This window comes from Nostoc flagelliforme FACHB-838 (genome assembly GCF_014698065.1).
GTDB lineage: Bacteria > Cyanobacteriota > Cyanobacteriia > Cyanobacteriales > Nostocaceae > Nostoc > Nostoc flagelliforme_B.
Genome location: NZ_JACJSI010000029.1, coordinates 1 through 57,671 on the forward strand (window position 1 = coordinate 1; position 57,671 = coordinate 57,671).

Annotated in this window: 50 protein-coding genes and 2 pseudogenes (1 of these 52 running past the window's edge); 15 read left to right on the forward strand and 37 right to left on the reverse strand. The window is 42.6% G+C overall.

Features of this window, described 5'->3' with window-relative positions; all coding sequences use genetic code 11:
• Together H6G97_RS16125 and H6G97_RS16130 are read left to right on the forward strand one after the other, a co-directional pair.
• Positions 1 to 483, forward strand: a pseudogene (locus tag H6G97_RS16125) (ISNCY family transposase); the annotation flags it as partial.
• 290 nt (positions 484 to 773) lie between these two features.
• Positions 774 to 1,238, forward strand: a complete 465-nt coding sequence (locus H6G97_RS16130; protein WP_190941759.1) for a hypothetical protein — start codon at positions 774 to 776, stop codon at positions 1,236 to 1,238.
• A gap of 148 nt (positions 1,239 to 1,386) precedes the next feature.
• Here the strand turns inward: H6G97_RS16130 and H6G97_RS16135 are convergent, their stop codons facing one another.
• The 3 genes from H6G97_RS16135 to ahcY form a co-directional block, all read right to left on the reverse strand.
• Positions 1,387 to 1,719: a XisI protein gene (locus H6G97_RS16135; RefSeq protein ID WP_190941760.1), complete on the reverse strand. Its 333-nt coding sequence runs from the start codon at positions 1,717 to 1,719 to the stop codon at positions 1,387 to 1,389.
• Positions 1,707 to 2,126: a XisH family protein gene (locus H6G97_RS16140; RefSeq protein WP_190941761.1), complete on the reverse strand. Its 420-nt coding sequence runs from the start codon at positions 2,124 to 2,126 to the stop codon at positions 1,707 to 1,709. The genes H6G97_RS16135 and H6G97_RS16140 overlap by 13 nt, the downstream gene beginning before the upstream one ends.
• Positions 2,127 to 2,292: 166 nt before the next feature.
• The gene (gene ahcY / locus H6G97_RS16145; protein WP_190941762.1) at positions 2,293 to 3,570 is read right to left on the reverse strand and encodes an adenosylhomocysteinase; all 1,278 of its coding nucleotides are present in this window, start codon (positions 3,568 to 3,570) and stop codon (positions 2,293 to 2,295) included.
• A 387-nt stretch (positions 3,571 to 3,957) separates the two neighbouring features.
• On the opposite strand from ahcY, the gene H6G97_RS16150 reads away from it, so the two are divergent.
• On the forward strand, positions 3,958 to 5,622 hold the full coding sequence (locus tag H6G97_RS16150) for a mechanosensitive ion channel domain-containing protein (protein WP_190941763.1): 1,665 nt from the start codon (positions 3,958 to 3,960) through the stop codon (positions 5,620 to 5,622).
• A 297-nt stretch (positions 5,623 to 5,919) separates the two neighbouring features.
• Positions 5,920 to 6,357 (forward strand): DUF6918 family protein, encoded by a 438-nt coding sequence (locus tag H6G97_RS16155; RefSeq protein ID WP_190941764.1) that lies wholly within the window; start codon positions 5,920 to 5,922, stop codon positions 6,355 to 6,357.
• A gap of 262 nt (positions 6,358 to 6,619) precedes the next feature.
• Here H6G97_RS16155 and H6G97_RS16160 read toward each other — a convergent pair whose 3' ends face one another.
• The 7 genes and pseudogenes from H6G97_RS16160 to H6G97_RS16190 all read right to left on the reverse strand — a co-directional run bounded on the left by H6G97_RS16160 (position 6,620) and on the right by H6G97_RS16190 (position 12,351).
• Positions 6,620 to 6,838 carry a hypothetical protein gene (locus H6G97_RS16160; RefSeq protein ID WP_190941765.1) on the reverse strand — a complete coding sequence of 73 codons (219 nt, stop codon included), beginning with the start codon at positions 6,836 to 6,838 and terminating at the stop codon, positions 6,620 to 6,622.
• Between the two features lie 49 nt (positions 6,839 to 6,887).
• Positions 6,888 to 7,424: a hypothetical protein gene (locus H6G97_RS16165; protein WP_190941766.1), complete on the reverse strand. Its 537-nt coding sequence runs from the start codon at positions 7,422 to 7,424 to the stop codon at positions 6,888 to 6,890.
• 2 nt (positions 7,425 to 7,426) lie between these two features.
• A complete protein-coding gene (locus H6G97_RS16170) occupies positions 7,427 to 7,726 on the reverse strand; it encodes a hypothetical protein (RefSeq protein ID WP_190941767.1) in 300 nt (99 codons plus the stop codon).
• 20 nt (positions 7,727 to 7,746) lie between these two features.
• Positions 7,747 to 8,779, reverse strand: a pseudogene (locus H6G97_RS16175) (P-loop NTPase fold protein); the annotation flags it as partial.
• Positions 8,780 to 9,244: 465 nt separating this feature from the next.
• Positions 9,245 to 10,600 carry a (Fe-S)-binding protein gene (locus tag H6G97_RS16180; protein WP_190941768.1) on the reverse strand — a complete coding sequence of 452 codons (1,356 nt, stop codon included), beginning with the start codon at positions 10,598 to 10,600 and terminating at the stop codon, positions 9,245 to 9,247.
• Between the two features lie 63 nt (positions 10,601 to 10,663).
• Entirely contained in the window at positions 10,664 to 12,001 is a 1,338-nt protein-coding gene (locus H6G97_RS16185; protein WP_190941769.1) for an FAD-binding oxidoreductase, read from the reverse strand.
• Positions 12,002 to 12,066: 65 nt separating this feature from the next.
• Complete coding sequence (locus H6G97_RS16190) at positions 12,067 to 12,351, reverse strand: hypothetical protein (protein WP_190941770.1); 285 nt, start codon at positions 12,349 to 12,351, stop codon at positions 12,067 to 12,069.
• 366 nt (positions 12,352 to 12,717) lie between these two features.
• Between H6G97_RS16190 and H6G97_RS16195 the strand changes: the two genes are divergently transcribed.
• Complete coding sequence (locus H6G97_RS16195) at positions 12,718 to 13,248, forward strand: MgtC/SapB family protein (protein ID WP_190941771.1); 531 nt, start codon at positions 12,718 to 12,720, stop codon at positions 13,246 to 13,248.
• A 231-nt stretch (positions 13,249 to 13,479) separates the two neighbouring features.
• Positions 13,480 to 13,974 (forward strand): peptide-methionine (R)-S-oxide reductase MsrB, encoded by a 495-nt coding sequence (msrB, locus tag H6G97_RS16200; protein ID WP_190941772.1) that lies wholly within the window; start codon positions 13,480 to 13,482, stop codon positions 13,972 to 13,974.
• Positions 13,975 to 14,639: 665 nt separating this feature from the next.
• Here msrB and H6G97_RS16205 read toward each other — a convergent pair.
• Positions 14,640 to 14,831 (reverse strand): hypothetical protein, encoded by a 192-nt coding sequence (locus H6G97_RS16205; RefSeq protein ID WP_190941773.1) that lies wholly within the window; start codon positions 14,829 to 14,831, stop codon positions 14,640 to 14,642.
• Positions 14,832 to 15,205: 374 nt separating this feature from the next.
• Positions 15,206 to 15,805, reverse strand: coding sequence for an MBL fold metallo-hydrolase (locus H6G97_RS16210; protein ID WP_190941774.1), 600 nt, complete (start codon positions 15,803 to 15,805; stop codon positions 15,206 to 15,208).
• A 290-nt stretch (positions 15,806 to 16,095) separates the two neighbouring features.
• On the opposite strand from H6G97_RS16210, the gene H6G97_RS52485 reads away from it, so the two are divergent.
• From H6G97_RS52485 to H6G97_RS16220, 3 genes are all read left to right on the forward strand, one after another.
• Entirely contained in the window at positions 16,096 to 16,242 is a 147-nt protein-coding gene (locus H6G97_RS52485) for a hypothetical protein (protein WP_242054951.1), read from the forward strand.
• 148 nt (positions 16,243 to 16,390) lie between these two features.
• Positions 16,391 to 16,678, forward strand: coding sequence for an aminotransferase class I/II-fold pyridoxal phosphate-dependent enzyme (locus H6G97_RS52490; RefSeq protein ID WP_242054952.1), 288 nt, complete (start codon positions 16,391 to 16,393; stop codon positions 16,676 to 16,678).
• Positions 16,679 to 17,189: 511 nt separating this feature from the next.
• Complete coding sequence (locus H6G97_RS16220; protein ID WP_190941775.1) at positions 17,190 to 17,558, forward strand: four-helix bundle copper-binding protein; 369 nt, start codon at positions 17,190 to 17,192, stop codon at positions 17,556 to 17,558.
• A 102-nt stretch (positions 17,559 to 17,660) separates the two neighbouring features.
• Here the strand turns inward: H6G97_RS16220 and modB are convergent, their stop codons facing one another.
• Entirely contained in the window at positions 17,661 to 19,478 is a 1,818-nt protein-coding gene (gene modB / locus H6G97_RS16225) for a molybdate ABC transporter permease subunit (protein WP_190941776.1), read from the reverse strand.
• A gap of 386 nt (positions 19,479 to 19,864) precedes the next feature.
• On the opposite strand from modB, the gene H6G97_RS16230 reads away from it, so the two are divergent.
• Positions 19,865 to 20,962 carry a calcium-binding protein gene (locus tag H6G97_RS16230; protein ID WP_190941777.1) on the forward strand — a complete coding sequence of 366 codons (1,098 nt, stop codon included), beginning with the start codon at positions 19,865 to 19,867 and terminating at the stop codon, positions 20,960 to 20,962.
• A gap of 153 nt (positions 20,963 to 21,115) precedes the next feature.
• On the opposite strand, the gene H6G97_RS16235 is transcribed toward H6G97_RS16230, so the two are convergent.
• Positions 21,116 to 22,018 carry a class I SAM-dependent methyltransferase gene (locus tag H6G97_RS16235; protein ID WP_190941778.1) on the reverse strand — a complete coding sequence of 301 codons (903 nt, stop codon included), beginning with the start codon at positions 22,016 to 22,018 and terminating at the stop codon, positions 21,116 to 21,118.
• A gap of 250 nt (positions 22,019 to 22,268) precedes the next feature.
• Between H6G97_RS16235 and H6G97_RS16240 the strand changes: the two genes are divergently transcribed.
• Both H6G97_RS16240 and H6G97_RS16245 read left to right on the forward strand, forming a co-directional pair.
• Positions 22,269 to 23,777, forward strand: a complete 1,509-nt coding sequence (locus H6G97_RS16240) for a hydroxysqualene dehydroxylase (protein ID WP_190941818.1) — start codon at positions 22,269 to 22,271, stop codon at positions 23,775 to 23,777.
• Between the two features lie 106 nt (positions 23,778 to 23,883).
• Positions 23,884 to 24,249 (forward strand): DUF6464 family protein, encoded by a 366-nt coding sequence (locus H6G97_RS16245; RefSeq protein WP_190941779.1) that lies wholly within the window; start codon positions 23,884 to 23,886, stop codon positions 24,247 to 24,249.
• Between the two features lie 68 nt (positions 24,250 to 24,317).
• Here the strand turns inward: H6G97_RS16245 and H6G97_RS16250 are convergent, their stop codons facing one another.
• Together H6G97_RS16250 and fmt are read right to left on the reverse strand one after the other, a co-directional pair.
• A complete protein-coding gene (locus H6G97_RS16250) occupies positions 24,318 to 25,178 on the reverse strand; it encodes a fatty acid desaturase family protein (protein WP_242054953.1) in 861 nt (286 codons plus the stop codon).
• A gap of 163 nt (positions 25,179 to 25,341) precedes the next feature.
• Positions 25,342 to 26,373: a methionyl-tRNA formyltransferase gene (gene fmt / locus H6G97_RS16255; protein ID WP_190941780.1), complete on the reverse strand. Its 1,032-nt coding sequence runs from the start codon at positions 26,371 to 26,373 to the stop codon at positions 25,342 to 25,344.
• Positions 26,374 to 27,320: 947 nt separating this feature from the next.
• On the opposite strand from fmt, the gene H6G97_RS16260 reads away from it, so the two are divergent.
• Positions 27,321 to 28,643 carry a hypothetical protein gene (locus H6G97_RS16260; RefSeq protein WP_190941781.1) on the forward strand — a complete coding sequence of 441 codons (1,323 nt, stop codon included), beginning with the start codon at positions 27,321 to 27,323 and terminating at the stop codon, positions 28,641 to 28,643.
• A 459-nt stretch (positions 28,644 to 29,102) separates the two neighbouring features.
• Here the strand turns inward: H6G97_RS16260 and minE are convergent, their stop codons facing one another.
• The 5 genes from minE to H6G97_RS16285 all read right to left on the reverse strand — a co-directional run bounded on the left by minE (position 29,103) and on the right by H6G97_RS16285 (position 33,739).
• The gene (gene minE / locus H6G97_RS16265) at positions 29,103 to 29,390 is read right to left on the reverse strand and encodes a cell division topological specificity factor MinE (RefSeq protein WP_109012000.1); all 288 of its coding nucleotides are present in this window, start codon (positions 29,388 to 29,390) and stop codon (positions 29,103 to 29,105) included.
• Positions 29,391 to 29,426: 36 nt separating this feature from the next.
• A complete protein-coding gene (gene minD / locus H6G97_RS16270; protein WP_190941782.1) occupies positions 29,427 to 30,233 on the reverse strand; it encodes a septum site-determining protein MinD in 807 nt (268 codons plus the stop codon).
• A gap of 173 nt (positions 30,234 to 30,406) precedes the next feature.
• Entirely contained in the window at positions 30,407 to 31,447 is a 1,041-nt protein-coding gene (minC, locus tag H6G97_RS16275) for a septum site-determining protein MinC (protein WP_190941783.1), read from the reverse strand.
• Between the two features lie 147 nt (positions 31,448 to 31,594).
• On the reverse strand, positions 31,595 to 32,917 hold the full coding sequence (locus tag H6G97_RS16280; protein ID WP_190941784.1) for a four-carbon acid sugar kinase family protein: 1,323 nt from the start codon (positions 32,915 to 32,917) through the stop codon (positions 31,595 to 31,597).
• Positions 32,918 to 33,076: 159 nt separating this feature from the next.
• A complete protein-coding gene (locus H6G97_RS16285; protein WP_190941785.1) occupies positions 33,077 to 33,739 on the reverse strand; it encodes a hypothetical protein in 663 nt (220 codons plus the stop codon).
• Between the two features lie 647 nt (positions 33,740 to 34,386).
• Between H6G97_RS16285 and xylB the strand changes: the two genes are divergently transcribed.
• Both xylB and H6G97_RS16295 read left to right on the forward strand, forming a co-directional pair.
• Positions 34,387 to 35,853: a xylulokinase gene (gene xylB, locus H6G97_RS16290; protein WP_190941786.1), complete on the forward strand. Its 1,467-nt coding sequence runs from the start codon at positions 34,387 to 34,389 to the stop codon at positions 35,851 to 35,853.
• A gap of 162 nt (positions 35,854 to 36,015) precedes the next feature.
• Positions 36,016 to 38,232 (forward strand): AAA family ATPase, encoded by a 2,217-nt coding sequence (locus tag H6G97_RS16295; protein ID WP_190941787.1) that lies wholly within the window; start codon positions 36,016 to 36,018, stop codon positions 38,230 to 38,232.
• A 306-nt stretch (positions 38,233 to 38,538) separates the two neighbouring features.
• On the opposite strand, the gene H6G97_RS16300 is transcribed toward H6G97_RS16295, so the two are convergent.
• The 16 genes from H6G97_RS16300 to H6G97_RS16375 all read right to left on the reverse strand — a co-directional run.
• A complete protein-coding gene (locus H6G97_RS16300; RefSeq protein ID WP_190941788.1) occupies positions 38,539 to 39,180 on the reverse strand; it encodes a DUF938 domain-containing protein in 642 nt (213 codons plus the stop codon).
• 393 nt (positions 39,181 to 39,573) lie between these two features.
• Positions 39,574 to 40,755: an ABC transporter permease gene (locus tag H6G97_RS16305; protein ID WP_190941789.1), complete on the reverse strand. Its 1,182-nt coding sequence runs from the start codon at positions 40,753 to 40,755 to the stop codon at positions 39,574 to 39,576.
• Positions 40,756 to 40,858: 103 nt separating this feature from the next.
• Positions 40,859 to 42,100: an efflux RND transporter periplasmic adaptor subunit gene (locus H6G97_RS16310; RefSeq protein WP_190941790.1), complete on the reverse strand. Its 1,242-nt coding sequence runs from the start codon at positions 42,098 to 42,100 to the stop codon at positions 40,859 to 40,861.
• 79 nt (positions 42,101 to 42,179) lie between these two features.
• Entirely contained in the window at positions 42,180 to 43,394 is a 1,215-nt protein-coding gene (locus H6G97_RS16315; RefSeq protein WP_190941791.1) for a glycosyltransferase family 2 protein, read from the reverse strand.
• 83 nt (positions 43,395 to 43,477) lie between these two features.
• A complete protein-coding gene (locus H6G97_RS16320) occupies positions 43,478 to 44,692 on the reverse strand; it encodes a glycosyltransferase family A protein (protein ID WP_190941792.1) in 1,215 nt (404 codons plus the stop codon).
• 46 nt (positions 44,693 to 44,738) lie between these two features.
• Positions 44,739 to 45,872: a glycosyltransferase family 2 protein gene (locus H6G97_RS16325; protein WP_190941793.1), complete on the reverse strand. Its 1,134-nt coding sequence runs from the start codon at positions 45,870 to 45,872 to the stop codon at positions 44,739 to 44,741.
• Positions 45,873 to 45,884: 12 nt separating this feature from the next.
• On the reverse strand, positions 45,885 to 47,081 hold the full coding sequence (locus H6G97_RS16330; protein WP_242054954.1) for a glycosyltransferase family 2 protein: 1,197 nt from the start codon (positions 47,079 to 47,081) through the stop codon (positions 45,885 to 45,887).
• A 5-nt stretch (positions 47,082 to 47,086) separates the two neighbouring features.
• Positions 47,087 to 48,226 (reverse strand): glycosyltransferase, encoded by a 1,140-nt coding sequence (locus H6G97_RS16335; protein WP_190941794.1) that lies wholly within the window; start codon positions 48,224 to 48,226, stop codon positions 47,087 to 47,089.
• A gap of 44 nt (positions 48,227 to 48,270) precedes the next feature.
• Positions 48,271 to 49,470, reverse strand: a complete 1,200-nt coding sequence (locus tag H6G97_RS16340) for a hypothetical protein (RefSeq protein ID WP_190941795.1) — start codon at positions 49,468 to 49,470, stop codon at positions 48,271 to 48,273.
• 2 nt (positions 49,471 to 49,472) lie between these two features.
• Entirely contained in the window at positions 49,473 to 50,654 is a 1,182-nt protein-coding gene (locus tag H6G97_RS16345; protein ID WP_190941796.1) for a hypothetical protein, read from the reverse strand.
• Entirely contained in the window at positions 50,644 to 51,243 is a 600-nt protein-coding gene (locus H6G97_RS16350) for an acyltransferase (RefSeq protein WP_242054955.1), read from the reverse strand. The genes H6G97_RS16345 and H6G97_RS16350 overlap by 11 nt, the downstream gene beginning before the upstream one ends.
• A complete protein-coding gene (locus H6G97_RS16355) occupies positions 51,243 to 51,824 on the reverse strand; it encodes an acyltransferase (protein ID WP_190941797.1) in 582 nt (193 codons plus the stop codon). The genes H6G97_RS16350 and H6G97_RS16355 overlap by 1 nt, the downstream gene beginning before the upstream one ends.
• 170 nt (positions 51,825 to 51,994) lie before the next feature.
• A complete protein-coding gene (locus H6G97_RS16360; RefSeq protein WP_190941798.1) occupies positions 51,995 to 53,800 on the reverse strand; it encodes an ABC transporter ATP-binding protein in 1,806 nt (601 codons plus the stop codon).
• A complete protein-coding gene (locus H6G97_RS16365) occupies positions 53,797 to 55,629 on the reverse strand; it encodes an ABC transporter transmembrane domain-containing protein (protein WP_190941799.1) in 1,833 nt (610 codons plus the stop codon). The genes H6G97_RS16360 and H6G97_RS16365 overlap by 4 nt, the downstream gene beginning before the upstream one ends.
• 58 nt (positions 55,630 to 55,687) lie before the next feature.
• Positions 55,688 to 56,254, reverse strand: a complete 567-nt coding sequence (locus H6G97_RS16370) for a hypothetical protein (RefSeq protein WP_190941800.1) — start codon at positions 56,252 to 56,254, stop codon at positions 55,688 to 55,690.
• A 24-nt stretch (positions 56,255 to 56,278) separates the two neighbouring features.
• Positions 56,279 to 57,671 carry the 3' portion of a glycosyltransferase gene (locus H6G97_RS16375; protein WP_190941801.1) on the reverse strand. The gene runs 671 nt beyond the window's last position, so only the last 1,393 of its 2,064 coding nucleotides appear in the window; its start codon lies beyond the right edge, outside the window; the stop codon is at positions 56,279 to 56,281.

Sequence of the window (57,671 nt, forward strand, 5' to 3'; positions counted from 1 at the left end):
ACAAGAAAATTTGACGTTGATAGAGCAAAGCTTAGAGCGGATGGAAAAAAAAGTGCTTTCCCACCACATGCAGTCAACCTGAAACACCTGATAGCTAAGGGTTTATCTGCGACTGCATCTTTATTTTCACCTGTTATAGTTGCATATCAGTGGGTTAATAAAGCTAGTAATATTCTCAACAATAAAATAGCTCTTGATGCTGCTGGAGTCAAACAAAGTTATCAGCAACTGTTAACAGAAATGTCCTCTCAATTGCAGAAAGCTGGTACACTGACTACCGCCATCGATAACTTTATAAAAACCACCCATAACTACTGGTCTGGACTTTTTCATTGTTATGAAATTGAAGGTTTTCCCCGAACTAATAATGACTTAGAACATGCTTTTGGTATGCTACGTCATCATCAACGTCGTTGTACCGGTCGTAAGGTTGCCCCCTCATCTCTCGTTATTCGTGGTTCTGTCAAACTTGCCTGTGCGTAGGCGTAGCCCGTCGTAGACATCGCTACTAAGCTTCATTCTTTTACCGCATCTGATTTAGCACAAGTTGATATTCATACTTGGCTCGAATTACGCTCTCAATTACAAAAACACCACCCATTGCCAGAATTGAACAGTATCGATTTCGCAGAGACCCCAAGGCTTACTTGGCTAATCTAGAGAGTCGTTTTCTCTAGTGAATTTTACCACACTAGAATTTAACTAAACTAGAAGTTGATAAAAACTTAAACTTAAAATCTCAAGGTGGCACAATTGATAATGCTCTTCAGGATTTGCAAAAATTTTTACCTCTTGAAACTCAGCAAAACTCAGGTTTAGTAAAAATACCTAATAATATTAATAAGTTGAATGATTATCAAATTGCTGAAATTATTGCTGATTATTTAGAATCTCATGTATTAATTCAAGAAATATATAGAGAATATCAGCCTGATCAATGTTTTCATTATGATGATTTTGATAAAATCTTATTAAAGAATCGTTATGTAAGTAGTAGTAGAGATCCCAAGGACTACCGTAGTAGATTTTTATCATGGTTTTGTTTTGCTGGTTTACTAGAAATAAGACAAGATGAGTGGATATATAGACCTATTAATTCTAGGAAAGGAAAGCACAAAGGAAACGTTTCGGACTGCGAATTTAGAAATAAACGAAGAAAAGATAAGTCTAAAGGAAAATATCGGCAGTTAAACGCATTAGATTTACTCGAACAAAGCTTAAATAGATCACAATTATAGGATTTTTCTTTTGCGTCTTAGCGCGAAACACAAAAAGAGGATAAAGCAAAAGCTTATCCACAAAAAATCAATTAATCAATCGAATTTCCAATGCCCAAGAATTAATATAGTCAACTTTTATCTTCAGTCGGTATAAAATGCAAAAAATTTAAACAGATGCAAAACCAGTAAACTGCCGGACATAAGGTGATCTAAAACCTAAAACAATATCTGTTGTCGGCACACCTAATTTTACTAACTGATTAGCTATTCCTTCTTCAGTAAAATCGCGCTGAATCCAAATCTTTCCACCCTTTATACTAATATGAATTGGGCATCCATACAGCCTTTCTTCATCATTCCATCCCACATATACTAATAAGTAGCGATCGCGTTCTGTATCAAAAACAATTTCAGTATTTTCTAAATTTTCCTGGGGTTGCTCATTTGCATATTTATATATAATTCTTTTTACTAATTCCTGATAATTTAATTTTTCCATAATACTATCTCCTGTTTCTGAACATGAAAAACCAATAATTTGATTTCATACCGTTCTAATACACTTTGAATAAATGAATCTATAAAAAACTCTTGATAGATGTCTTTAGATATTGCTAAATATAATACTCGCTCAGAGTCCTTTTGCTCTAATGCTACCCTGTAGTTCAAAAATTGACCAACAGCTGTATGAAACTCTGAGATTGCTGACACCCCAATAAAACTTTTTACCTCTACTGCTATTTTTTGCTCGCCTTTATCAGCCGAAATTAACTTTTGCGCTCCTAAATCTATTTTAATTCTAATTTGTTCAGAGAGGTTAAAAAACAAGGGATCATGTGTAATTTTCCAGCCATCTTTTTCTAAGGCTACTTTTACAGTATTATGAAAAATATCTTTTGCTGACATATAAAAAATAATAATCTAAATCATATCTTACCTAACTTTTTAAGTAAGCTGTTGCGCTTTGCGCTCTCTGCATCTACTTTGCGGGTTATGCTTGCAGTATGCACGAAACACAAAAAAAGGGATAAGCCCAAAAGCCTATCCCTCAAAAAATCAACTAATCAATGTATCAAGTTCCACTTGTCCAAGAGTTGATGTACTCAATTTGATCGGGTGTTAGGCTATCAATCGTGATACCAATAGCTTGTAATTTCAACCGAGCAATTTCTTGATCAACTTCAACAGGAATTGAGTGCAAACCAGGTTGCAACTTACCTTTATTCTTCACCAGGAATTCACAAGCCAAAGCTTGGTTCGCAAAACTCATATCCATTACAGCGCTGGGGTGTCCTTCAGCCGCAGCTAGGTTAATCAAGCGTCCTTGTCCAAGAACGACTACTGATTTACCATTTTTCAACTTGTACTCTTCGGTGAAAGGACGGACTTCTTTGATTTCTTTAGCTTGTGCAGCCAAGTATTTCAAATCAAGTTCTAAATCAAAGTGACCGGAGTTACAAACGATCGCACCGTCTTTCATGACATCGAAGTGTTCACCACGAACGACGTGCTTGTTACCAGTCACAGTGATAAATATATCACCTTCAGGTGCGGCTTTAGCCATTGGCAGGACGCGGAAGCCATCCATTACGGCTTCAATTGCCTTGATGGGGTCGATTTCGGTGACGATGACGTTAGCACCCATCCCACGGGCGCGGAGGGCTGTACCTTTACCACACCAGCCATAACCGACGACAACAACGTTCTTTCCAGCCAACAAAATATTTGTGGCGCGGATAATGCCATCTAGGGTTGATTGCCCAGTACCATAGCGATTATCAAAGAAGTGTTTGGTATCAGCGTCGTTGACGTTGACTGCGGGGAAGGTGAGAACGCCTTCTCTAAACATGGCGCGTAGCCGCACAATACCGGTGGTGGTTTCTTCGGTGCTACCAATCAAATCAGCAATTTGGTGTTGGCGTTCTTGTACCAAAGTTGCAACCACATCGCTACCGTCATCAACAATAATGTTGGGGCGATGATCTAAAGCTATTTGAACGTGGCGGTTATAAGTTTCGTTATCTTCGCCTTTTTGAGCAAAGACGGGAATTTCATGATCGGCGACGAGACTAGCTGCTACGTCATCTTGAGTTGATAAGGGGTTACTAGCAATTAAAAGCGCGTCTGCACCACCGGCTTTCAGAGCGATCGCCAAATGTGCTGTTTCTGTTGTAATGTGGGCGCAAGCTACAAGGCGTAAACCAGCGAAGGGTTTCTCGATCGCAAAGCGATCGCGGATTTGCTTCAAAACTGGCATTTCGCGTCCAGCCCATTCAATGCGCTGTCTACCCAAGGCAGCTAGGCCGAGGTCTTTAACCTCGTGCTTTAATCGGGGAGAAGTTGCGGTCATCAAAAGTTACCTCAAAAAATAAAAAAAGCTACGTAAATTTTACGCACTCTACTAGGTTATTCTACTACTGGCGATTTTTGCTTGTATGAAAGCAAATCACTAGTCAATAGTCCTCAAAACTAGCTTGACGTTTGATCAGCATAATGTCAACTTCATCCCCAGGTTCTTTCTTTTTGTTTTATCTTTGGAAAAAGTAAGACTGTTAAGCTTTATTTGCTGATTTTAATTACATCGTCATCTATCTAAAGATATAAAACAAATAAAAAAACATCAAAATTTCATCATCTCTAAGCAAAACCTCAACTTTAGATAGGTACATCTACCCAAAGTAATTAAGCAGCATAGTTAAAGTAATGATTAATAGATTTTACTCAAGGAGGTGTTTGAGTGCGCTTTCAATTTTTGGCGATCGCTAGTTCAATGGCCATAGCTGTTGTATCAGTGCCAAAAGCCACAGCCCAGATTCCTGTGTTACCACAACTGCTACCGTCTCCCAGCAGTGTAAGTAATGATGCAAATAATCGACTTGTTACAGGCTGGATTTATTTAGATGGTCGTCGGTTATTTCAGATAGCGGCATCAAGAAGCAACTTTCCTGAGCGTTCAGAAGATATCCAAAAGAAGTTGGAGAGAATTGCCCAAAATTACTTTCAGTCGCCACCAAATACAGCAGTTAACGTAAATATTCCCAAAGTAAACCAATTACCAGTAATTTATGTCAACGGTCAATATCTCATGACCGTTACTTCTGAGGATGCTAAACTCAGAGAGGTAGATACATGGACATCGGCAAATCAAATTGCCGAATCTTTACAAGAAGACTTGCAACAAGCAAAGCAAGAAAGACAAACTCAATTTTTAATCGACCAAGGTAAAATTGCTGCGGGCATTGGATTGGTAATGATGCTCATGAGTTTAGGGGTATATAGCTGGCAGCAGCGTTCCAAAAAGGATTTAGTACACTCCATCGCCTCTCAACCCAACATAGGCCCCTTAAACTCCCAAGTTTCACCAGCAGCAGCTCAACCAATTGCAACACAACTGAATCAACAGCAACAGCGACATCTCCAAGAAGTTAAGAGACGACTATTCCAGCTAAGTCAAGCAGGAATTTGGGGAGGTGGAAGCTTCTTTATTTTGGGTCTATTTCCCTACACACGACCATTTCAGGTAATAATTCTCAATGCCGTCCAATTTCCTTTGCGATTAGGTGTTGTGTTCTTGGGAACTTATGTAGCAATTCGTCTCATCTATGCCCTCATTGACCGCTTCACCACCACTCTAATTAGCAGTGGTGCTTTATTGACTCCAGAAAGTTCTGAACGGCTGAGACTGAGAGTTTCTACATTTTCGGGCGTGACTAAAAGCATTGCTACTGGTATCTGCGTGGGAGTAGGGTTTTTGCTAGCATTGGTGTCGTTGGGGATAGATATCGTTCCCTTGCTAGCGGGTGCGAGTTTAGTTGGTGTTGCCGTGTCTTTGGCCTCGCAAAACTTAATTAAAGATGCAATTAACGGTTTCCTGATTATTCTAGAAGACCAGTACGCTTTAGGTGATGTAATTAACGTAGGAGACGTAGGAGGCTTAGTAGAAAATCTGAACCTGCGGATGACCCAATTGCGGGATTCCGAAGGGCGCTTAATCACGATTCCCAATAGTGAAATTAAAGTTGTTGCCAATCTTTCTAGTCGTTGGTCACGAGCCGATTTAACGATCCCCATTGCCTACCAAGCCGATGTTGAAAAGGCTTTGAAGTTGATTGAAAATATTGGCTTTGAGATGGATAAAGATCCGCGATGGGAGCGTCAAATTTTGGAACCGCCACAAGTTTTGGGAATAGATCAATTTGGCGATCGCGGTTTAATTATTCGTGTATGGATTAAAACACAGCCCCTCAAACAATGGGATGTAGCACGGGAGTATCGCCGTCGTCTGAAAGTTGCTCTAGACCAAGCCGGAATTTCTATTTCTGTGCCTCAACAAGCGATTTGGGTCAATGATGAGCAATTGTTAAATTTCCAGAGTAATGGCAGTAATAGCAAAGCCAATTAGAAATTTGGATTCATTACCGCCTTTTTCAGTTGATTAGAGACTTGCAAAAAATAATTTGGGATAATCTATTTTTTGCAAGCCCCTTAGTTTTGAGGGTTTGTAGTAAGGACTTAAGTCTTTACTACAAATATGATTACCCAACAAACTATTGACACAAATAAACTTATGTGCATAAAAGGCTGATATCCACAACATCCTCTAAACTCTGATACCATTTTGTGTAATTTCCTGCTTGCTAAAAAAATTAGTTGAATAGAAATTAAGTACTTAGATAAGGTTTAGATAAGGAAGAGTGAAATGGGACTGAGCGACGGACTTTTGAATCCGACCAAAAAGGCTATGGTCATAGAGGACTGTTGCAACATGATCGAAGTACAGCTTGCATCCAAGTCAGGCATGAGTGGTATTGCTTTGAAAACTGCCTTCGCCGCCCTGAAAGGGGTTAAGCCAGGGTATATCCCCTATGTAGTCGAGCAGCTTTTGCCGCAATGCTTTACAGCACTTGACCCCATGTGGAGTGAAGGCGTAGCAAAAGGCGACCCAGTTGGATACCTAAGTGCAAATCGCTCTCATACAGCAGACGCACTACTGGGCGTTACCGATGCGAGAGTCAAAAATTCAAAGCGCCAAATCGTGCGAGGAACCTATGAAAAACTTCGCGGTTCAGCCAAAAAGCACGTAGAAGAGGCAGTGCCAGATTTAGCCAAAGTCATAGATAATTACACTAAGGCTTAAGCGAAAGAACTAGAGACGCGATTAATCGCGCCTTTTAGAAACGTGGTAAGCGTAGAAGCTTCCTCGGTTTGTTGTCAGACATTGCTTGCAATAATTCTAGAAGGTGCGATGCCTACGGCGGTAAACTACGTTTTTTATGCAACATCAAATTTTACAGCTTGATGATTTGTAACCAGCGTCTAAGTATTAGTAACTAAATTAACCTCGTTGTAACCTCGTTAATCTCGTTCCCAGTCTTCGACTGGGAACAAGGCAAAATAGTTTACTTTATCATCCCAATAGAAGAGAAGGGGGTTATAGAAGAAAGAGATGGCGATCGCCTAAGATAATTAGGGAAAATGCGTAGACGCAAGGCGGCCTGTCGCCAGACATCGCCTGAAAACTTCACCAACTCCAAATCAAGTCCCGCCAGTTGGATAGCTGCTTCTTTGAACTGTTCTCTGAGATTGATTAAGGCTTTTTGAATGGTATAATATTGCACAGCTTTGTTAATGAATCGACTGCGATCGCCTAAACAAATAAATTTTAAACTAGCTTTGATTTTTCCATTCTTTATAAGCTGTTAGCCAGTACAAAGACTGTTTAGGGCCTAGTTGTTTTTGTATATCCTCTGCTGAGTTATAAGGACGTTTAGATTCTATTTTCTTAGCATATTTTTCTCCTCTCCCACGAATTTTAGTAAGAATAGATTCTGGGTTATTCAAAAACTCTACAAAATTTTTAATATCTTCTGAATCAATTACTTGGTCGTTTAGTTTTGATTGTAAAGCAAATTGTTCAATAAGCTTTTCAACTTCGTGTTTTTTGTGAGCTATAAGAAATACCCATATTTGTTCTAACCCACTTTTTATAGCCGATTCATATATTGGTAAACCTGTCATCAAAAAAAATTTATCTTCTTCATCAGACAAAGAAACAATTGGAAGTGCTAGATTATATTTTAAATCGTTCAAACTTTGACTAAGTTTCGATAATTCTTTTTTATCAAAATTATGTAATCCCACTTGTGGCGTTTTTATTTGACTTAGAAAAATTTTTCCTGGGCCACTTTCAATATTTTTATACATTTTTAATTTCCCCTTCTACTTTCATCTTGATCAATTCTGCTAATAATTTCTTCTGTTAAATTTGATAATTGTTCAACAGCCTCCTTTTCACTGTTCGTTCTCTTAGACTCAGATTTTTGTTCTACAAAAACTCGCAGAGGCAGCCTTTTTTCTGAGGCATCAGAAAAGCTCTTTGTTCTTTTAATTTCAGGCAATAGCTTTGTGCCTAATTGTGCTCTTTCCAGTAGCTGTTTAGCAAAATTGTTAATCTTTATTTTGCTAGCAGATGCTTTACCTTTGCCACGTGATGGCTCTGTCATCATAGGTACGATACCTAAAACTCTAGCTTGCTACCGCTAACTTGGCAAAGTCGCTCTAAAGTATCAGGACTATCAAAAACCTCGGTAATTAAATTCTGACTTTGTTCCCAACTAACACCAGGAAAAGCCCTGGTCATAATCATCTCTGGTCATAATCATCTCTTGTAGTAGCGTGATTCCTTGTGAAAATTGCGAACCATCTTGTAGTTGCACAGGAACCATCGGCAAAACTTTGGGGTCTGCACCAAAGCGATTTGTTAACCTTCCTAAAGCGTTAGAAAAAATCAACACTAAGGGAATTGTATAAACAACATGACAATTTAGCTGGTTTAACTGTTCACCACGTTCAACAAAGAGATATTCTGGCTGGTAATGACCGGAAGGTTTCAAAGAATTATCAACTCGGTCGAGATTATCTACAATTACTACTAGTCCTTTTTTACCTTGCTGCTTCAGTTTTTCTATAGCAGGCTTGAGCAATTCTTTGTTAATTGATTCTAAAATGCCATTGGTACGCGGTTCTAAATATTGCCGTAACTGACCGCGAAGTTTAGAACTGTCTTTAGTTTTGGCGGTAATCTTGGCAATACCTACAGATAATTCAGCCTCAACCCCAATATCTAGCGGCGTTTGCAAAAACTCTGAAATTTCGGTAAATAGATTTTTAAAGTATCCTGGTTTGAGATTGATTTTGATTGCTTCAAGACTTTGACTGACTTCACGAGCTACTGCCAGTAAAATATCTGTAACATCAATATCAGCCATATCTAGGCTTTGGCTAGACTCGAAATAAACCACATGAAATTCCTGCTTCTCTAACTCTGCCTTTAGCCGCAGTAACTCAGTGGATTTGCCACAGCCGATATGTCCGGTAAATAATTGACAAGTAGGTTGCTCAGGTGAAAGACGGGTGATAGTTCGCCCAAGTTCTTCAATAATCTTGGCACCACGCACTTTAGAGAAATCAATATAATATTGTCTATCTTCCGGTTTGCTGACAACCAGAGTTTTACTGGGGTTGCAAGCTTGAAAAAACCTGAGTAAATCTAGTTTCATCACAATTCACCCGAAATTAAGCTGGCACTCTTGCCTATTTCAGTGATTATACAAACGATAAAGCGGCTATTTCGGAAAAAAGTCTTTAAGCTGGCTGATTAAGGACTTCGATAAAAAACGTGAGTTTGACAGACCTTTAGTTCAAGTCTGTTCCTCTCCGAGTCGGAGAGGGACAGGTTTTGCGTAGTAAAACCAGGGAGAGGTCTTTTGGGTGGACATGATATAACCAGTCGAACTCACGTTAAAAAAATATCCAAATAGTCAACTTAACGCAAATGGGCGGTTTTCCTCGTTCCCAGTCAGAGACTGGAAATGACATTCATTGAGTCTCTGACTCAATGCCAGACTGGAGGCAGAGCCTCAACGAGGGGCATTCCCATGCAGAGCATGAAAACGAGATAGACGAAAGAACAATGGAAAATCCAAGTTTTTTTGACTTACGTGTACAACGCAACTAGCAAACGTCTACAATTTCAACTTCTCACCGCGAATCGAATAATCTAACAACTCCATCGGGTGAATAACTGAAATTTTCTTACCTTGCAAGTGCAAATGCTTTGTAATTTGCAAAGTACACCCCGGATTAGCAGAAGCAATTAACTCAGCACCAGTATTTAATAAATTCTGCACTTTTTGTCGCCCCAATTCTTCAGCAACTTCCGGTTGCAGCATATTATAAACCCCAGCGCTGCCACAACATAAAGCCGCGTCTATTGGTTCTCTCAACTTCACCCCTGGAATTTGTCGCAATACCTGACGCGGTTGCACGCTAATCTTTTGCCCATGCAATAAATGACAAGCATCTTGATAAACTAAATTCAAAGGTTTATCAGTCACTGGTGAAAGTTTCGCTGTTAAGCCAACAGTTGCCAAAAACTCTTGAGCATCTTTAACTTTAGCTGCAAAATCCTTTGCCTTTTCCCGATATTCTGGGTCACTTTCTAAAATGTGACCGTATTCTTTTAAAGTATGACCGCAACCAGCAGCATTGATAATTACGAAATCTACATCCTCGTTGGCAAAACTATCAATCATCTGCCTTGCTAATGCTTTTGCCTGCTCTGTTTGTCCTTGGTGTTCGGGAAGCGCTGCACAACAACCTTGAGATTTGGGAATCACAACTTCACAACCATTCGCTGTTAAAACCCGCACGGTTGCTTCATTCACTGGGGAGAAAAACAGCCGTTGCACACATCCCAAAATCATCCCAACTCGGTAGCGCTTCTCACCTTGGGCACGAATAATAGTAGGCAAACTATCCTGAAAAGATTTGAGAGTAATTTCTGGCAGAATTGATTCCATTGCTGCCAAACGGGGCGATATTTTATTCAATAAACCCGTAGCGCGAAAGAACTTAGCAAACCCCAACTTTTGATAAACCAACAACGGAACTAATAAAATCCGTAAAAGATTGGGATAGGGAAATAAAGAAAATATCAGCTGACGAAAAAATTGATCTGGTAAACTGCGAGGATAATTTCGTTCAACTTGGTGACGAGTTGCAGAAATTAACTTGTCATACTGCACACCAGAAGGACAAGTACTCACACAAGCAAGACACCCTAAACAAGAATCAAAATGTTCTACAGTTGCCGTATTTAGAGCAATCTCACCCTCATTAATTGCATCCATTAAATAGATGCGTCCTCTAGGAGAATCCATCTCCTTACCAAGCACTCGATAACTCGGACAAGTCGAAAGACAAAATCCACAATGGACACAACTATCAATCAACTTTGGGTCAGGCGGATGACTCTCATCAAACCCCTTCAAATTCTTTAAACTAGCCGTATTATTAACAGAATTTTCGGAAACTTGCATATTTCTATCTTTCCCCTCTCTACCTCAGCGTTCTCTGTGCCTCTGCGGTTCGTTTTCTTAAAATTAAATCCCACCCACAAACCGCCCAGGACTTAAAATATTTTTACTATCAAACTGTTCCTTAATACGGCGCATCAACGGCAAAGCATTGCCAGTGTAACCCCAAACATCTATTTGTTCTTTAACCGCCACTGGTGCTGACAGAATTGTTAAAAAACCACTACTTGCTTGAGTGCGATCGCGCACTATTAAAACTTGCTTTTTACTCTCTAATTGTAACAAACCCAAACCACTACTTATATGAATTAAACCCAACTCCACTTGAGTCAAAATATCCACAGCAGCAGTAGGTAACACTCCTATTTTGCAGGTAATTACAGATTCTGTATTAGTATGTATTAGTTCTTGCAATCTCTGCCATAGATTAGCTTCATCATCATCGGCAAAAATTGCTCCATTTAAACCTAACTTTTGCCCTACTTCTAAAACTCGGTTTGACTGTTCTTTAACACTCTCACTAATACTTTGAAAGCGAGCAATTAATCCCAGTCCTTTACCCAAACCTAAGCTAGACACCAATTTAGCTGATAGCAAATCAGCCTGAACTGGTGTTAACGCCGAACCTCGAAGGATATCAGCTGCTTGAGCTACAGCCTCAGCTTTACCAGTTAATATTACCGTCCCCGATGCTTCTGGTAGCGGATACAAGCGAAAAGTTAGTTGACTAATAAAGCCTAATGTGCCATATGACCCAGTAAATAACTTCATCAAGTCATATCCGGCGACATTTTTAACTACTCTTCCCCCAGCTTTGGCGATTTCTCCATCAGCACGCACAAAGGTAATACCTAGTAACTGGTCGCGCACACTACCATAACGTTGCCGTAGAGAACCTGTATCACCTGTGGCAACAATACCGCCGATGGTTGCCGACTCTGGCGCTGTGGGATCAAGGGCGAGAAATTGCCGCGACTTTGCCAAAAGTGCTTGCAAATCGGAGAATTTCATCCCAGCTTCTACTGTGACAGTTAAATCACCAACCGCGTGTTCAATCAGTTGGTTCATGCGTTCTGTACTGACTACAACATCAATGCCCTTAGCTAAACCACCCCAGCTAAGTTTACTGCCACTACCACAGGGGAGGACGCGCCAGTTATTTGTGTGAGCGGTGGCAATGACCGCGGCTAGCTGTTCTTGGGTGCGAGGATAGACAATACAACTGGGTGAATTTCCAGAAGCGTAGATGCCTTGCGGCTTCTCGTTAGAGATCGCCTGCTGAATACGTTTTTGCTGATCGAGTTCGATATTTTCCCAAAGACAAACAGCATTTTCTTCGCCGACAATAGATGCAAAATCAGAAGCGCAGACGGCTTGCGGTCTGTCATTAGACATTGCTTTCATTGAGTTTATTTTTTTACGCCCTACATCTAATTTACTGGCTAACCTGACTAAAAAGCGCATTGCTACTAATATACGGTGACTTTAGCAATGCCTACGGCAAACTGCGCCAGCGCTAGCTTGTAATCAGCGCCAAATAAAAGTAACGTGAGTTCAACAGCGATCGCTACTCTTTTACAATAAAAAATACTATTTAACTTTAATAATGATACAAATACGCTAGTAAAGGCTTGTCTTTGCCATGCCCTTACGATAAATCTATATGTGTCAGGATTTTCGTGAATTGGTATAAGTAATGGGGAATTATATACTCTGATTTCGGACTCATCGACCACGGGTAGAGTTAGGAGCAATACTTCTCGGATTTTGCACTTTTAACTCGGAATCGGGTTTGGGGAAAAGGTTAAATGGGAAGGGGACAATACAGAATCTTTTCCTTTGCCCCTTATCCCCAGAGGGGGCCCCACCTTTTCCCGACTTCTGCAAGAATTCTATTCTCCTTCATCTCCCCTACCCCTTTCTGTCTCTAGGAAGAATCCAGCAACAGTAACTTTATGTATAGTAGTTTACTTATTCATAGCGTTTTATTAAATTAACCTTAATGTACTGAAAACTTATTGATTTGCTGTGCTTAAGTTTTCAGCTACAAAAGTGGGTAGCCATCCAGCCCGCTGCTAATAGGTGCAAAATTGTGTTCTATCTTTAGGAGAAATAAGGCAATGGGGCCGATGTTTATTGCTGCCAACGATTGGCCACATATAGCGTTTAGATTATCTTTGGCGCTCCTGGTTGGTTGCTTGATTGGATTTAACCGTCAGCAAGGAGGAAGGGCAGCAGGGATGAGAACATTTATGCTTGTGAGTATGGGAGCAGCACTATTCGTGATGATTCCTTTGCAGGCTGAGGGTGAAAGTGCTTATGCTACTACCGATGCACTGAGTCGCACAATTCAAGGTGTCGCTACCGGAATTGGATTTCTCGGAGCCGGATTGATTTTACAAGAGTCTCCAAGAAAATCTGCAACGCCAAAAGTAAAAGGTTTAACTACAGCCGCCTGTATCTGGACTGCTGCCGGCTTGGGAGCTGCAATTGGTTGTGGTTTGTGGCAAATGGGATTATTGGGAGGCTTATTGACTCTGATTACCCTCAGTGGGGTAAAGCGGCTCAATCGCGCATTTGTCTTTATGACGAGTCATGGTAAACATGGGACTACTAAGGATTTCACTACCTCTGATGAAGATGATGATTGACCGTAGTTAACGTTCCAATTGAAAACTATACTTGCTATTGTCCAAAATTAGGCCAAATAGATCGGATTCCCGCCTACTATTTGTTTGAAAAATAATTTGTTATTTCTTAGCTGATTTTAATGAGTCTATCAGGGTTTATTCAGAGCGATCGCTGATTATAGTCATTAATGTAGGGAATCCCGTACTGGAGTTGATTGTCCAGTTAACCCGAAAATAGAAAATAATAGATATATGGACAAACGGTATTTTTTACAGGCTAGTGCAGTAATAGTCGGCACAGCATTGCTATCAAGGTATATCAATTGGGGGTCAGAAGCGATGACAACTTCTAAGAGTGGATTTGAAGTTACCAAACCAGAGTCAGAGTGGCGCACCATTTTAACTCCAGAACAGTTTAATGTATTGCGTAAACATGGGACTGAACGCCCTCACACCAGTCCACTAGATAAGGAATACGACCAAGGCACTTATTTTTGTGCTGCGTGTGAGCTACCACTGTTTACATCTGATACCAAATTTAACAGTGGCACTGGCTGGCCCAGCTTTTTTAATCCAATTGAAGGTGCGATCGCTACTACTGTAGACAGGTCGTTGTTTATGAGCAGAACTGAAGTGCATTGTAGTCGCTGTGGTGGTCATTTGGGTCACGTTTTTGATGATGGCCCCGCACCCACTGGTAAACGCTACTGCATGAACGGTGTTTCGCTGAAGTTTGTTCCTGCTTGATAAGTTGCGTAGGCGCAGCCCATCGTAGACATCGCACCCATTAACCTAAATCGTCCTATTTGTTTGGCTCTTTTTTCTCCTTTTTGTCTTTGGGATCTTTTTTAGGTTTTTTAACTTCTTTATTACTTTTTCTTTCCTTAGACATCAGTGTTCTCCAACTAGGCTAGGTTAATCAGTGAAAGCTTCCACATTTTGCTGTCTAGGAATCAGGAAATGGTTTACCTGATATTGTTTACAAGGCAAAAAAGAAAGTATCAGACAGAAATGCTGCTAACTACCATGATACGGTGTTGTTTGATTTTCTTCTGATAGCCTTATCTATTTGAACCACAATTTCCTATTGAGGCGCATAGCTAGCTGTGCGCCCCAATACTGATAAGGTGAAAATATTATTAACGCAACAGTGTGTAGTTGAATAATTCAAGTCAGATATCAAGCTTTAGATGCTCCCTTACAGTGACTCTGAACCACATTTCTTGGAATTCACTGGCAGCATCTACTGTGACAATAGTAACTATCACTGTTTCTGATTGCCCTGCCTTGACTTCAGACACTCAGGATTTAATTACCCAGTCGCCACAAAATAGTCAATTACTCCGTACCCTTTTAACATCTTCTGATTCAGGTTATTCAAATTATTAAAGTGTGTTGCGATCGCTTGCTCTTCACACTGAGGATTTAGAGCGTGTATTGATTGGCTTTTCTTTAGCCTTAGGCTCAACAAGATATGTCATTGCACTAAGTCCAACCATTCCCCCACCAATGGCATACATAATATTTTTATTCAAGTATTGGGAGCCAACGTAGCCAAAGGCAATTGCCGCAACTGTTGTGACAATCATTTGAGGTAGTTTCATAAATATACCGTCCTTTGCTCAACTTGCTGTAATTGCAGATATTTCATGCTTCAGCCTTGCCACGATAAATTAACAGGCAAAGAAGGTGGATTCTTTGCATTTATATCAGTGGTCATAATATTAAACTTCGGACTGAGCTTGTACTACGTTCTAAAGGCAGGTAATCAAACATCCTTGGGTAGAAATTGCCTCAACTTCCCTAAGGGACTTTCAGTTAAAAAAACATCCTATCCCTAACGCTCCAAATTGGCGTAAGCGTCCCGCAGGGTACATAGGGGCGCAAGGCTTTGCACCCCTACAAATCTACAAATAATTTGGGATAATTTATTTTTTGCAAGTTCCCAACATTAAAACCGATGATTGCCCCCACTCATTTATAATGTCGCTACAAGATCCTTTAAGCGATCGCGTCCATCCCGGAAAACTGGCCATCCATCCCCCACCAGCACTGCTTCTACCCGACTTAGTTGAGCCAACCTGCGAACAGAAGCAACAGCCTCCTCTCGATTCAGCAGCTTGTCATCTGGTAAAATCGTTAAGCTACCTGCTTTACGTGCCCGTACTAAATCCCCTGTAATTAAAGTTGTCTCCTCTAATAACAGAGCCAATTCACCGGGAGTTTTAGAACCTTGGAGTTCAATCACCTCCAGTCCTGGGACAAATTCTTCACCATCAGATAGCCAGCGATCGCAAGGTATAGGAAAAGTGTCTTTTTCTGCCACAGGGCCAGCTATTTTAGCATAAGTTTGATCGGCAATTTCTTTACTTGCCCTAATATGCTCAGAATTAGTCAGCACAATCCAAAGCACACCGCCAAGGGATTTTATATGATTCCAATCATGGTTTGATAAGGCTACTGGGTCAATCAAGATGTTGCCATCTGGGCGAATCCAGGCAATCCCATTGAAATCAATATTTCTTGCCGGATTGAAATTAGACCAGCTATAGAGATCGGGACGGTGCAAAGATTTCATGATGATTCTGGATCGGTACTTCAACAATTGACTATTAATCTCAATAATTAAGTATATAGATAATAAGGGTATTGGGTATTGGGCATTGGGTTATTTTCCTCATCTCCGTACTCTGGATCTGGAATTTGAGTATACTACGATAAATTTATCGGTATTATAGTTTTTATCAGGTTTACAGAAATTCCCAGATAACGGCAATCAAGATCAACGGAGGTATAGGGGTAAGTGAGATTGAACGCCAAAAAATATCAGCGAAGGCAGAACAGTTTACAGAGCAGGTGATTCGAGAAATGACGCGGGTGGCACTGCAATACGACGCGGTAAATTTGGCACAGGGATTCCCTAATTGTCCGTGTCCCTTAGAGTTGAAACAGGCAATATATCAGGCAATAGAGGCAGATGTTAATCAGTATGCCATTACTTGGGGCGATCGCTGATTTCGTCATGCGATCGTTAACAAAGTCCGTTGGTATCTCGGCTTAGATATTAATCCCGAAACCCAAATCACTGTTACCTGTGGTTTTACAGAAGCAATGGCATCTGTAGTGCTAACGACAATCGATCCTGGTGATGAAGTAATTGTATTTGAGCCATATACAGTATTTTACAAATTCTAGATCAAGGGTAATTCCCTATTTCGTTCCCAAACGAGCCTATTACGTACTTGCAGATATTTCCAAATTTGGCTATAAAACAAATGTTGAATTTACTTACCATCTGATTAAAGATATTGGTGTTGCTGTAGTTCCCGGTTCCGGTTTTTTCAGCCAACCAGAAAAGGGACATTCGTTAATCAGATTTTGCTTCAGCAAAACACCTGAGACATTAAAAACAGCTAGCGATCGCTTACTCAAATTACAATCAAATTTATAACCGACATTATAATATTTCTTTTTTATCCTCTCTTATGGAAGTTGTAAAAATTACTTTTTTGTGAAGCCCTTTTGTTTGAGGTCAGTTTAAATTCCATTAAAAATTACGAATTTATCAGATCATCTATCTTCAAATTAATATAAGTTAATAAAACCTAGATTAATATAATTTTACAAATACTTGATTTAAGCATTTATTTGTTAAAAAACATAACATCATTTTCGAGTTAAATTTAACTTTAACTTTTGATCCCCAATATAAATTTGACTTGCAAAATGAAACTCCACTCCGAAATGAGGCATTCTAAGCCTTAATGTACAGTATTCCCCAGAGAAACAACACTAAACTACTGTATAATTAGTTAAAATTTCCGGTAATTATATCGGGATAGTAGGCTTAAAATTTCTGGATTAAAAACCCCATTGACTCTTTAAAAGTATAGGACTAATGTGATGAGTAGTCCTTCCGAGGACACTATATTTATGCATCAAAAAATCAGGAGGTATTTCCGATGATGATGATGACTGAAACCATGACTCCAGAAATGCAGACTTGCATGGATGTTTGTATGAACTGTCATAAAATGTGCATGGAAACCATGACTTATTGCATGAGTAAAGGTGGTCAGCACATGGACAAGAGCATGATGAGTATGATGAGTATGATGCGCGATTGCTCTGAAATGTGCATGATGTGCATGAACATGATGATGAGCGGTTCTGAGTTCATGGAACGCACTTGTATGCTTTGCGCGGAAATGTGCGATCGCACTGCAATGGCATGTGAGATGATGAGCGATGACGCAAAAATGATGGAATGTGCTGCCGCTTGCCGCAAGTGTGCAGAGTCTTGCAGAAGTATGCAGATGATGCCTGCATAATTTCTCTAACTAGCAGAAGTTTCTCTGCAACCTAATATTCAAGCGCTCAGACTCTTCGGTCTGGGCGCTTGAAGTAAAGACTTAAAGGTAATATCTCTGCGCTCACTCCATCAAAATCAACCGCAGAGGATCTAAACGCACATACCAAGGAAAAGGTTTATCTTTCATCGTTGCCCATTTTTCTTTGAAGACTTCAGCTTGCAGATGGTAATCTTGAGAATTCTTGCTAGGCGAATTTAATTTGAGAAATAATGTCATCCGATGGGGCGTTTCACTTGTTCGTACTACCCAACAGGGAAAGGTATTTTCTTGTGATGAGTCGTTGGTAAAAATGAACTGATGGGCACGAATGCCGATGTGAGATAATTCGCTCTTAACTGGTTCAATTACTTGCAGAGTACAACCCCAATCAATCGCTTCTACCTGTTGCGATGACTGGAGAACAGCACGGGAGAAGTTTTTACATCCGGTAAGTTGGGCGACACTAACGGTAGTAGGATGCTGGAAAATATCATATTTGCTGCCATGATGAACGGCTCTACCATGCTCCAATACCAGCAGATTCGGGCAAATCCGATAAGCTTCTTCCATATTATGAGTGACAAATAGAGTCACACCTTTGTAGCCAGCTAGAGTTTCTGTCATTTGCTGCTCTAATTGGCTACGCAGATGGGTGTCAAGTGCGGAAAACGGTTCATCCAAAAGCAGCGCTTCCGGTTGACTTGCTAATGCTCTTGCTAAGGCTACCCGTTGTTGCTGGCCCCCTGAGAGTTGGTGCGGATAGCGATCGCCTAATCCCTGCAACTGCATTGCTATTAGTTGCTGTTCTACTTGTACTCTAATACTCCCAGCAGATAGTTTTTTGGGCAAGCCGAAAGCAATATTTTGCGCCACACTTAGATGCGGAAACAGAGCGTAATTCTGCACTAAAAAACTGATGCGGCGATCGCGGCTGGGTAAATTAATTCCTTGTTTTGAGTCAAACAGTACTCTGTCATTTAAAACTATGCGTCCACTAGAAGGCGTTTCTATCCCTGCAAGACAGCGCAAAATCATACTTTTACCTGCTCCAGAACCCCCCAATAGTCCCAAAGGTTGCTCATCAGTAGTGAAAGCAACTTTTAAATCAAAGCTAGGAAGTATTTTTTCAATATTGACAAACAATCCCCCAGATTCAAAACTAGAGTCGAACGTATAAAGATTTTCTCCCCCTGCCTCCCCTGCCTCCCCTGCTCCCTCTGCTCCCTCTGCTCTCCTCCCCTTCTCCCTCAATTCTTGCCAAAAGTTGACTGCAATAATTCCAGAGAGAGAAATCACCATAATTGCGAGCGCCCAAAACCACGCTTCGTCCATTGCTCCCGCTTCCACAGCAAAATAAATCGCCATTGGGATTGTTTGCGTTTGTCCGGGAATATTACCAGCCAACATCAGCGTCGCCCCAAATTCTCCCAAAGCACGGGCAAAAGCGAGCATTGTGGCGGCTGCAATACCGGGTAACGCTAGGGGGAAACTGATGCGCCAAAAGATTGTAGCTTCAGTTGCACCAAGGGTTCTGGCTACTCGCAGCAGATTACCGTCTATTTGTTCAAAGGCTCCTAGTGCAGTTTTATACATCAAAGGAAAAGAAACTACTGTGGCTGCGATCGCTGCACCATACCAAGTAAAAACGATGGTGAAGTCAAAAGTCTCCATGAGTTTCCCTACAGGGCCATTTTTCCCAAAAAATAGCAGCAACAAGAAACCGACAACTGTGGGAGGCAAAATCAGTGGCGCAATAAAGATACTCTCAATCAACGATTTACCCTTGCCACGATATCCCAGCATCCAGTAGGCAGCAGCGATACCCCAAAAGAAGGTGATAAATGTGGCAAGTAACGAAGTTTTGAGTGATATCCAAAGGGGCGATAAATCCAATGGCATAGTTGCGTAAGGAAGAATTAGCTCAACTAATCCCTAATTTACCAACTTTAATCTCGAAAAGTTGGTAAAACTTGGTCAATTAGATTACGAACGATGAAGAAAATCCGAAAAACAGAATATTCATATTGGAGAAACAATATGTAATGACTCACGCAGCTAGCAGATGTATTTTCTGTTATGGAATCTAGAGCAAAGACAAATTCGCTCCAATACTGCTCGGTTAAAGGGAAAAGGAGCGGAAGGCTCGATATATAAGGTTTTTTCCCTTTAACCCTTTCCCTTTCCCCCAAAACCCGACAAGTATTGAAATCCGCTTTGGAGAACCTATACGAAAAAAGTATGACACTTGCGTCAGTCCTAAGAAAAATAGCAATAGGAGTTTATTTATGGCTATCTACGGCACTTCTGGCAATGACAATCTAATCGGTACTGAATTGGCTGATATCTCCATTTTTGGTTATGCAGGCAACGATAATATTAATGGCAAAGGCGGAGACGACATAATCGATGCTGGAGAGGGAAATGATTTAGTTTCCGGTGGCAACGGTAAGGACACTATCCTAGGTCGCGCAGGCAAAGATACTCTCTACGGAGACGATGGCAATGATGTTATTTATGGTGAAGCGGGCGATGACTTTATGTGGGGTGGAGCAGGCACTGATATTTTAATTGGTGGAACAGGCAATGATACTTACCTCATTTCTGCACAAACCGGGGATACGGCTGACACCATTACTGAAAATACAAACGAGGGTACTGACACTGTTTTATCTTATACTAACTACACTCTAGGGGCTAACCTAGAGAATTTGACATTATTGTATGCCAATACTGCTTCCTCTGGCACTGGTAACAGCCTCAACAATAAGATTATAGGAAATGATTACTCAAATGTTCTCAGTGGTTTGGGAGGAAACGATAACCTTGAGGGCAAAGGTGGCAACGATTATATCTTCGGTGGTGATGGTGATGACAACCTTCTCGGTGGGGCTGGTAATGATTTCCTTTATGGCGGAAAGGGTAATGACGCGCTCTTCGGTGACGAAATCACTAATGGTAGTGGTACTCCCGCAGGTAATGACTACTTGAGTGGTGAAGATGGTAACGATCTGCTCTACGGGGGACGTGGAAATGACACAATGCTTGGTGGTGCAGGCAATGATTTCCTCAATGGCTATGGCGGTGGTAGTGACGAAATCGATAGGTATACTGGCGGTACTGGGGCGGATACATTCAGTCTTGGTTACAACGGTTCTTTTACCAATATTGACTATTTGGGCAGTGGATATGCCATAATCACAGATTTCAAGCGATCGGAAGGTGACAAAATTAGGATCGGTGGTAGTATCAATAACTACAATTTTACAAAAAGTAACTTCGGTGGCACGGCAGCTTTAGATACCCTCATCTACAGAAATGGCGATTTAATTGCTGTTGTGCAAGATACTACAAACGTATCTACCGCTTTAGACTTTGTTGTCTAAGTGAGTCTGACTTTTTACGTCTAGATGGTGTGAAAAGTCATATCCCCGGCTTCTTACCAGAAGTCGGGGATATTAGCGATCGCTAGTTTTCACAAATCAGATAGGATTCTTGTAGGGCTACTAGCTACAAACTTTCACCCAATAGTTTCTTAACTAGTCCAGTTGAGCGCTGTAGGCACTAAAACCGTAAGCCAAAGTTTCTTTTAAATTACCTGAAGGCTTGAGACTTCTGTTAATAGCATTAGCAAAGGGCACTGGAATTCCTTTAATAGTTTCCGGCAAAATTGCATATTCTTGTGTCGGTTCGACAATGTATTCTGGACACTTCGTTTTCATGCCAGCAGTCGTTAACATTTCATTGATTTCAGCAGCAGAATATTGCTTGAGATAAACTGGATTTCTCACAAATGGGTTCAGTCTTCTGATAAAATTGTGGATAATATGAGAAGGACAAGACTTATTGTGAAAGGAATGATTAAAAACAAAAATCCCACCAGGTTTTAGCACACGAGATATATCAGCCAGCAAATTCCTTAATTGTGCATCTGGGATATGCATAAAAACGCAGTTAGAAATTACCAAATCTATAGAATTATCTTCTAAAGGCAATATTTCAGCAGAAGTACAAATCAAGTTAAATTCAGCTTCTGGGAAAAAATTATATTCTTGCTTAACCTTGACTAACCGCCGCAATAAAGGTTCAGAAATATCAACGCCATAATATTTTTCGCATCTCAGATTTTTCGCTTTAGAGAGATGCAAAGGTGCGCGACCGTAACCAGAACCAATTTCCAAAATCGAACCAACAGATTTATTCAACGGAAATTTGTTCCAAGTACCGCCAGGCGTACCAGTTAGCAAAGTGTAATCTTCTTTAATGGGCGATGTCTCTGCAATTTTTTCAATTTTTTGGGAACCATAATATGTTTTACCAATAGCGTCCCATGTTTTTTTATGTTGAGTATTATTTAATTGTTCATAATCGCTAGGAAAATAAATACCATCTCGTAATTCAAAGTCATTTAAACTGAATTTTACATTTGCTAATTGAGACATTATGATTATTCCTCATGAATAGTTAAGTCTGTTTTCTGTTATACTCCTAACTCAGCATTAACCGCAAGTGATTTTTAGTGAGCTGCTTACCCTAAGCTTTCTTTAAAGTCTATAACTATTTTAAATTCGATGGAATGTGCTAGCACGCCTGTTGCATCCAAGTGAAAACCGTTATAATCACAACCCATTGCCTGATGAGAACACAAGTTCGTATACATTAGTTGAGGGACTGCAACAATCGGAGGGTGAGATGCTAGAAAGATCACAACAAAAACGGGTGGTAGTTGTAGGTGCTGGTTGGGCTGGTTTAGGAGCAACCTACCATTTGGCAAAACAAGGTTATGATGTGACACTTCTCGAAGCAGGCCCCTATCCCGGTGGGTTGGTGGCAGGTTGGCAAACAGCAGCCGGAAAATCTGTTGAAGCTGGTATTCATGGCTTCTGGTATCCTTACAAAAATATTTTTTCCCTCATCAATGAATTAGAAATTAATCCTTTTACTACTTGGACTCGTTCTTCGCAATATTCGCCAGCAGGTTTGGAAGTTGAATCACCAATTTTTCAAGATTTACCACGACTTCCCTCGCCACTGGGAACTTTTCTCTACACTCAGTTTAAGCGGCTGCCACTAATTGACCGACTCAGCGCCCTGCCTTTACTTTATGCGGTTGTTGATTTTGACAACTCTGATGCAGCTTGGCGGCGCTATGACTTTGTAACTGCCCGTGAATTGTTCAAAGATTTTAACGTTTCTGCACGGCTTTACCGGGATGCTTTTGAACCGATGTTATTAGTGGGCTTGTTTGCCCCTGGTGAACAATGTTCAGCCGCCGCAACTTTAGGGATGCTTTACTTTTTTATTCTGGCTCATCAACCCGATTTTGATGTGGTTTGGTGTCGGGGAACTGTTGGAGAAAAGATATTTCGTCCTTGGGTGGAACGTATTGAAAAAGCTGGTGCACGAGTGTTGCCAAAGCGTCGGGTTACAGACTTAATTGTTGATAGTAATCAAGTCAAGGGTGTGGTTTGCGGTGATGAGGTTTTTAATGCAGATGCCGTGATTTTTGCGGTTGGAATCACAGGGATGAAAAAAATTGTCTCAACTAGCTCTAGTTTACAAAGCCGTGAAGAATTCCGTAATTTGAGTAATTTAGGAGCAATTGATGTTTTAGCAACGCGACTATGGTTTGACCGCAAAATTGATATTCCTCGTCCTTCCAATGCTTGTTTTGGATTCGACACTAGTACAGGTTGGACGTTTTTTGATTTAAATGCTCTACATGATGAATATCGAGATGAGCCGGGAACAGTGATTGAAGTTGATTTTTATCACGCCAATCAGTTCCTCAGTTTGAGCGATGAGGAGATTTTATCAATAGTTCAGGGTTATTTAGCAACTTGTGTACCAGCGTTTCGAGAGGCAAAGATTATTGATAGCAGTGTAATTCGGCTACCTCAAGCGGTGACTCACTTTGCACCCGGCAGTTATCGTTATATGTTGCCCGCCAAGACAAGTTTTGAGAATGTGTTTATGAGTGGGGATTGGATTGTGAACCGTCATGGTTCTTGGTCGCAGGAAAAGGCTTATGTTACTGGTTTAGAGGCGGCGAATTTGGTGGTGTCTTATTTGGGAGAAGGTCAGCCATCTGAGATTTTAGCTGTAGAAGAGGATGAAGTGCATATCCAAGTGGCGCGATCGCTCAACCAAACTTTGCGTGACTTGGGCAAATCTACCCTACCTAATTTTTGGTTGCCCTAATCCGTAGGACGCGAAGAGTTAATCAATAATTGTAATCTAAATTCGGTAAGCTAAAGAAAGCGATCGCGATACCATCTTTATAATGTAAATCAAATCACATAAGCTTATGGAGCCAGACTCTTTACAAACCGAGGTGATTCTGACGCATCCGCGTGAGTCCCTCGGTAAAGTGCAACTTGATTGGACACCCCAACCCGGAAACTATCTCGATTTTGAAGGTAAAACCTACGCGGTTTTAGAACGCCGCCATCGATATCAACTTAAAGGTGGGCGCTACCGCTTGCATAATATTGCCATTTATGTACAATCTGCTAAACGACCATCTGAGAAAAGTTTGGTAGCGGGACGTTGGGTAATTGGCGATGCTACCTGCTGTTACAATGCTCATTCAGAACTCATTCGCTGTGCAGTTAACCCAGATGGGCCTTGCGAATCTTGCCGCTTTTATGAAAAGTTAGAAGTTACAAGTTAGGAGTCAAAAAGTTCAAACATGATTTTGTAGCCAAGTCAGGAGGATGACCTCCTAACTTAGGCATCTACTTAACTGCGTGATAACTGTCTATAGATATCAAATAAACCGTATGAAATGTCTGAACTCTCTGGACACAAAACCTGATGTGACTCTGGGAGTTTGTACCAAGGAATAGTTGGGTAAAGATGGTGAAGATAGTGATACCCAGTATTATGAGTTAAAAGATTAATTATCGAGTTAAGGTTTGATCTTGTACCGGATACAGTATTAAAGTGTTCATGTACCTCAGACCAACATGAATAACAAGAATAACACCATAGTAGGGGAACAAACCAGTATAACAGTAAGATTTGGATATGTCCTGATAAAAAGAAGCTGAGAACGACAACGAACCAAAACAGAACTATCTTAAAGCTGCTTTTGAACGGACGCCAGTCTAACTCTTTCATGTGAAGGTAGGAGTCTTCAAAGAAGAGATAGACACCAAATCCCATTATAGGTTTAATAAATAAGACAAATAACAAATTTTTGTTTGGTTTGTATAATCCCAACATTTCATAATATTTAGGTATGTAATCTTTATCGCTCCCAAAATAATTATGATGAGGAAGGTGGTGCTTACGATAAGTAGCTACTGTTCTAAAAACAGGAAAAGCATAGAGGAACTCTAACTTTTCATTCCAAATTTTTCTCTGAAATAAATTGTTGTGTGTTGCTTCATGTACTAATCCTTCTCCGATAGCAAATTGAAAAAGGCCGATCGCCCATACTGAAATTAAATAGACAAATATATTATTTATCCAAATGCTAAAAGCAGCAATCATAAAAATTGCCATCCAGTCTCTCAGCAAAGCTAGGAAAGCTTTAATATCGTTTCGTTCAATAAAGTCAATTGGTTTACTTTGATACATCTGTGCGTTATTTAACAAATCAAACTACTAAACTGCTGAAGGCTAAGACAAGGGCGGTTAAGAAAGAGCATACAGAGCATACTATTATATACTGCTAGATTGTGTTGAACTCTAGTAAACTGCCGTAAAGAATAAGGATACCATTCAAAATTGTTACTGATTTCAATTGACTAACTTTGCGTCAACTTCCCGCACCAAAAACTTCTCCCACTGTTAAGCGGCTACCATTAACAAAATCCCATCCCGACTGGGGACGTTTACCAGCTAGCTGAACCTCTCGCAACAGCAATAAACCTTCCCCAGTTTGGACGATCGCACCAATTCCTTTAACAATGCTGACTACAACCCCCGGTTTGTCTGATGTATTTGACAAATCAGACAACTTATGGGCTAGCTCTTGTAATTCTGGTGGTAGATCGCGTAGACGCGGAGCGGCTTGTCGCCAGACATCGCTTATACAACCAAGGGGAGCAGAAGCGGTGATTTTAAACAGGTTGTCACGAAAGGTAGCCGTGCAGTTAGGGTAAAAGCCTCTAATTTGATTGTGTAATTGGATCGCGCTTTTTGACCAATCCAAACCATAATCTTGTTTTTGAATCAGAGGTGCATAAGTAGCTTCCAAATTATCTTGGGGAATTGGTTGAATTTCCTGGCGTTCCAACTTCAGTAGAGTTTCTACCAACAAATCCCCACCAATCGCAGCTAGTCTTTCGGCTAAATCTTGGGCATTATCCAGTAATCCAATGGGTGTAGTAGCAATTTGTAGCATTGCGCCAGTATCCATCCCCACATCCATTAACATGGTCGTGATCCCCGTTTCCTTCTCACCGTTATACAAGCACCACTGAATCGGCGCTGCACCCCGATATTTCGGTAAAATTGAGCCATGCACATTAATGCAGGCTAATTTTGGCATATTCAAGATTTTTGACGATAAAATCTGTCCATAAGCGACAACAACAAACACATCTGCATTTAATTGTTTGAGTTGGGTTAACGTTTCAGTGTCTTTTTTTACCCGCTCCGGTTGCCATACAGGTAAATTATGAGCAGTAGCGATCGCTTTTACAGGTGTTGGAGTCAGTTTATTTCCCCGTTCCCGGCGTTTATCTGGTTGAGTGACAACTGCCAACACCTCAAATTCTGCATGATTTAATAACTTTTCCAAAGTGGGTACAGCAAACTGGGGTGTACCAAAAAATACAATTTTCATTAATAAATTACTTGTAAGTCGTTAGTCATTAGTCATTAGTTAATCGTAAGTGCGCTCTTAATAACTGACAATATTTCAGCAGCATGTCTAAATATAATTCATCAAACCAGCATTTAGCAGGTTCCTATATTCTGGACGGCAGTTGCAAAACATAGTTGATTTGCTATAAATAATATTGGCTTTTGGTGGTACAATGTTTTCGTATTGATGAAACCTAAAGCCTGCTTAATTAACTTAATAGTTAACTTGACAAGTGTAACAGCTACGAGCATCTGCATCTGCCTCTAGTGAACCTAATCACCTAGTGGTTTTTCGTTACGAGTCGCTAGAGCATCTACCGAGTAAGTTTTATTGTGTTCCTGAAAAGCTATTGCATCTTCTAGCTATTTTTCTAGTCTAGATAGCAATTTATAACTTTGGGTTGCTGATAGCAATATATTCTGAGTATGATGTATTATGCGTCCGCTTTCCCAGGTTTTTAATTAACGCCTCACGTTTACGATAATGAGGTTTTGCGCTGTTATATTTAGTGTGTAACCTGGATTATTTACAGCATACTAGCGATCGCTAGTACGATCCCCGATAACCGAGTTATTTCACCATTGCTTGCCAGCGTCATTACCCAAGCTATACCTTGAATAAACCTTGACCAAGAATTTTTTTTGGTGTGGTTGGGTATAGGAATAGCAACACTATATATCCTGTAGTAATTACTGAGTTCTCAGCATATTTACTATACTCTCATATTTTTGCCAAAAAATATTCAGTACCTGAGTAATAAAAGGTGTAGACAATGATACTTAATTTTTGTAAAACTCTGCAAACTTTGTACAAAATATCTAGTCAAAGTTTTTAGTTTCTTGTTATACATATAATTACCGCCTGCCCTATTGCTGCATAGGTATTGCTCCTCACATAGCAACCGCCCCCTCTAGAGAGTCTACGAAATGCTTAAACCCCTTTTGCTGTCAGGATGTTTCCGCACGCAACCATTTCTCAATTATGTTGTCGTTGTGATACTGATTGCACCCTTACTTGGGGCATCAGGTCACTCGAACCCAGTAAGATCCGAAGTAGCTAAATTTACTTCTACAACTGGAGAGTCTGACCCTGTATCAAAGGAAATAGCTGTAGTTGGGGAACCTGAGATAGCTGAAATATTAACAGCAGATCAAATTAACTCTTTAACAGAAAAATTTGACTCTGTGCCAACACAAAATACTGCTGTTCAGGAACCGCAAGTATTACCAGCGAATAAATTTGAGTCTTTGCCTCAAATAGATAGTTCTGTATCAAGCAGCAATTTAACTGTTTCTGATTCTTTGGCAGCAGTAGAACTTGCACCATTAACAGATGTTCCTATTAGTCAGCTTAATTTAATTCGAAAACTTAAAGCTGCTAATGTCAAATCTTTGAAAACAGAAGAAAATTTTCTCTCTAGAGAAAAATCTTTTACTGGATCATTGATAGCAACTCAAGTAGCACCAACTCTTAGAGAATCGCAATCAACCACGACGGCGGAAATACCTGTTGCGGAAATAGGTGATGAGTCCCAAGCAGAACAAATAGATCCTATAAACAGTCCTCATCCGATTCCTTGGAAATGGATTACAGCTACTCAAGAGGCAATTGCTTCTCAGGGTGGTTCTGGAGTGCGTCACTATCGCAGCGTACCTGTGGTTTCTCCAGATGGTAAATATGCTGTTTATAGCCGGGTGCAATTAGAAGTAAAACCCGAAATGTATAACAGCCGTGTCACCAGCGTTCTGTTTGTCCAAGATATGCACACTAAGAAATTGTGGGTGATGGCTTCAACAACTCCAGTTACCGATCCTTTATTAAAAGTAAAGGCTGTAAAGGCGGAGTCTTCAGAAGAAACTGATACGAGCGGTAAGATTGGGGTATTAGTTCCAGTTAGCTGGTCACAAAAAGGCGATCGCTTCTTAGCACGCAAGTTTGAAGGTCTATTTAATACAGGTGATTCTACAGATAGTGCAGTGATTTGGGATCGGCAAAAAAATCACGCTAACATAGTTGCTCCTGCAAGTGAGGAAGAACAGCATGAGAAAATTGCCGTATTGTTAGGCTGGAGTAAAAGCCAACCGGATCATGTCCTCTTCCGTGCAGGCGAATTGGGCGAGGAAAACTGGCCATTAATGCAAGTTACTAATGATGGCAAGACTATCACTACAACAGGTGATGATCAGCCGATTACTTTTGGTAAAAAGGTTACAGAAATTTGGGCAGGGCCACAAGTAGCCTACCGATAGTTTATTAAAAATCTTATATACTTCCGTTGTTGCTAGTGGCGACAACGGGATTTTTTTATCTGAATTCGCAGACGAAGTTACTTAAGGGTAGAAAACTCGTTCAAACGGTTGGTTAGGATAGCGTCGATAAACATCAAATAGAGAATCTGAAACCTGCTCAATTTTTCGAATTAGTTGCTCTCTGGTTGTCACAAGTTAAATGCCTCAATACCAACACGACTTCATTTCTCACGTTAACAGGCTTCGAGAGGCGATTACATCGTCAGAGTTTAGGCAAAGGCGATTGCTCCCACGCTTGCAATAAGTCTCTCAAGAAAATAATTCTCGAATCACTCAAGTCATGAAGCGTATCGTAGAATTCGCCCATAACTATCAACTAAAATTAGTATGCTTTAGCCACAATTAAAGACGATTTCACTATATTATAAGTAAAAATACTTAAAACCAACTCTATAGAGACTAGTCACCCCTTTCCCATTCAGGTATAGCGCCTTTGACGCGGCGGATGGGTAAGTTGGCAATTAAAGCTGTGGTTCGTTGGTTGCTTTCTAAAGAAAACTCTAAGCCCTCTGTCTCAACTTCGACATAGCGACAGACTACATCTAAGATTTCTTTCCGCATTTTTTCCAACGTTTGAGGGTCTATGTCAGCGCGATCATGGGCAATCACCAATTGCAGGCGACGTTTTACTTGAGTTCGACTGCTATCAGAGCCGCGAGAAAAAAGTCGTTCTAGAAGTTCAATCATTACGAATAGGTCTGGCGCGGAGACTGGAAAAGTAAGTTAAACAATCTTTGTCCTGAACAACCTTCGTATACGGGCGAAGATGCTGTCTTGGGACGGGTCGATCTCCAGAAATTCGACACTTTCCCCTTCTAATCTACGAGCAATGTTCTCAAAGGCTGTGGCAGCTAAAGAGGGATTTTCCGCTAACACTAAGGGTTCGCCGCGATTGGTAGATACAATAACACGCTCGTCGTCAGGGATTACCCCGATCAGGGGAATGGCGAGAAGTTCCTGAACATCTTGCACTGACATCATATCATTTGCCTGCACCATTGCGGGTCTGATGCGGTTAATTATTAAATGAACACGCTTGATACCTTGTGCTTCTAGTAACCCTACTACGCGGTCAGCGTCACGAACTGAGGAAATTTCTGGTGTGCTGACAATTAGTGCTTCTTTTGCTGGGCCGATCGCATTTTTAAAGCCATTCTCAATACCGGCGGGGCTATCGATGATCACGTACTGATATTTTTGCGCCAGTGCATTCACCAATAACTTCATCTGTTCAGGCGTGACTGCATCTTTAGAGCGATTTTGGGCTGCCGGCAAAAGTACGAGATTAGGTTGGCGCTTATCTTTGACCAAGGCTTGTTCTAAGCGGCATTCTCTGGCTAAGACTTCCACCGCAGTATAGACGATGCGGTTTTCTAGCCCTAGGAGCAAATCTAAATTTCTCAGACCAAAATCTGCATCAACTAAGGCAACTTGACGCCCTATTTTGGCTAAAGCCATGCCCAAATTTGCTGAAACGGTGGTTTTACCCACTCCTCCTTTGCCGGAGGTAATCACAATAATGCGAGTCATGATAGAAATGCGGTCAATAAGGGTTCAGGAAATATAAAACAGTAAATTGCAGTATAAAGTATGAAGTATCGTATCAAGTATGAAGAAATATCTGTTCTCCCTCATGAGGGGTGAGGCATAAATATTTGTTTTATTTCATCCTTACTTATATACTTCATTCTTTAAGTAAATATTTATGGATCTTGATTGCTCTTAGTAAATTGGTTTCTAGAAAAATCAGTAGCCCTAGAGATGCGAATTCCTTGGGGCGTAATATGTGCCACCTCTGGAGAGAACTGCATTGGCGGTTTTTCTGGTGCCCTAGCTACAGCATCTGCGATTCGTAGTTGGGTTGGTTCCATTTGCAAGGCCATAATCAGACACTCACGATTGCCTCCAGCACCAGCATGAGCAATTCCACGTAGGCGACCCCAAATAATAATATCTCCATCTGCAATTACAATACCACCTGGATTTAAATCTCCCAAGAGAATTACTGTCCCAGGATGACGAATTTCAACTCCAGAGCGGACTGTCATTTCTAAATAGAGGGCATCTGCCTGGGGTATGGCTGTAGCTGCTGGCTCGGAACTCAGGGAAGTTACGGGCTGTAATTGTTCTACAGAATACCCAGATGTTACGGCAGCGATCGCAGTTTGCCGACGACTAGTCGAGACTGATATCAGCCGCAGTTGCACTTCACTCAAAGCTTCGGCAAGTTCTTGGAGTTGTCTAGCATCTACTAAGCGGTCTTGTGCCATTAGATGCACAGGTGTATTAGATATCCGGAAGCGATCGCCTGCATTCAGACGTTGCCTTATTTGTTGCCAAATATCAGACCAACTAAGTTCTGAGGCAGATACTTGAGATTCCGGGGGCAAAATTAATAAAAGTCGTCCCTCCTTACTTCTTAACTGGACTTGAGTATTATCATTTAAACGATGCCCTGGTAATGCTAACTCATCAGGATTTGAGTCAGTAAGGATAAAATCTAATGGAGCATCAGTATTTGACTCTACATCTGGGTTAGTAGGATTTGACTCTACATCCCCAAGAACAGTATTCGATTTTAAATAAAGCAGGACAGAATTTAACTCCGCATCCGGGAGGATAGAATCTGACTCTACATCAGAAACAGTAGGATTTACCTCTACCTCAGAAAGGATAGAGTTTGATTCTGCATTAGGAAGTGCAGAATTTGACTTTAGATTGGGAATTGCAGAATCAGAAGTCATGCAGTACTAGCCAAAAGACAAAGGACACACAGATTTTGGATTTTAAATTTGGGATTTTGGATTATTACCTACAAGGGTTGAAAACGGGTGACAAGACGTTAGTCTGGCATGAACATGAACCAAAAGATTATTTTTTAATCTAAAAGCTTAAATTGGCACCGTCAACCTTTGATAAACTGTCACCAAGGCGTCAGCATCGCCGACATTACCGGGAAACAGTACCACAGGTAAATCAGGAAACTGAGGATGATCAGATGACGTTAACACCATTGAACAACCAGCTAAAATTTGACCGAGTAAACGGGCTGAAGTTAAAGCTAGTCCAGTACTCAAAACATCATTAGAAGTAATGCCACCCTTGCTGATTAAGAATCCGATATCAGATGGTAAACCGCGCACAATATCCATCAATAAACCTGAAACTTTTTCTCCAAACTCCAATCGTGTCTCGACATCTTTAAAATTCAGTTCCTGACGGCTAGTATAAACCACTGGTGTTTTGCCAGCCTCGTGTGCCGCCCGTGTACTTTCTTGGATTTCAGTTAGTAATGCCCCAGATTGATTTGCATCATCAAGTAATAGCGCTACATTGACTTCGATTCCTACAGTTCCTTCTAGTTGCAATAGCGCCTCTAATTGCTGGGTAGTCTTTTTCACATGGGAACCAACAATCACCGCACCTGGTTTGCCTTGGCGCACGTACTGCGCCATATTCTCGGCGGCAATAGGTTGGGGTGGTAAAGCGGCTAAAGCCGTTAAAATACTTGCTGCACTGCGAAACAGAAAGCGTTTCCCTTGACTTGCCGCGGCTAATATGTCTACTGCAAAGTGGTTGAGATCATCTTGAGTTTCACCATCTACGACAGCACACTGATTCCCATTAAGTTTTAACAAGCGTTCCAAACTACCAGCGCGAATATCGGCCAGGACAAACCTTTTTACAGCTTCGGCACTAATTCGACCTTGAGTCTTTTCTTCGACGTACTTGGGTAAGTAACTGTGATGGTAGCTGAAGACTGAATCATGAGCAAACTCAGTTTCATGGACTGGGGTGGTTACATCGCCAACAATCAAATAATGAACACTATCGCGGGTGATGCGTCCGCCCTCAAAAAATGCTGGTACGAGAAAATGAGCATCAAAGGGGCCAAGTTCTTGGGCGATCGCATCAGTTTCAATGGGATAATGCCCCCGCAATGTAGAATCAGAACGGCTGACTATTAGAAAATAGTCAACTCCTTCAGCATTCAAAGCGATTTTTAGGTTCTGGCAAACTTCTTTGGTGACAGATGCAGCTGACTCTGGCGTTAGCGATCTAGTATTAGTCAGCACAAAGAAAATCGGCGAATCATCCTGTAACCCTGTGCGTAGAGTATCCACATCCCAGTGCATTAGCAGCAAGCAACTGTGGACTGTTTGAGAACCTGTAGGGTCATCATCCAGGACAATTATTTTTGGTTTGTTACTCATTTAAGTCAACGGGGCGATTGTTTTCTGGGAAAGTATTGGGGAATTAGAAGTCATTACTACACAAAGCTTAGTCCACGGAGGTGGACTAATTAAAATCAAAGGTTTTCTAACCTGCGGAGGCGGGTAAAGTCTCGTGTAGCAGCCTTTACAAACATTCACTTAGCCTTTCTGCAATTTTCTGATTTCTGCTTGCACATCGATCGCAATTTGCAATGATTGATTCAGCAGTTGAGCATATTCGCCTGCTTGACTACTAACTTGTAAAGCTTGCAGACTGGCTAGATTATTGACAAATAACTCTTGATTATTAGCAAGCAATTTTTTATTATCTCGCAAAATTCGTTCCGTTTTCAAAGCGCGGACTAAATCTTCTCTAATTAGTTGGAGGGCGGCAGTTACTTGATCTCGGTCATGGAAACTGCTTTCTACGTTGCCTGATGCTGCCAATTGGTCATTAATATCGATGGCGCTAACCAGGTCATGATATTTATCAACTTCATCTAAAAGTATTGTCAGTCCTTCGGGACAGGTTAATTGTCGCCAGAGCCATCGCCCCACTAATATCGGCATTGGCACTAAAATTAGTAAAAGAATTCCTAGTCTAATTGAAGAACCAATTGTTGGCAGAATAATAAACGCGTAAACAAAGCCAACAATTATTGGCGTTAGCGCCAGCGTCACCAGCATTTCATTGATCAAGAACCCTAATCGCTTTTTGCTATCTCGCAAAACCGAGGGACGAAAAACGTCTTCTGGATCGAACCCAGTCAAACGTCTTAGTTCCCCCTTACTAATTTCCAAGCCTATTAAGTCCGGCTGCACGGCTGGATAACTCCTATGGAAGCCCAAGTTGCGTATTTATTTTAATCGGGTTTGGTCGATAAGCAATGGATGGTTACGTATAGTTATGATAAAAAGCAAACTGTGCAACACGATTAGGGACTTCCAAATAAAAAATATCCTATTGCTTTTAGGGCAGGGAGCAGGGAGCAGGGGGAGAAAAAGTAGTTTTGATTCCAAAAAGATGTCATATCATGTTCGGGAAATAACTTACGATTAAGCTCCGATTTTAATCCACCAATGAAAACTAGTTAACCCTTGAATTAAATCTTGCTGTTGGAGTAAAGATTGACACCGATGAAATAAAATTTCCTCTAGCTCATTCTAGTGGTTCCGATGCCAAACCATTGCTCAACCTGACTGAGATTTTTGGCGATTTATCGCAGTCGCCTTTTGCTGATGCAGTTGCGAACCATTTACACAGATTGTATGAGTTTGGAGCTAAAGAAACATTAGTCAAATTCTTACAGAAAACTTAACCAGAGGTGAAAGCCGCAACCTGTCAAAAAATTTCTCTCTAACCTATTGTCTCTGTGTTCTCTGTGCCTCTGCGGTTCGGTAAATTAAACCACAAAGGCACAGACGTTGCAGAGAGAAAATATATAGAGCGTATAACTTGGGAGGGGCGATTGACTGACATCGTAGTTGGCTTAGACTTGGGTACAGGAGGAGTACGAGCGATCGCAGTTAATCTGCAAGGGCAAATTATCGCTCAGTCAACCAGAAGCTATCCCCTTTTAACTCCACAACCCGGTTGGACTGAACAGAACTCATCGGATTGGATCGAAGGAAGTTTAGATGCTCTCTCCGATGTTACTCAACAGCTAAACGGACATCAACCGCTAGCCCTCGGTTTGTCTGGACAAATGCATGGTATGGTTCCTCTCGATGCGGATGGCGAAGCAATTAGACCAGCAATTTTGTGGAATGACCAGCGCACAGGTAAAGCTGTTGCTGAGATTGAAGCCGCTATTCCCCGACAGGAGTTGATCCAGCGCACTGGAAATCCGGCAATTACAGGATTTCAACTGCCGAAGCTTTTATGGTTGCGGACTGAAGAACCACAAGCATACACTCGGTTATGGCAGATTCTTTTGCCCAAAGATTATCTGGGATATGTGTTAACGGGCGAAGCAGTAACGGAACTATCTGATGCCTCTGGTGTCGGCTGTCTGAATCTGGCGAATCGGCAATGGGATACAGATATTCTCCATACTCTTGATATCAATCCAGCATTGTTCCCTCCGGTAATCGAATCTACCGCGATCGCTGGACGGTTAAAATCAGAGATAGCTGCCCGTGTGGGATTACCTGTGGCATTACCTGTGGTCACAGGTGGAGGTGATAATGCCGCAGCAGCCATCGGTTTGGGCATCTCATCAAGCAACCTGAGCCGGGGTAGTTTGAGTATTGGTACATCAGGAGTGATCTTTGCACCGTGCAATCATCCAATTCCCGATCCCGAAGGTCGGGTACATTTGTTCTGCCATGTGGATGGTGGCTATCATCTCTTGGGAGTGACGCTAGCAGCAGGTGGTTCTCTACGTTGGTATCGAGATACATTTGCATCGCATATATCTTACACCGAACTGATGGATATGGCAGAGCGATCGCAGCCTGGTGCGCGTGGTGTTCTATTTCTACCCCACCTCGCAGGAGAACGCAGTCCTCACCTCGATCCAGATACTCGCGGTGCTTTCGTGAATTTGTCATTAGCTCATACATCAGCAGATATAATTCGTGCTGTGCTGGAGGGAGTTGCATTTAGCTTGCAGTCAGCATTGGAGGTAATTAGTGCGATCGCTCCCCTCGATCAACTCTTAGCAACGGGTGGAGGCACACGTTCTCACATCTGGTTACAAATTTTGGCAGATATTTTGCAAACAAAACTCATAGCTCCCAAAGCCGAAGAAGGAGCGGCTTACGGAGCAGCTATTTTGGCAATGGTGGGGATTGGTGTCTACCCCAATTTAGAAACTGCACTCAAGATTTTACCGCAGGATAGTAATGTAGTACAGCCGCAGGCAAATCCTCTGTATGAAGCAGGGTATAAGCGCTACAAACTACTTTACGATACTTTGAAAGCTGTTCGTTGATCTTGGACTTTGGACAAAAATTTCTATGTCAGGCATTGCAATTAGCCGACCAATGGTCGGCAAAAACTTTTGAAGATTCTCATAAACTAATCCTTTATTATGAGCCAATACCGAGGCTATTAAGAAGAGCGGCAATTTGCACACCACCATACCTATTAACTAATGGATTTATTTGACCAGCATCTTGCAAAAATAACTGAAGAAGAAGCACCACTAGCGGCTCGGATGCGTCCACGGACACTGGATGAATTTATTGGTCAAGATCATATTATCGGGCAAGGAAGGCTACTGCGGCGTGCTATCAGCTTGGATCAACTGTCTTCTTTAATCTTTTCTGGGCCCCCAGGGACTGGCAAAACTACTTTAGCCCGTGTTATTGCCAACACAACCCGCGCTCACTTCATCGCTATCAATGCTGTACTCTCAGGAGTTAAAGAAATTCGAGCAGCAATTGAAATAGCCCTTCAACAGCGCAAGTTCCATAATCAACGAACTATTCTTTTTGTCGATGAAGTCCATCGTTTTAACAAATCTCAGCAGGATGCTCTATTGCCTTGGGTAGAGAATGGTACAATCATTCTCATTGGTGCTACCACAGAAAATCCTTTTTTTGAAGTCAATAAAGCGCTTGTCAGCCGTTCGCGGATTTTTCAACTTCAGCAATTAACTGATAAAGATTTATACAAAATTGTTGAGCAAACACTAGCTGATTCTGAACGCGGTTATGGCAAGTTAACAGTACAAATTGACATAGATGCTTTAACTCATCTAGTTAATGTTGCCAATGGTGATGCTCGTTCATTATTGAATGCTTTGCAACTGGCTGTAGAGACTACAAACCCCGATGCTACAGGTGTTATTCATATTCCCCTAGCAGTGGCAGAAGAATCAATTCAGCAGCGTGCTGTTTTATACGATAAAGAAGGGGATGCCCATTTTGATACAATCAGTGCTTTTATCAAGAGCTTACGAGGTTCTGACCCAGATGCAGCACTCTACTGGCTGGCCAAAATGGTTTATGCAGGTGAAGACCCGCGTTTCATTTTCCGTCGGATGTTAATTCTTGCCAGCGAAGATGTCGGATTAGCTGACCCACAAGCAGTTGTCGTTACAAATGCCTGTGCCGAAGCCTTTGATCGCGTGGGAATGCCGGAAGGACGTTATCATTTGGCGCAGGCAGTACTTTATTTAGCAACTGCACCAAAGTCCAACAGCCTTATGGGCTTTTTTGATGCTTTAGCCGCAGTAGAAATTGAAAATGTTGCAGAAGTTCCCACTCATCTTAAAGATGCCAATCGGGATAAAAAAGGTTTTGGACATGGGGCTGGTTATCTCTATCCTCACGCTTACCGAGATCATTGGGTAGCACAGCAATATTTGCCCAAGAGCTTGCAAGGTCAATTATTTTATCAACCATCAAGCCAAGGTTATGAACACCAAATTGCAACACAAGTGGCACGTCGCCGGGAAGCTCAACTTGCTGCAATAGTAGAAGGTATTGGTGTTGCACCAATGGAAGTCATGACTTATGGAACTGTTGACCGAGCAGATGAGCGCTGGTTGCAACGCACACTTTCTCAGGTAAGTACACAATTAGCATCTGTGCGCGATCGCATTTTCACTTTCGCCCAATTACAACGTCATCACTTAGTATTGGATTTAAATGCCACCACTGGTTTACTTACTTGGGAAGCAATCCGGCAAGTTCCTGAAGGTGGAGTTTATGCCTGTGTTCGCAATAGCTTTGATGCCAATGCTTTAAATGAACAAGCTGCGGCACTTCCTGAAACAATGCGACCAATAGTTTTTACTGCATCTGTGGCACAGATACCTGTGATGCTGGCATCTCTTGCACCAAATGTACAGTTCGACTCTATGATCGGACGTAATGTACTAGTTTCGGAACCAGATAAGGGACTTGCTGCCCAATTTTTAGGTCAATTGCTCCCGCACTCAGTCAAGCTTATTTTAGCTGAGACAGTACCTCGTCATACCCAAAGGTTTTATCACTTACTGCCCAATCAAAATTTAGATGCCCAATTGTATGAGCGATTAGTTTTAGCGGAAGAAGCTATTTATACAGATACGTCTGACCCCATGCTTAACTGGGATGCTGACGATTTGCGTGACGCTTTTGCCTCAAATGTACGCTCCATACAAGTGGTTGTTGAACAATATTTGACACCAATCCATATCTCTAATCATTTTATCAAACGTTTATTTACTGCTAATCTTAATCGCCCAAGTTATGCTGATCGTCTGGCTGCAAATTTAACAAGTGAGGAAATAGACATTATTAAAAATTTATTTACTCGTTACTTACTCGACCAATCCGTTAATTGGTCAAGCACTGTAGCATTTTTATATATTAGCGGATGAACATTCTCTGGTCATCAAATCACAGTAATTTATAATGATGATTTAAATGATGCAATTATTCTTAATACGCCTTGCCAAAAACAGATAACTGAAGTTGAGGTAATGTTCGCTCATTACCTTCACTATATTTGTAAATGATTTGAGCAAATTAAAAGGATTGTACAGAACTATGCCAATTAAAAAACATATTGAACTGAATATTGAAAGTTTCCTAAATTCCAGCGAGGTTAAAATTTTATCCATCCCCGAAAAGGTTTTTACCATCCATAGTTTCCTTTACGGATAATAACTTTTAAAAATTATTCACTATGTAGAACGTTGAAACACTACTGAAAGATTATTAGCTGGCATTTGGTAAATCTGTTTCAAGGTGAGATTTTGTGCCTTAGCTACTGCTACAACATCATCCAAGTTACGCACACCCCACTCTGGGTTTTCGGCGCGTAAATATTCGTCAAAAGCTACATTACTCGGTACTGTATGTTCTCCACTTTGTTTGAAGGGGCCATACAAATAGAGGATACCTCCTGCTTTGAGGATACGACCTGCCCCTGCCATTAACCCCAGACAGGCTGACCAAGGTGAAATGTGAATCATATTGATGTTGACGATAGCAACAATTGGCTCATTAGAGAGCCAATCAAATGCATCATTCTCCACTGTCCAAACTGGTTCTCTTACATCTAGATATTGCGGTGCATAAACGTTATCACATACATTGTGTTCAGTCCATGCAATAATGCTGGCTCTTAATTGTGGATTTACCTCTGTTGGTAGCCACAGATAATCCCTGAGTCTGGATGCAAAAAAGACTGCATGTTCACCAGTTCCACTTGCTATCTCTAAAATAGTGCCATTCTCCGGCAACACTTGTAAAAGTACTTCTAGAATTGGTTCACGGTTACGCTCAGTTGCTGGTGCATATTGTCGTGCGTCTTGTGGTGCCATCTGTATCCTTACATTTTAAAATTAATATCAATATCAAACATTGCATCTTTATTTCATCTCAAATTAAGAAGTCTACATACTTGTTTTCAACCTCGATAATTTGCTCTTTGAGTTTACTTACCTCGATTTTTACCTCTAATCAAAAGTTATTAGGACTTATGCACTGTACAAATCCATCGTGATATGAATTACCTAAAATAGGAAGTTTTCAGGCTTTTCTTAATTATCCTGCGATGCCTACGGCGGTAAACTACGTAAATAGACGATGCTGTGCCCTTACGAAAGATATGGTTTTTAACCTTAATTCATATTTGATATTACTTGTCAATGCGTAAGTCCTAACTCAAGCCAGAGGTAGATTATCACATTTTTATATTAGTGGGATAGGTTTCATCATTCTGAACGTAGGGCTTTTACTGGGTCGATCTGGCTGGCCCGCACGGCGGGAAGCAAACTAGCTCCCACCCCTACCGCTAGGGCTGATCCTAGTGCTAGCACTGCAATTCTGCTATCAAACTCATAGGGCAAGCTAAAGGTATCCGTAACCACAATTGTCAATCCATGCACCACTCCCAGCCCCGTTGCTCCTCCTATTAGACTTAAAAGCATCGCCTCTAGAATAAATTGCAGCATGATTTCCCTTTGGGTTGCACCCACCGCCCGTCTCAAACCTATTTCAGCGGTTCGTTCTGTTACTGAGGCAATCATAATATTTGCAATCCCAACACCGCCAACTAATAGCGCGATCACTCCTACTGCTGTTAAACCTTGGGAAGCCATCTCTTGAGTTTTCTGTTGCTGTAAAATATCTGATACATTATTCCAAAATTTAAATTTGTAACCTGGAAATCTTTGTAGCAGCAATTCCTCTGCTTGCTGGCTTAACTCTTCCACATCTTCAAGGGAGTAAGGGCGCATTTGGATACTCCCAATGTCGCGGCTACCGGTCAAAGCGTTGTAAATAGACATCGGCACATACAGTTGACCCGCCGGAGGTGCATTTTCATTTAGACTAGTCGCTACCACCCCTATGACGATATAGGGTCTTTGCCCAGCATAAATCAGCTGCCCCACAGGTTCCTGCTTTTGGAAAAGTTGTTCTGCCAGCAATTGATCGATTACTATCACCGGACGGTAGTTAGCAAAATCTTCAGATGTGAAAAACCGTCCTGAAACCAATGATTTTCCTGAAGTCAGCAAGAAATCTTGGGAAACAGGTGACATGGGTGGACTAAATTCCTTGTCCCGAAATACAGTTGGCGTAGAACCAGCCCAATTAAAAGAACTGATCGCCTGCAAGCCTACCATTCGCTGTCGTAAGAATTCCATGTCTTCCAACTTGAGTTGGGTAGTTTGACCGCCAGAATCCCAGTTTGGATAAACTGAAACTTGAGGTGCACCTCGTTTTGCTAATTGTTGAGCGATCGCGGCCCGGCTAATATTACCAACCTGAAGTGTAGCGCTGACAGCAGCCACACCCATAAACACCCCTAGAGTAGTCAGAGCAGAACGCAACGGGTTCCTACCCAAGGAGTGAAAGGTAATATTTAATAAGTCAAAAGCTGAAAGAGCCATAATAGTCGCTTTGCTCTAGTTTGAAAATGGGTGGGTGTAAGGGTGTGGGATGAATGTCACGAAAATAAGCAGGGGGAGTAAAGTCGAAATATTAATTTATTAATTACTTTTCACTTGCCTTAACTGGCAGCCCTGGCTTGAGTTGCGACTCAACGGGTGGCAGTATGACCTTTTCACCAGGATGCAAACCAGAGGTTACTTCTACAGCCATTAACCCCTCCAATCCCAGATTAATGGTACGTTTTTGGGCTTGATTTTGGCTATCCCGAACCCATACAAAGGGACGCGCTTCCGATCGCACTATAGCCTCCGTCTTCAAAACTACTACGTTCTGCCGTTGCTGCAACACAACCTCGACATTTACCCTACTACCAGGGAGCAGTGCGCGAGTAGGGGTATCAAGCCGAATGGTTGCCGGTACTGTTGGTTGATCTGATTGTTTTGGGCTACTACCGCCTTGTTTTTGGTCTTCAATGGTGAGTGCTTGAGGATACAAGCTTTGCACGCGTCCAGAGAACATCTTTGCATTAAGCCCAATCGCATTAATGCGGGCAAGTTGATTGACCCGGACTTGAGCAGCATTGAGGGTAGAAAGCTGGAGTTTCACTAGGATTTTTCCTGGATCACCCAAAGTTAACAGATTGGTACGCAACTCGACCCCATCACCATCCTCTACATTCACACCCAAGACTACGCCATTCAATGGTGCAGTCACAATATTATCCTGGAGTTGCTGCTGAATAAGTTGGCGCTCCAATTGCAAAGTCTGGATTTTGAGAGCGGTTGTACGTGCCTCTGCTTGAGTATCTCGCAGGCTAGCCCGAGCAACGCGCACTGCGTCTTCTTGCGTTTGAGCTTGTTGTTGGGCAATAGCTCCCTCTCGCACCAGGGGAGCAAGCCTCTGGAGTTGTTTTTCTTCGGCTGTTAATCGTTCTTGGGCTTCAAGAATTTTCTGGCGACTACGTGCTAGGTTGATTTGCTCTTGTTGAATTTGCAACTGCTGATTGGTAAGAGCAATTTTTCGCTCAGGGTAGCGCAGGGTCAGCAATACTTGACCAAGTTTTACCCTCTCACCAGGTTTGACCATGACTCGTTCTACTGCACCCTCTTTTGGGGATTTCAAGATTCGCTGTTCTCGTAACTCAACAGTACCGCTCTCATTGATTGTAGTTTCAACATTACCTCGCTCCACAGTTAGCAAGCGTACTGCTACTGGTTCAGGAGGTTGGTTCAGAGCGAAGAAGTAGGTTAGCCAACCGCCAGCGCTGGCTAGAGCCAAAACTCCTGACCAGGCTAGCCATCGACTTGGGATATTAAATTTACCTTTTTCATATTTCCAGTTCATGACAACTCGATCCAGTGAGTTTGCAGTTCATTACAAGCGATCGCAGCCCAAGGTTTTCACCGCATAATTTCGGAGAATCTTACAGGCAGAGATCAAACACGACGAGGCGGCTGTTTTCCAAAACACAGAGGAAATTTGAACTGAGATAATTTCGTAGTCCAGAGTAATAATCAAGCCACCAGAAGGCTGGCCATGCAATGATCATAAAACTTGCTCCCGCTTGGCGCATTCGTTCAAGTTCCCGGATGGCCATCTCGTCATCTAGTGGCGCTCCCCAGTACTGACCGTCATGTTCTAAAAAGGGCAGAGCATCGAATTTTGGCAGCATCTGACAACCCCATTGATTTTCATCGACCAAAATCAAACGTTTCCCGGCGGGAATCACAGATGTAATTTCCCGCATCGCAATTTGTAGCCGCTCTGACCAACTCAAATTAAGTTCAGGTATCAGTTCAGATGTCAACTCACTACGGCGCATATTTATATACAACAGGCGCTCTGCTAGCCACTGACGATAAGATGCATCCTCTGCACGCGGTGACTGTAACAAATAAGCGATCGCATCAGTACGTTCTGCGATCGCAGCCAGCGATCCTGTTCCGCCAGAGCCGAAGTTAAGCTGGGAATCCTGTTCAGCGTGAGACCGGAATTGAGCCAGCGTTTTAGGTATAAAGAAAAGATCGAATTGCGCTGCTATCCGCAAGTATAGGTTCAAGTCTATCAAGTACTTGGAGTGGGGCGTGTCGTATCCCCCAACTGCTGCCAGTGCATCAGCGCGAAACATGACAGCTGCACAAAAGAGCAAAATCCATTTTCGCCCGTCAACAATTTGGTGAATAAAATCTAATCCGTCGATGAACCCCTCTAGAAAGTTACTTGAAAATCTTCTGCTTTTGTCCTCTAAGAAAGCACCATTATTGTCAATCACTTCAATTTGGGCAACTGAAAGACCAGCATCTGGATGGTTATCTAAGGCTAAGACGGATTCGCTAACAAAGTTAGGTAGTAGCATATCATCGTCCGGCAAGAAGCTGAGATAGCAACTAGAGTTAAGCTCAATAGCTCGTTGCCAATTGCGAAATAATCCAATATTAGTTTCATTACGCACGTAAGTGATGCGCGGATCTGCAAACGAGCGAACGACTGCCTCTGTATCATCGGTAGAAGCATTATCTAATACCAGAGCTTGGAAATCTGAATAGTCTTGTGATAAAACGCTTTGAAGGCTAACTTTTAATAAATCCGAGCGATTGTAGGTTGGAATCGCAATAGTCACTTTGGTTTCATATTTCATATCCTTACTACTCACCCTCTGTTTGGTAATAACGCCCGCATAATAAATTTAAAGACAAGCTTTTAAGTTATTAAATCCAGTTTTCACGACCAGAGATCGAACACAATCAGGCGGCTATTGTGCAAAACACAGCGGAAATTTGAATTGAGATAATTGCGTAGCTGTGAGTAGTAATCTAGCCACCAGAAGGCGGGAAATCCAATGACTATGAAGCTTGCTCCTGCTTGTCGCATTCGTTCGAGTTCCTGAATGGCAGTTTGGTCGTCAGGTGGAGCGCCCCAGTAATTACCGTCGCGTTCCAAGAAGGGAAGGAAATTAGATTGAGGTAGAATCTCGGAACTCCACTGATTGTCGTCAACCAAAATAAAGCACTTTCCTGCTGGAATCGTGGCTGCGATCTCCTCAATGGCAATCTGTTGTCGTTCTGACCAGCTAAGATTGAGTGCGGGTACCAGTTGAGATGTAAACTCGCTGCGACGCATACTAATATGCAATAGGCGCTCTGTTAGCCACTGACGATAAGATGCATCCTCTGCACGCGGTGACTGTAACAAAAAAGCGATCGCATCATTACGTTCTGCCATTACAGCCAGCGCCCCTGTTCCACTAAGGGAGTGAAAGCTGACCTGGGAATCCTGTTCAACGTGAAACCGGACTTGAGCCAGTTCTTTAGCAATAAAGAAGAAATCGAATTGCACCGCCATCCGCAAGTATAGGTTCAAGTCTAGCAAGTACTTAGAGTGCGTGATGTCGAATCCCCCAACCGCCCTGAGTGCAGAAGCGCGAAACATCACTGCACTGGTACGCAAAATCCATTTCCGTCCATCAACAATTTGGTGGATGAACTCTAGACCGTCGATCAGCCCTTGTGGCAAGTTGTCTGAAAATTCTGTGCCTGTTACCTGTAGTAGAACACCATTAGTGTCGATAAATTCAGCTTGGGCAGCCGAGAGACCAGCATGAGGATGGTTGTCTAATGCTAGGACAGACTCGTGAATGAAGTTGGACAGCAGTACATCATCATCCGATAAGATGCTGAGATAGGAACTAGTGTTTAGCTCAACACTCCGCTGCCAATTGCCAAATATGCCAATATTGACTTCGTTGCGTACATAAACAATTCGCGAATCCGCGAATGAGTGTACAACTGCCTCTGTATCATCGTCAGAAGCATTATCCAATACAAGCACCTGGAAATCTGGATAGTCCTGTGCTAGCACGCTTTCAAGGCTAACCTTTAGTAACTCCGAGCGATTGTAGGTTGGGATTGCGATCGTAACTTTGGTTTCAGGTTTCATATCGTTTCTGCTCACTCCCTGTTTTATTAATAACGGCCAGGCAGTATCAAGCTAAAGTGTGTAAATCAAAGACAACCAAGCGTTCATTTTCCAAAAGACAACGAAACTTAGCACGCAAATAGCGAACGAATTCAGCATAGTAGTCAAGCCACCAGAAGGCAGGCCAGGCAAACACGATGAAACTTGCGCCTTCATGGTGCAGTCGCTCAAATTCCTTAATTGCTATGGCATCTCCACTAGGAGGCCCCCAATACACACCCTCTTTTTCTAGAAAAGGGATCGCTTGGCAATTTTCAAGTAGCTGATGATGACCCAGTTCGTCCATGTCAACCAAAATATAATTCTGCCCTTGTGCAATCAAGGAACCTAACTCTTTACCTAACTTGACCATCCGTTGAAGATATTTGTGACAAGAATCTTCCTTATATTCAAATACATCATTAACTTTAATGCCTTGTTTGTGTAAATATTCCCGTAGAACTTTCTCTTCATAATAATAGTGGCTAAGTCGCCAGTTATAAGTACGCTTGTTTGTGCCATTATGACCATGAATGCGGTATAGCGAATGATACTCATTAATCCGCCTGATACTGCCAGAAAAAGGAGCCAAGAACCCGAGGTATGACTCTGCATTTAATCGATAGTTAGTCTCAGGCATAGGTAAGATTTTCTCTAAATAGCTGCGTAACCAAACGTTACCGCTAGTAGGTGGAAAAGTATGACCTTCTAAACCATATTTAAGCTGGTCGTTGTATAAATTACCTTCTAGTAAAATACCTTCACAATCAATTTTTTCTAGTAAGTTGCTATCAACATCAATGACCCGCAAGGGCCAATGAACCTTAACTGCATCTGGATCGTCATGCAATATTTTAACTGCTCTTTCAATAGCACTCGGTAGCAAAACATCATCTGAATCCAAGAAGCATATAACCTCACCACAACTAATAGCAAAACCAGCATTAAATGCAGATGCTTGTCCACCATTATCTTTTAAGACAGGAACAATTTTTTCTCCATAACTGGTGATGATTTGTTGTGAGTTATCGGTTGAGCCATCATCAACTACGATGACTTCTGTAGGCTGATAGCTTTGATTTAGGGCACTTTCAATTGCCTCGGACAAAAAAGAGCCATAGTTATAATTGGTAATGATGATACTGGCTAGAGTTTTTTGCATATACTTTTCCCTTTATCCTAATTCAAACACAATTACATAATCGTTTTTTAATAAGTAAGGAAACTTTTGACGCAAATAGTCATGAAATCCAGTAAAGTACTCTAGCCACCAAAAAGCCGTCCAAAAGAAGACAATTGCATATACCCCAGTTTGGTGCAATCGCTCAAATTCTTGAATTGCCATATTATCATCTGTGGGAATTCCCCAATAATGTCCATTGCATTCAGTAAAGGGAATAGTCTGAAAACCTTCAATGATTTTGTTGCCATTTAGGCAATCCTCATCGACTAAGATGAAAGGTTTGTCTGCTGAGATTACAGCCTTCAGTTCCTCCCTCAACTCATACAGATGACCAATGCGATTACGCTCTTCCACAAAATATAAATCTGCGGTCATTTGAGCCAGATTCCACTTTTTCTGAATCTCATCTAATTCCTTGGCAGCTTGTTGAATATCCCATCTTTTAAAGAAATAATCGAGGTTATCGCGTTCTGGAGGAAAAGGATGCCAGAAATGAATAACAGACTTCGGTTCAAACACAACTGGGATGTTTGAATTATACAAAGCCATACTAGAATCAATCCAATCTAAATAGACGACATCATCAAAAGGCATCACTCGATCGAAAACACTTCGGCGGTAAAGTTGACAATGAACCTCTCCAGATAACTCTAGTTTTCGGCGATGAGAACCTTGATCAAGCTGTTGATCGCCTGTAGCTGGCAGAATTTCCAACTTGATCCCATCCGTCGTTTGTACTGAATGAACCTGTCCTAAGTTTGGGTCCCAGTGAATTTTAGTTGCACCCAAACCGCCCTCGATAATACGGGGAATGGCCACATCAGCTGGATGTTCTTCGCAAGCCTGGATGAGATAAGACAGCCAATCCTCTTCTACGAGAACATCATTCTCGATGAAACACAAGAAATCATCATTAGGGTTAGATTCCTGAATTACCAGATTTCTTGATTGATTAGGCATCAAATAATAATCCTTATAAATGACTTTGACATTGCTACGCCCCGCAAGCACCTGTTCAATTTGCTGCCAGTAAACTTCAGGAGTGTTGCAATTTATCATAATTAAATTAAAAGGAATATGCGTGTAGTCAAAAATTCGCTGCAAAGATTCCGCAGCTAATGAGAACTGTTCGCGAGGAAAAAATCCAATGGTGACTGTTGGCATATTGATATTTCTAAATTGAATCATGATGATTAATTCATAGCTGCTTCTAGCAGCGAGGACAGAACTTTATGGGAGTCAAAATAATCTTCCGCAATCTTCCGTGCGGCATGACGATGTTTTTCATAGTTAGAATTGATCGTGTGGACACCGTTCATCGCCTCGCAGAGGTCTTGGAAGATTAAAAGTCCTTCTCCGATCGGTAGCCAATCGCTTAAGCCTGTGTCTTGAACTAGAATTGGCCTGCCGGAGGCTAGGTAACAGACGCTGCGATCGCTAAACCAGCCACCTTTGGTAGCAACATAACCCTGTTTTGCTACTCCAAACTCAGCACGGGATGCTTGAACAAATTTCTGGTAAGACTCTGGTGTAAAGGACGCAAGCCATCCGGGAATCACCTCCCAGCCATACTGCAATAGTTCATCAGGAAAGCCGCCGCTTAATGCAATCCGAAACTGCTGTTTGGTGAGTTGCGGTATATCAATAAACTTTAAGAACTCTTTATCTTTGTTGCCGTAGGTGATTCCTTCGGATACTACCTCCCGATAACTGTGCCACTGCATAATCGAACTGAACCCGATGGTGTCATTGTCTTCAATTACTGGCCAGTAAGGCAGTGCTACTGGAGGTAATGTTTTTAGCCAATGCCTACCGTTTGTGGGGATAAGACAGTCTTCAACATCTATGCGTTGTCCAATCGTGAACAGGCGATCGCAACGTTCAATCGTTTGTACTAATTCCGAATTACCGCTAGCAATATTAATCTGCGTAAAACCGGGATCTGCATCAATATAGATGTGGCGCTGCGGCCATCCATACTCATCTCTCCAAACAGAAAGTGGTGAGCCACGGACAATCATTAAATCAGCCTGAGAGCAGATATCTTTAAACTCGTCAATCTCCATTCCGACTGAATGCTCGTCAGTTCGGTAAATCCACTTGTTCTTAAAACCAAGCGGTTCTAAGCAGTTTTTAATATAATTTGTCGGATAGTCTAACTCCGTCGTGATTTGCTCGGTTTCCCAGTTGTAAACCCACGACATCGATCCACATTCTTCTAAATAGAAAATATCATGTCCAAGGGCACGCAGACCCAGAAGGTATTGCAGGTCAGACCAGGCGTTGCCCCCTATGGGAAATCGACCGATAGCACTAGCAAAAATTATAATCATCCTATTTTAAATTTATTAAATGTTTTGATTTAGATCAGGACTAGTCAGACTGGAAATGGAGATAGATGAGTTCTATTCGTAGTTAAAACTGTTTCCAGTAATTTAGGTAGCACCACTTTGTAACTAAAAAATTGCTCGGCTAATTCCACTGCTGCTTGACAGTGAGCCTGATAATTTGTGTTGACGCGCTCGATACAGCTTACGGCTGACTGCAAGCATGAAAATGCCAGCACACCTTGCCCCGTCGGCAGCCAATCGCTAAATCCAGTATCTTGTAAAATGACGGGACGACCAGCAGCGAGATAGCAGACAGTGCGATCGCTAAACCAACCGCTACGAGTTTTGACATAAGCCTGTTTGGCAACGCTAAACTCACCACGAGAGCCAGTTAGGTAAGTTATGTAGGTTGACAGATTAGCGCTAATTTCCTTACCATCTCGAATTAACCAGCCTGCTGCCTGTAAAGATTTTGCAACCTCTGCTATTTCTGCATCCTTGCCGGCAAGAGCAAGTTCGAGTTTTTGCGAACAGTAGCTAGGGAGTTCCAGCAGACGCATAAATTCCTGATCTTTCTGTCCATAATGCTCACCTTTGTAAGTCACACCTCCATAAGCATTCCAATTGGCAATTGTCGTAAATGGTAAATCTACGCGTTCTTCGCAACTATCTTTAGGAATAAGTATCGGGTTCCATATCTCTGGTACAACAGGCGGTACAGTGGGGAGCCATTTAATGCCATCACTCGGTATGCCGCAATTGGGTTGCCCAATATTAACGCCATAACTAAAGTAGGCGTGATATTCATTGCGACCCTCGGCAGCGAATGTCCCAATCTGCGTAAAGAATGGGTCCATATCGATTAATACTCGATGTTTGCATAAAAGAAACTCAGGCAACCAGCAAACTCCACCGATATTTAATAGCAGATCCGCCGTTTTGAGCATCTGCTTTATTTCTTGCCAATCTGCACCGTAGACAGTTCCTGTATCACGATTTACATAGCACACTGTCGCATTTACACCATAAGTGTTTATTAGTGTCTGGACTGCGTGCAAACCAAAGCCAGGATCATCATTGTAATTGTGGTTGATTGGGTTATAGCAGGACTCAGGCCAGCCGCTTTCCTCCAAGTATAGAACTTCATGTCCCAGATTATGTAGCCCTAACACATAGTGAAAGTAGGCTAAGAGATTGCCAGCTACTGGATGTCGAATCATATATCCGCAAACAACAATGCGTGCCATGCTTATAACCCCGCTCGCTCCATGAGACTGCCAATCACTTTCTCTGCGGCAAAGTACTCTGAGGCAATTTCGCGGGCTGCCCGGCAATTGCCTTCGTAGTCGCTTTCGATCGCGTCCACTGCCGCCAAAATATCTTCCATAGTTTTGAATGCAAATAATCCCTTCCCTGTGGGCAAGAACTTGCTAAACCCTGTTTCTTGGGTAATTACAGGACGGCCTGCGGCCAGATAGCAGGCAGAGCGATCGCTAAACCAGCCACTATGCAGTCGCGTGTATTGATCCTTAGCTACGGTGAATTCACCGCGCGATCGCTGGATATAATTGCGGTAAGAATTCAGATTTTGGGAGAGTTCCATTGAGTCTACCTGGCTCCAACCGTGTTTTTGTAGCAGGTATCGCACATCCTGGCTGACATCAGCCGCCGCAATCTCAAATTGCACTGAGCGCTGGTGCGGCAGATCGATAAATTTTTCAAACTCGCGTGCCTTTCGCCAGTAATAGGTTTCACCTTGATATGTAATATCTTTACCTCCCTTGTTGTCCCAGGTGGTAATGGTGTTGTAAGCTATACCTGGCGTTTTATCTGACGTTTGCCACAAGTCTGTTGCGATCGCTTGACGAGTCGGTAACCACTCAAAGCGGGAAGTTGGTACTCCACAATCAGGCGCACCCAGATTTTCCCCAAAGCTAAAGTGTGTATCATGGGCTTCCAGGTCAGCAATTAAGGTTTCGTCTCCCTGAACAACCCGAATTTGAGATCCAACTGGATCAGATTCAACATAGATGCGGCGACGACAAGCTAAATGCTCCTCACGGATTTCTTGAGCGCCAGTTACATTCAAGAATGCGTCTGCTTCCTTATATAGGTTGAGGATTTGGGTTTCGCTCATCCCATAACACTCGCCCCCTGGATAGTGGCCGCGAAATGCCCAACGCTCTTTAAAGCCATAGTCCTCCAAAATTGGTGCGACTCGCTTAATGTTATCGGTAGCGTCTGGAGATAGATCGTTAATTAGGGGGTTGTAAATCCAGCGTCCTGAATCTTCGATGTAGTAGGGATCATAGCCGAGTTGACGCAGCCCAAGCATATAGTGGAGAAATTGATAAGTTACTCCTGCTAGGGGATACCAAAACAAAATCCCGAAGACAATAATTTTCCCCTTAGTAGGGGGTTCATAATTCATGCTTCCTACCTCCTGCCTCTAACTGCCGAACGATCCGGGCAGGATTGCCAGCTACAACGGTATACGGTGGAACATCCTCGCTAACAACAGATCGCGCACCGACGATCGCCCCTTCACCGATTGTCACCCCCGGCAAAATACAGGAATCAAATCCAATCCAGACGTTATCTTGAATCCAAATTGGTTGGGCTGGGACATCAGCGTTAGAGAATTGAGAAAGTTGACACGATGCTCGTTCTAAAATTTTTCGTCGCTTGGCAATGTCGAATGGTAAGCGGTAAGTATCCATGAGGACAACTTGCCAGGAGATCAAAGCATAATTGCCAATCTTTAGTTCGGCATCGCAGACGATGCGGGCACCGTGAATCAATGCATATTCCCCCACCTCTACCTGAGCGCGGGAACCTATGTCAAACATAGTATCTTTATATACAGCAGAACCTTTACCTAATCGTAGCCCTACTGCTAATTGGCTGCGGTAAAGTTTAAAGCTGAGGCTAGTCTCAATATAAGTGTCGTCTCCTAAAACAACATTGTCGGGAATTGTTCCCGGATACCAGTCCCAAGGCAATGTTCGTGTGGCTTCCATTAGGTTTCTACCTCCCCAATCACCTGGGCTGGATTGCCCATCACCCTGCTACGTGGTGGTATATTCCGTGTCACCAATGCCCCAGCCTCAATCCAAGCTCCAGCACCGATGCGAACTCCTTTGAGGATCGTGACATTGGGGCCAACCCAAACATCATCTTCAATGATTACCGACTGGCACATCACAGGAGGGCGGAGCCGTCCTTTTCCCAGAGGAGAGCAGGCGATCGCATCTGCAATTCTTTCTGCTGGTGCGATCGGATGAAAGTCAGTGTCAGCGATCGTGGTATTCCATCCCAAAACCACATAGTTGCCGATGCAAATTTCCTGTTCGCAAAGCAGGATGACACTAGTCAAATAACAATAATTTCCAATCTCAACCCTAGCAGCTTTGCCCAGCGCAAAATGCACATAATCCAACGTGCAGTTTTCTCCAACGAGCAACGCGGGGTTGATGCGGCTCTGAAAGCGAGCAAAACAGCGCTCATCATGGTTGATAACACTGTTGAGTCCCACCTGGACATTGCATGGAAGAGTTAGACTCGTCTGGCAATCGGGTGGCTGGTTGGTTAAATCATTCATGATTTCAGGGGAGCGCTGCATATTGTAATGGGAATCAAGATGGGTTGGTAAACGGTCTGTAAGGTTTTGAAAGGATATTTTTATAAAATTTATACTTAGTAATTCAGTATTTTAATCTTTGGGTATTTATGGCAATTGCTGTATCTCACTCTTTTAAATGCTTCAAGTATCTACGCTGATGCTGGTTGAGTTGAGCCGAAATGTAATTTATACAGCTTCTTGTAATAACCACTTACCGCTAGCAACTCCTCATGAGTTCCCATCTCTACTACTTTCCCCTGATCCAACACTACGATTCGGTTGGCTCGTTGAATTGTCGAGAGGCGATGGGCAATAATAAACGTAGTCCGTCCTGCCATCAGTCGCTCTAATGCTTCCAGCAACAGAAACTCGGTTTGAGCATCCAGGGCAGAGGTGGGTTCATCCAGAATTAGCACTGGAGCATCCTTGAGCAGGGCGCGGGCGATCGCTAACCGTTGCTTTTCGCCTCCTGAAAGCGTGGCTCCGCGCTCACTAATTACCGTGTCATAACCTTGAGGCAATCTTTGAATAAAGGCGTCAGCATTGGCAGCTTGGGCAGCTTTGACGATCGCTTCACGGCTGGCATTAAAGCAGCCATAAGCAATGTTCTCGGCGATCGTTATCGGCAGCAAAAACGGCTCTTGCAGCACGAGGGCAATCTGCTCGCGCAGGCTTTTCAATTGCACGCTTTGTACATCCATCCCATCAAAAAAGACTCGTCCCTGCCAGGGGTCAAAAAATCGGAGAATCAGCGAGACTAGGGTAGTTTTACCAGCACCTGTTGCGCCTACTAGAGCGATCGTTTCTCCCGGTCGCGCTTCTAAGGTAATTTCTTGGAGAACGGGATATTTAGGTTCGTAACCGAAGGTGACTTTCTCTAAACATACGTGTCCGCGTCCTCCTGCTGGATTAGCAGGCAATAGTCTGGCAGCAGGGGCATCTTGCACCCCATCTTTAGCATCTAAAACCTCTAACACTCTACGAGCACTAGCTGCTGCTGCTGCAAAACTGGACGATATATAAGCCAGAGTCGCCATCGGCACGTACAGGGAGCCGAGATAAGAGAGAAAGACCAGTAAAGAACCAATTGAGAGTGACCCATCCAAAACTTGGAAGCCACCGTAAGCCATGATTACTGATGTTCCTACTGCGGTTACGCCTCCCACCCCAACTTTGAATTGCATTTGGGCAAGGATAGAGCGTACATAAGCTTGGAGGGCTTTTTGAGACAGGTGGCGAAAGCGCTCATCTTCGTGTGCTTCACGTCCGAATGCTTGAATAATCGGTAGCGCTGTCAAGGTCTGCTCACTCAACGCTACGATCTCACCTTCAAATTGTTGATACTCATAGGTTCGCTCAGTCATGGGTTGGTTAAAGACCCAAATGAGTAACATTATTAGAGGAGCAATCATAAGTGAGAGCAGTGAAAGGGAGCGATTAATCTGCCACATGACGGCGAACATTGCTAGCAAATTCACCACAGAAGTAAGCATGGGCAGAAAAACCCCCATCGCTAGATTCTGAATACACATGCTGTCAGTCATTACTCGCCTAACAAGATCGCCAGCGCGCTGTTGGTTATGGAATCTTAAAGAAAGATGCTGTAAGCGATCAAACAGTGCTGCTCCCAAGTCATAAACCATCTGGCTGCCAACACCAGCTCCAACATATTCCTGTATCAGCCGAACCCCTTCGCCAGATAAAAATAGAACGATTGTGGCACCTGCTAACCAACCGAGCAACTGAATGTTGGATTCACTGCCAGGCAAGGTTTTGAGCCAAACAAAACTATTTGGTAGCGATTGGTTGTTCAGGACGTAATCAACGATCAACTTCAAAGACCAGGGCTTGAGTACATTCAGCCCCACATTAATCAGCATTAGCACCATTACAAACGTGAGTCCGTGCCAACGAACCAGGGCGTAACGTGCCAGTCGCAGCCACCACAGTTTCATAAAACGACCTCCTGCGGCGTTTCTGGAAATTGCAAGGAGTGTAGACGATGGTAGAAACCACGGACAGCCAGCAATTCCTCGTGTGTTCCCATCTCCACAACCTTTCCCTGCTCCAGAACCACAATTCGATCTGCTCGTTGAATCGTCGAAAGTCGATGGGCAATGATAAACGTAGTCCGGCCTTCGATCAGGCGATCTAAAGCTTCCAGCAGTAAATTCTCAGTCTGGGCATCCAGGGCAGAAGTAGGTTCATCGAGAATCAGCACTGGCGCATCCTTAAGCAACGCCCGGGCGATCGCTATTCGCTGTCTCTGTCCTCCAGAGAGGAGCGCTCCTCTTTCGCCAATCAAGGTGTCATAGCCTTGGGGCAATCGTTGGATAAAGTCGTCCGCCTTAGCCGCTTTCGCTGCTGCGACAATTTTCTCTAGGCTTGCCTCTGGACACGCGTAGGCAATATTTTGTGCTACCGAGAGGGGCAGCAAAAACGGCTCTTGCAGCACTAGGGCAATTTGCGATCGCAAGCTTTCCAATTGCACACCTCTTAGATCCACCCCATCAAAGAGAATTCGTCCCTGCCAGGGGTCAAAAAAGCGGGGAATCAGGGAAACCAGTGTACTCTTACCAGCACCTGTCGCGCCTACTAGGGCGATCGTTTCTCCTGGTCGCGCTTCCAGGGTAATTTCTTGGAGGACGGGATAGTTAGGTTCGTAACCGAAGGTGACTTTCTCTAAACATACGTGTCCCCGTCCTCCTGCTGGATGAGCAGGCAATGGTCTGGCAGTAGGGGCATCTTGCACCCCATTTTTAGCATCCAAAACCTCTAACACTCGATCTATATTGGCATCTACAGACTTTAGACTCCCGTAGGTGCCAAATAGTCCCTTAAATGCTCCTTGTATAGACTGGAGATATGCTAAGAATACGAGCAGGCTGCCGATAGTCATAGCCCCTAATAACACCTGCTGCCCGCCCACATACAGAACGATCGCAGTACCGATGGTTGTCACAGTCCCATTTGCCACACTGTAAACGCTCTTGAGCAGAGTTTCACGTTGTGATAAAACAACTGCGTCTGCCGCTAAATGTTCAAACTGCCGGGTATTGTAACTCTCTCTACCAAATGCCTGGATCATAGGGATTGCTGTTACCGTTTGGTGGACAAAACTGGTGAGCCGTGACTGGGCTTCGCGGTTAAGTTTTGTCCGGCGCTTGAGTCGGGAACCAAAAACAAGGGCTGAACCGCCCATCACTGGTGCTACGAAAAGCGAAAGCAGCGTTAGTAAAGGACTCAGATTCCAGGCGACGATGCTGATAGTTGCTAGCGTCAGCAAGTGTTGCACAGGTGAAATCAGCAAAGCACTGCTCAAGGTGTAAACGCAATAAGTATCTCCGGCCAAACGGCTGAGGGAATCACCAACAGTCCGTTGGTTATGGAACAACAGTGAAAGGCGTTGCAAACGATAGAACAGTTTCTGGGCCAGTTCGTAGACCATACCTTGCCCGACAGCACTCCAGACCCAGTTAAGACTAGTTTCCAAGGTAGCGTTTAGAGCATAAAGTCCAAGACTACAAACAGCGGCAATAACGACCAGCAGCATCGGTGTGAGCGCCAAGTTAAAAGTATCCAGAAATGAGCCAGCTAGCGGGGGGATTACTGCTTGACCGAAGGCATAATCCACCAGGATTTTCATTGGCCAAGGTTGAAGTGTTGCGGTGGCTGAAGTACCAGCTGTGAGACCGAGGATTGCTATTAAGGTACGCCAGTGGCGCAGTGGATATCGGAGCATCTGCCCGTATCGATGCGTTATCGCTTTGATCTCTTGCCTCACTTACAGATTTACCTCCCGTCTAGTCATTTCATTTGTTACTGGAGTACCAAGACGTTCGTCAGGACTGTAATATTGCACTTTCTCTGACAGACTTGTTGCTGGTGGTTTGTATTGGCAGCAACTTCACTCTTCTGGCAACAATCTCTAGTACTTGATAGAGAATACGTCCCAACTGGAAGTTCTGATATAAGATGAAAGCGGCGTTGAGGATACCTACTGCAATTGTGACTGTTGCTATTTCTGGCATTCCCAGAACGATCGCCAGAATTGTGAAGAGACAATAGCCAACCATAGCCATAGTTGCGAACTGTGACATTCTCAGAGCACACCGCATCCTCAAAACTCTTTTGTTACCTCCATGATTTTCGGTACATACTTTGAGCTGAACTTTTGACCAAATCCCCTGGTAAATCTCTAAATCCCAGTCGCTCCAGCCTTGATCCATTGCAATGAAATACTTGGAAGGCAGGAGTAAATCCATTACCTTTTGCAGCAGGTTCTCCTTTTCCATTCCTGTCTCTGTCCAATAGGACAACTCATAGGCGCGATCGCGCCAGGAAATATTTACTCTGCTGGCTGGCGAATCAAACTTAATTAATTCTGCTTGAGTTAGTGTTTGAGTCATTTTTTTAGATGCTTCTATTTTTCTTTACAGCTCATCAAACTTTATCGGTTCCGCTTTCTTAAGTTCCTTGATGCGCCATTTGTATCGCTCTATACTACGTACAAGCGGGCCCAGGTAAATCAGCAGTGCCACAAGCAACCGTGCCCTTTTTTTGGCAAAACGAGAGTCAATTCGCGCTTGTATAGCACCAGCTACACACCAGGTAAAAGAGATGAGGAACATTGCTGCACCGAACCACGGGCGATGGCCAGACAAAAGCGCGGACACAAATAGGATTAAAGCTGCGATATTCCACTCTAGTGTGAGGGGGAGGTAAGAGATGAGAGAGGAGGAAGGCTCGTACAAGGTTTGAAACAAACCGCGACCAAACACCCCAGAGTAGATAATTGGTTGACCAATACGAAGAAATGTAGATAAATCTCCGTAGATTCTCCCCAACCAAGAGGGCTGCCCCAGAAGGTTAAAGCGGTAGGGATGCTTAAAATAAACGAGTGCTTCTGCTTTGCCATAGCCTTGCTGCTGTTTGAGATAGGCAGCTACTGTGTTACGGCGAAAATGCCATACTATTGCCGTTGGGCTAAAACCAATGGTGTAACCTTTATCTTGCAGTCGCCAACAGATATCGACATCATCACCAGCAGTACGAAATATCGGGTTGAAGCCGTTAATTTCTTCTAGAATCTCCCGACGAAAAGCCATGTTGCAGCCAGCAATATGTTCGGCTACCTCATCACTCAAAAGTATGTGGGTAGGTACGCCAGGAGAGACGGCAACGCAGGCGGGAACAAGAGAGTCTTCCGGGGGAGATAAGTTTGGCCCACCTACGGCACCTACATCAGAGGAAAGAAACTTGGCGACCAGATAGGTGAGCCAGTCTGGATCTACCATACAATCAGAATCGGTATAGGCGACAATCTCGCCAGTAGCGGCAGCCATACCAACGTTGCGGGCGACGCTTAATCCCTTGTTTTCTTGGTTAATTAGGCGTACATAGTCGTAACGCTGAGTGATTTCGAGAGTGCGATCGCGCGATCCATCATTAACTACAATTACTTCATAGTTGGGATAGTTGACTTCTTTGAGAGAAGCTAGACAACTATCCATCGTGCGTTCAGCATTGTAAGCGCATACAACCACTGAGACTTTGGGATACTCAGGTAACGCTGGCGGCAGAGGTGCTGTGTAATATTCCTGAACTGTCTGGAAAGCTGGTTTTTTAAGCCGTTCGGCATCAACTAAACCAAAAGCCCAGTCCTGTATGGCATATCCACCAGTAAACCATTCATCCGTCCAAGAAAAGATGATCGTTCCTGCTGCTCCCATCTCAAAACTAGATGACAGCTTTTGAGAAAGAATTTCGGCTTGAACTTGGGTTCCTTCACCCATCGAGTCAACGCCAAACTCACTCAGTACTAGA

Excerpts from the sequence above, each read along its gene's own strand:
- H6G97_RS16340 (WP_190941795.1), bottom strand. The coding sequence starts at position 49,470 with ATGGCACGCATTGTTGTTTGCGGATATATGATTCGACATCCAGTAGCT.
- H6G97_RS16305 (WP_190941789.1), bottom strand. The coding sequence starts at position 40,755 with ATGGCTCTTTCAGCTTTTGACTTATTAAATATTACCTTTCACTCCTTG.
- H6G97_RS16135 (WP_190941760.1), bottom strand. The coding sequence starts at position 1,719 with ATGGAAAAATTAAATTATCAGGAATTAGTAAAAAGAATTATATATAAA.
- H6G97_RS16295 (WP_190941787.1), top strand. The coding sequence starts at position 36,016 with ATGGATTTATTTGACCAGCATCTTGCAAAAATAACTGAAGAAGAAGCA.
- H6G97_RS16170 (WP_190941767.1), bottom strand. The coding sequence starts at position 7,726 with ATGATGACAGAGCCATCACGTGGCAAAGGTAAAGCATCTGCTAGCAAA.
- ahcY (WP_190941762.1), bottom strand. The coding sequence starts at position 3,570 with ATGACCGCAACTTCTCCCCGATTAAAGCACGAGGTTAAAGACCTCGGC.
- minD (WP_190941782.1), bottom strand. The coding sequence starts at position 30,233 with ATGACTCGCATTATTGTGATTACCTCCGGCAAAGGAGGAGTGGGTAAA.
- modB (WP_190941776.1), bottom strand. The coding sequence starts at position 19,478 with ATGCCATTGGATTTATCGCCCCTTTGGATATCACTCAAAACTTCGTTA.
- H6G97_RS16235 (WP_190941778.1), bottom strand. The coding sequence starts at position 22,018 with ATGTCTCAATTAGCAAATGTAAAATTCAGTTTAAATGACTTTGAATTA.
- H6G97_RS16165 (WP_190941766.1), bottom strand. The coding sequence starts at position 7,424 with ATGTATAAAAATATTGAAAGTGGCCCAGGAAAAATTTTTCTAAGTCAA.
- msrB (WP_190941772.1), top strand. The coding sequence starts at position 13,480 with ATGGACAAACGGTATTTTTTACAGGCTAGTGCAGTAATAGTCGGCACA.
- H6G97_RS16370 (WP_190941800.1), bottom strand. The coding sequence starts at position 56,254 with ATGACTCAAACACTAACTCAAGCAGAATTAATTAAGTTTGATTCGCCA.
- H6G97_RS16220 (WP_190941775.1), top strand. The coding sequence starts at position 17,190 with ATGATGATGATGACTGAAACCATGACTCCAGAAATGCAGACTTGCATG.
- H6G97_RS16195 (WP_190941771.1), top strand. The coding sequence starts at position 12,718 with ATGGGGCCGATGTTTATTGCTGCCAACGATTGGCCACATATAGCGTTT.
- H6G97_RS16280 (WP_190941784.1), bottom strand. The coding sequence starts at position 32,917 with ATGAGTAACAAACCAAAAATAATTGTCCTGGATGATGACCCTACAGGT.
- H6G97_RS16300 (WP_190941788.1), bottom strand. The coding sequence starts at position 39,180 with ATGGCACCACAAGACGCACGACAATATGCACCAGCAACTGAGCGTAAC.
- H6G97_RS16360 (WP_190941798.1), bottom strand. The coding sequence starts at position 53,800 with ATGAAACTGTGGTGGCTGCGACTGGCACGTTACGCCCTGGTTCGTTGG.
- H6G97_RS16330 (WP_242054954.1), bottom strand. The coding sequence starts at position 47,081 with ATGATTCAATTTAGAAATATCAATATGCCAACAGTCACCATTGGATTT.
- H6G97_RS16140 (WP_190941761.1), bottom strand. The coding sequence starts at position 2,126 with ATGTCAGCAAAAGATATTTTTCATAATACTGTAAAAGTAGCCTTAGAA.
- H6G97_RS16325 (WP_190941793.1), bottom strand. The coding sequence starts at position 45,872 with ATGCAAAAAACTCTAGCCAGTATCATCATTACCAATTATAACTATGGC.
- H6G97_RS16205 (WP_190941773.1), bottom strand. The coding sequence starts at position 14,831 with ATGAAACTACCTCAAATGATTGTCACAACAGTTGCGGCAATTGCCTTT.
- minE (WP_109012000.1), bottom strand. The coding sequence starts at position 29,390 with ATGATTGAACTTCTAGAACGACTTTTTTCTCGCGGCTCTGATAGCAGT.
- H6G97_RS16335 (WP_190941794.1), bottom strand. The coding sequence starts at position 48,226 with ATGATTATAATTTTTGCTAGTGCTATCGGTCGATTTCCCATAGGGGGC.
- H6G97_RS16315 (WP_190941791.1), bottom strand. The coding sequence starts at position 43,394 with ATGAAATATGAAACCAAAGTGACTATTGCGATTCCAACCTACAATCGC.
- H6G97_RS16210 (WP_190941774.1), bottom strand. The coding sequence starts at position 15,805 with ATGAAATCTTTGCACCGTCCCGATCTCTATAGCTGGTCTAATTTCAAT.
- H6G97_RS16320 (WP_190941792.1), bottom strand. The coding sequence starts at position 44,692 with ATGAAACCTGAAACCAAAGTTACGATCGCAATCCCAACCTACAATCGC.
- minC (WP_190941783.1), bottom strand. The coding sequence starts at position 31,447 with ATGACTTCTGATTCTGCAATTCCCAATCTAAAGTCAAATTCTGCACTT.
- H6G97_RS16310 (WP_190941790.1), bottom strand. The coding sequence starts at position 42,100 with ATGAACTGGAAATATGAAAAAGGTAAATTTAATATCCCAAGTCGATGG.
- H6G97_RS52485 (WP_242054951.1), top strand. The coding sequence starts at position 16,096 with ATGACGCGGGTGGCACTGCAATACGACGCGGTAAATTTGGCACAGGGA.
- H6G97_RS16355 (WP_190941797.1), bottom strand. The coding sequence starts at position 51,824 with ATGAATGATTTAACCAACCAGCCACCCGATTGCCAGACGAGTCTAACT.
- fmt (WP_190941780.1), bottom strand. The coding sequence starts at position 26,373 with ATGAAAATTGTATTTTTTGGTACACCCCAGTTTGCTGTACCCACTTTG.
- H6G97_RS16345 (WP_190941796.1), bottom strand. The coding sequence starts at position 50,654 with ATGAATTATGAACCCCCTACTAAGGGGAAAATTATTGTCTTCGGGATT.
- H6G97_RS16245 (WP_190941779.1), top strand. The coding sequence starts at position 23,884 with ATGGAGCCAGACTCTTTACAAACCGAGGTGATTCTGACGCATCCGCGT.
- H6G97_RS16260 (WP_190941781.1), top strand. The coding sequence starts at position 27,321 with ATGCTTAAACCCCTTTTGCTGTCAGGATGTTTCCGCACGCAACCATTT.
- H6G97_RS16350 (WP_242054955.1), bottom strand. The coding sequence starts at position 51,243 with ATGGAAGCCACACGAACATTGCCTTGGGACTGGTATCCGGGAACAATT.
- H6G97_RS16180 (WP_190941768.1), bottom strand. The coding sequence starts at position 10,600 with ATGCAAGTTTCCGAAAATTCTGTTAATAATACGGCTAGTTTAAAGAAT.
- H6G97_RS16230 (WP_190941777.1), top strand. The coding sequence starts at position 19,865 with ATGGCTATCTACGGCACTTCTGGCAATGACAATCTAATCGGTACTGAA.
- H6G97_RS16185 (WP_190941769.1), bottom strand. The coding sequence starts at position 12,001 with ATGAAAGCAATGTCTAATGACAGACCGCAAGCCGTCTGCGCTTCTGAT.
- H6G97_RS16155 (WP_190941764.1), top strand. The coding sequence starts at position 5,920 with ATGGGACTGAGCGACGGACTTTTGAATCCGACCAAAAAGGCTATGGTC.
- H6G97_RS16240 (WP_190941818.1), top strand. The coding sequence starts at position 22,269 with ATGCTAGAAAGATCACAACAAAAACGGGTGGTAGTTGTAGGTGCTGGT.